This window comes from Nocardioides sp. (genome assembly GCF_036401255.1).
Lineage (GTDB): Bacteria > Actinomycetota > Actinomycetes > Propionibacteriales > Nocardioidaceae > Nocardioides.
Genome location: NZ_DASWVI010000040.1, coordinates 1 through 41,083, shown reverse-complemented (window position 1 = coordinate 41,083; position 41,083 = coordinate 1). Strand labels below are relative to the sequence as shown.

At 72.4% G+C, this 41,083-nt stretch carries 43 protein-coding genes and 2 tRNA genes; 18 read left to right on the top strand and 27 right to left on the bottom strand.

The genetic code is table 11. The features are described from left to right. Window positions 1-120: 120 nt before the first annotated feature. From VGD85_RS02025 to VGD85_RS01995, 7 genes are all read right to left on the bottom strand, one after another. Window positions 121-196 (bottom strand) — tRNA-Glu (locus VGD85_RS02025). Between the two features lie 107 nt (window positions 197-303). Beyond that, window positions 304-375, bottom strand: a tRNA-Gln gene (locus tag VGD85_RS02020). A 55-nt stretch (window positions 376-430) separates the two neighbouring features. Further along, the gene (locus VGD85_RS02015; protein ID WP_331061782.1) at window positions 431-1,369 is read right to left on the bottom strand and encodes a type II CAAX endopeptidase family protein; all 939 of its coding nucleotides are present in this window, start codon (window positions 1,367-1,369) and stop codon (window positions 431-433) included. A gap of 10 nt (window positions 1,370-1,379) precedes the next feature. After that, window positions 1,380-2,846: a glutamate--tRNA ligase gene (gltX, locus tag VGD85_RS02010; RefSeq protein ID WP_331061781.1), complete on the bottom strand. Its 1,467-nt coding sequence runs from the start codon at window positions 2,844-2,846 to the stop codon at window positions 1,380-1,382. A 7-nt stretch (window positions 2,847-2,853) separates the two neighbouring features. Further along, window positions 2,854-3,663, bottom strand: coding sequence for a fumarylacetoacetate hydrolase family protein (locus VGD85_RS02005; protein ID WP_331061780.1), 810 nt, complete (start codon window positions 3,661-3,663; stop codon window positions 2,854-2,856). Between the two features lie 30 nt (window positions 3,664-3,693). Next, window positions 3,694-6,033 (bottom strand): penicillin acylase family protein, encoded by a 2,340-nt coding sequence (locus tag VGD85_RS02000; protein WP_331061779.1) that lies wholly within the window; start codon window positions 6,031-6,033, stop codon window positions 3,694-3,696. A 45-nt stretch (window positions 6,034-6,078) separates the two neighbouring features. Further along, window positions 6,079-6,840, bottom strand: a complete 762-nt coding sequence (locus VGD85_RS01995; RefSeq protein ID WP_331061778.1) for a M15 family metallopeptidase — start codon at window positions 6,838-6,840, stop codon at window positions 6,079-6,081. An 87-nt stretch (window positions 6,841-6,927) separates the two neighbouring features. On the opposite strand from VGD85_RS01995, the gene VGD85_RS01990 reads away from it, so the two are divergent. Together VGD85_RS01990 and VGD85_RS01985 are read left to right on the top strand one after the other, a co-directional pair. Then, complete coding sequence (locus VGD85_RS01990; protein WP_331061777.1) at window positions 6,928-7,488, top strand: SigE family RNA polymerase sigma factor; 561 nt, start codon at window positions 6,928-6,930, stop codon at window positions 7,486-7,488. Then, window positions 7,485-8,123, top strand: a complete 639-nt coding sequence (locus tag VGD85_RS01985; protein WP_331061776.1) for a hypothetical protein — start codon at window positions 7,485-7,487, stop codon at window positions 8,121-8,123. Before VGD85_RS01990 ends, VGD85_RS01985 begins: the two co-directional genes overlap by 4 nt. A 32-nt stretch (window positions 8,124-8,155) precedes the next feature. Here VGD85_RS01985 and soxR read toward each other — a convergent pair whose 3' ends face one another. After that, window positions 8,156-8,596, bottom strand: coding sequence for a redox-sensitive transcriptional activator SoxR (soxR, locus tag VGD85_RS01980; protein WP_331061775.1), 441 nt, complete (start codon window positions 8,594-8,596; stop codon window positions 8,156-8,158). A gap of 47 nt (window positions 8,597-8,643) precedes the next feature. On the opposite strand from soxR, the gene VGD85_RS01975 reads away from it, so the two are divergent. After that, a complete protein-coding gene (locus VGD85_RS01975) occupies window positions 8,644-10,080 on the top strand; it encodes an MFS transporter (RefSeq protein ID WP_331061774.1) in 1,437 nt (478 codons plus the stop codon). A gap of 29 nt (window positions 10,081-10,109) precedes the next feature. After that, a complete protein-coding gene (locus VGD85_RS01970) occupies window positions 10,110-10,964 on the top strand; it encodes a 3-methyladenine DNA glycosylase (RefSeq protein WP_331061773.1) in 855 nt (284 codons plus the stop codon). Window position 10,965: 1 nt separating this feature from the next. Here the strand turns inward: VGD85_RS01970 and VGD85_RS01965 are convergent, their stop codons facing one another. Then, a complete protein-coding gene (locus VGD85_RS01965) occupies window positions 10,966-11,520 on the bottom strand; it encodes a TetR/AcrR family transcriptional regulator (RefSeq protein WP_331061772.1) in 555 nt (184 codons plus the stop codon). Between the two features lie 161 nt (window positions 11,521-11,681). After that, complete coding sequence (locus tag VGD85_RS01960; protein WP_331061771.1) at window positions 11,682-12,161, bottom strand: CoA-binding protein; 480 nt, start codon at window positions 12,159-12,161, stop codon at window positions 11,682-11,684. 167 nt (window positions 12,162-12,328) lie between these two features. On the opposite strand from VGD85_RS01960, the gene VGD85_RS01955 reads away from it, so the two are divergent. Beyond that, window positions 12,329-12,499 carry a DUF6767 domain-containing protein gene (locus VGD85_RS01955; protein WP_331061770.1) on the top strand — a complete coding sequence of 57 codons (171 nt, stop codon included), beginning with the start codon at window positions 12,329-12,331 and terminating at the stop codon, window positions 12,497-12,499. Between the two features lie 109 nt (window positions 12,500-12,608). Here the strand turns inward: VGD85_RS01955 and VGD85_RS01950 are convergent, their stop codons facing one another. Then, window positions 12,609-13,802, bottom strand: coding sequence for an HNH endonuclease signature motif containing protein (locus VGD85_RS01950; protein ID WP_331061769.1), 1,194 nt, complete (start codon window positions 13,800-13,802; stop codon window positions 12,609-12,611). 203 nt (window positions 13,803-14,005) lie between these two features. Here VGD85_RS01950 and VGD85_RS01945 point away from each other — a divergent pair, with 203 nt between their 5' ends. From VGD85_RS01945 to VGD85_RS01925, 5 genes are all read left to right on the top strand, one after another. Further along, entirely contained in the window at window positions 14,006-14,695 is a 690-nt protein-coding gene (locus VGD85_RS01945) for a DUF6518 family protein (protein ID WP_331061768.1), read from the top strand. An 87-nt stretch (window positions 14,696-14,782) separates the two neighbouring features. After that, the gene (locus VGD85_RS01940) at window positions 14,783-15,823 is read left to right on the top strand and encodes an SLAC1 anion channel family protein (protein ID WP_331061767.1); all 1,041 of its coding nucleotides are present in this window, start codon (window positions 14,783-14,785) and stop codon (window positions 15,821-15,823) included. A 37-nt stretch (window positions 15,824-15,860) separates the two neighbouring features. After that, window positions 15,861-16,382 (top strand): 2'-5' RNA ligase family protein, encoded by a 522-nt coding sequence (locus VGD85_RS01935; RefSeq protein WP_331061766.1) that lies wholly within the window; start codon window positions 15,861-15,863, stop codon window positions 16,380-16,382. Window positions 16,383-16,386: 4 nt separating this feature from the next. Further along, window positions 16,387-16,965 (top strand): M23 family metallopeptidase, encoded by a 579-nt coding sequence (locus VGD85_RS01930; RefSeq protein WP_331061765.1) that lies wholly within the window; start codon window positions 16,387-16,389, stop codon window positions 16,963-16,965. Continuing rightward, window positions 16,962-17,543, top strand: coding sequence for a pentapeptide repeat-containing protein (locus tag VGD85_RS01925; RefSeq protein WP_331061764.1), 582 nt, complete (start codon window positions 16,962-16,964; stop codon window positions 17,541-17,543). The genes VGD85_RS01930 and VGD85_RS01925 overlap by 4 nt, the downstream gene beginning before the upstream one ends. Window positions 17,544-17,556: 13 nt before the next feature. On the opposite strand, the gene VGD85_RS01920 is transcribed toward VGD85_RS01925, so the two are convergent. Beyond that, the gene (locus tag VGD85_RS01920) at window positions 17,557-18,114 is read right to left on the bottom strand and encodes a TetR/AcrR family transcriptional regulator C-terminal domain-containing protein (RefSeq protein ID WP_331061763.1); all 558 of its coding nucleotides are present in this window, start codon (window positions 18,112-18,114) and stop codon (window positions 17,557-17,559) included. 120 nt (window positions 18,115-18,234) lie between these two features. On the opposite strand from VGD85_RS01920, the gene VGD85_RS01915 reads away from it, so the two are divergent. Genes VGD85_RS01915 through VGD85_RS01905 form a run of 3 tightly spaced genes read left to right on the top strand, consistent with a single transcriptional unit; the run spans window position 18,235 to window position 20,160 of the window. After that, window positions 18,235-18,849: a biotin transporter BioY gene (locus VGD85_RS01915; protein WP_331061762.1), complete on the top strand. Its 615-nt coding sequence runs from the start codon at window positions 18,235-18,237 to the stop codon at window positions 18,847-18,849. Between the two features lie 7 nt (window positions 18,850-18,856). Beyond that, window positions 18,857-19,549, top strand: a complete 693-nt coding sequence (locus tag VGD85_RS01910; RefSeq protein ID WP_331061761.1) for an ABC transporter ATP-binding protein — start codon at window positions 18,857-18,859, stop codon at window positions 19,547-19,549. Then, the gene (locus tag VGD85_RS01905; RefSeq protein WP_331061760.1) at window positions 19,546-20,160 is read left to right on the top strand and encodes an energy-coupling factor transporter transmembrane protein EcfT; all 615 of its coding nucleotides are present in this window, start codon (window positions 19,546-19,548) and stop codon (window positions 20,158-20,160) included. The genes VGD85_RS01910 and VGD85_RS01905 overlap by 4 nt, the downstream gene beginning before the upstream one ends. A gap of 3 nt (window positions 20,161-20,163) precedes the next feature. Here VGD85_RS01905 and VGD85_RS01900 read toward each other — a convergent pair whose 3' ends face one another. Then, window positions 20,164-20,844, bottom strand: a complete 681-nt coding sequence (locus tag VGD85_RS01900; RefSeq protein ID WP_331061759.1) for a helix-turn-helix transcriptional regulator — start codon at window positions 20,842-20,844, stop codon at window positions 20,164-20,166. Between the two features lie 82 nt (window positions 20,845-20,926). On the opposite strand from VGD85_RS01900, the gene VGD85_RS01895 reads away from it, so the two are divergent. Genes VGD85_RS01895 through VGD85_RS01885 form a run of 3 tightly spaced genes read left to right on the top strand, consistent with a single transcriptional unit; the run spans window position 20,927 to window position 23,177 of the window. Further along, the gene (locus tag VGD85_RS01895; RefSeq protein WP_331061758.1) at window positions 20,927-21,373 is read left to right on the top strand and encodes a hypothetical protein; all 447 of its coding nucleotides are present in this window, start codon (window positions 20,927-20,929) and stop codon (window positions 21,371-21,373) included. Then, window positions 21,370-22,005: a GTP cyclohydrolase I FolE gene (gene folE, locus VGD85_RS01890; protein ID WP_331061757.1), complete on the top strand. Its 636-nt coding sequence runs from the start codon at window positions 21,370-21,372 to the stop codon at window positions 22,003-22,005. Before VGD85_RS01895 ends, folE begins: the two co-directional genes overlap by 4 nt. Beyond that, complete coding sequence (locus VGD85_RS01885) at window positions 22,002-23,177, top strand: NAD(P)/FAD-dependent oxidoreductase (protein ID WP_331061756.1); 1,176 nt, start codon at window positions 22,002-22,004, stop codon at window positions 23,175-23,177. Before folE ends, VGD85_RS01885 begins: the two co-directional genes overlap by 4 nt. Window positions 23,178-23,226: 49 nt before the next feature. Here VGD85_RS01885 and VGD85_RS01880 read toward each other — a convergent pair whose 3' ends face one another. From VGD85_RS01880 to VGD85_RS01855, 6 genes are all read right to left on the bottom strand, one after another. Continuing rightward, window positions 23,227-24,069, bottom strand: coding sequence for a Cof-type HAD-IIB family hydrolase (locus VGD85_RS01880; RefSeq protein ID WP_331061755.1), 843 nt, complete (start codon window positions 24,067-24,069; stop codon window positions 23,227-23,229). A 112-nt stretch (window positions 24,070-24,181) separates the two neighbouring features. Continuing rightward, on the bottom strand, window positions 24,182-25,129 hold the full coding sequence (locus VGD85_RS01875) for a carbohydrate kinase family protein (protein WP_331061754.1): 948 nt from the start codon (window positions 25,127-25,129) through the stop codon (window positions 24,182-24,184). Continuing rightward, window positions 25,126-26,115, bottom strand: coding sequence for an SIS domain-containing protein (locus VGD85_RS01870; RefSeq protein ID WP_331061753.1), 990 nt, complete (start codon window positions 26,113-26,115; stop codon window positions 25,126-25,128). Before VGD85_RS01870 ends, VGD85_RS01875 begins: the two co-directional genes overlap by 4 nt. A 5-nt stretch (window positions 26,116-26,120) precedes the next feature. Then, entirely contained in the window at window positions 26,121-26,975 is an 855-nt protein-coding gene (locus VGD85_RS01865) for a carbohydrate ABC transporter permease (protein WP_331061752.1), read from the bottom strand. After that, the gene (locus VGD85_RS01860; RefSeq protein WP_331061751.1) at window positions 26,972-27,910 is read right to left on the bottom strand and encodes a sugar ABC transporter permease; all 939 of its coding nucleotides are present in this window, start codon (window positions 27,908-27,910) and stop codon (window positions 26,972-26,974) included. Before VGD85_RS01860 ends, VGD85_RS01865 begins: the two co-directional genes overlap by 4 nt. Window positions 27,911-27,912: 2 nt before the next feature. Continuing rightward, window positions 27,913-29,247, bottom strand: coding sequence for an extracellular solute-binding protein (locus tag VGD85_RS01855; RefSeq protein WP_331061750.1), 1,335 nt, complete (start codon window positions 29,245-29,247; stop codon window positions 27,913-27,915). Between the two features lie 85 nt (window positions 29,248-29,332). Between VGD85_RS01855 and VGD85_RS01850 the strand changes: the two genes are divergently transcribed. Beyond that, window positions 29,333-30,484: an ROK family transcriptional regulator gene (locus VGD85_RS01850; protein WP_331061749.1), complete on the top strand. Its 1,152-nt coding sequence runs from the start codon at window positions 29,333-29,335 to the stop codon at window positions 30,482-30,484. 21 nt (window positions 30,485-30,505) lie between these two features. Here the strand turns inward: VGD85_RS01850 and VGD85_RS01845 are convergent, their stop codons facing one another. From VGD85_RS01845 to VGD85_RS01830, 4 genes are read right to left on the bottom strand one after another with little or no spacing between them, the layout of a single operon-like run. Beyond that, window positions 30,506-31,162: an SDR family oxidoreductase gene (locus tag VGD85_RS01845; RefSeq protein ID WP_331061748.1), complete on the bottom strand. Its 657-nt coding sequence runs from the start codon at window positions 31,160-31,162 to the stop codon at window positions 30,506-30,508. Between the two features lie 15 nt (window positions 31,163-31,177). Then, window positions 31,178-31,699, bottom strand: coding sequence for a GNAT family N-acetyltransferase (locus VGD85_RS01840; RefSeq protein WP_331061747.1), 522 nt, complete (start codon window positions 31,697-31,699; stop codon window positions 31,178-31,180). A 6-nt stretch (window positions 31,700-31,705) separates the two neighbouring features. Further along, a complete protein-coding gene (locus tag VGD85_RS01835; RefSeq protein ID WP_331061746.1) occupies window positions 31,706-33,109 on the bottom strand; it encodes an amidase in 1,404 nt (467 codons plus the stop codon). A 29-nt stretch (window positions 33,110-33,138) separates the two neighbouring features. Continuing rightward, window positions 33,139-33,687 carry an NAD(P)H-dependent oxidoreductase gene (locus VGD85_RS01830; RefSeq protein ID WP_331061745.1) on the bottom strand — a complete coding sequence of 183 codons (549 nt, stop codon included), beginning with the start codon at window positions 33,685-33,687 and terminating at the stop codon, window positions 33,139-33,141. Between the two features lie 76 nt (window positions 33,688-33,763). Between VGD85_RS01830 and VGD85_RS01825 the strand changes: the two genes are divergently transcribed. Further along, on the top strand, window positions 33,764-34,369 hold the full coding sequence (locus tag VGD85_RS01825; protein ID WP_331061744.1) for a helix-turn-helix domain-containing protein: 606 nt from the start codon (window positions 33,764-33,766) through the stop codon (window positions 34,367-34,369). 12 nt (window positions 34,370-34,381) lie between these two features. On the opposite strand, the gene uvrA is transcribed toward VGD85_RS01825, so the two are convergent. From uvrA to VGD85_RS01805, 4 genes are all read right to left on the bottom strand, one after another. Beyond that, window positions 34,382-36,745: an excinuclease ABC subunit UvrA gene (gene uvrA / locus VGD85_RS01820; protein ID WP_331061743.1), complete on the bottom strand. Its 2,364-nt coding sequence runs from the start codon at window positions 36,743-36,745 to the stop codon at window positions 34,382-34,384. Between the two features lie 37 nt (window positions 36,746-36,782). Then, on the bottom strand, window positions 36,783-37,595 hold the full coding sequence (locus VGD85_RS01815; RefSeq protein ID WP_331061742.1) for a phosphatase PAP2 family protein: 813 nt from the start codon (window positions 37,593-37,595) through the stop codon (window positions 36,783-36,785). 99 nt (window positions 37,596-37,694) lie between these two features. Then, the gene (gene cimA, locus VGD85_RS01810) at window positions 37,695-39,287 is read right to left on the bottom strand and encodes a citramalate synthase (protein WP_331061741.1); all 1,593 of its coding nucleotides are present in this window, start codon (window positions 39,285-39,287) and stop codon (window positions 37,695-37,697) included. Between the two features lie 134 nt (window positions 39,288-39,421). After that, window positions 39,422-41,002, bottom strand: coding sequence for a serine/threonine-protein kinase (locus tag VGD85_RS01805; protein WP_331061740.1), 1,581 nt, complete (start codon window positions 41,000-41,002; stop codon window positions 39,422-39,424). Window positions 41,003-41,083 lie beyond the last annotated feature (81 nt).

Sequence of the window (41,083 nt, the reverse complement as noted above, 5' to 3'; positions counted from 1 at the left end):
TCTACCAAGGCGGATCGTTCGCCTGCCATTCTAGATTGATTGACCGCCCGGTCAACAGGCTGGGCGAACGGTCCCGGAACGCGCAGGAGCCCCAGTCCGTGAGGACTGGGGCTCCTGGGGTGGTACCCCGTACGGGATTCGAACCCGTGCTTCCGGCGTGAGAGGCCAGCGTCCTTGGCCGCTAGACGAACGGGGCATGTTCAGTTGCTCATCCTGCTCTGCGAGCAACCCGGGAAACCTTATCGGACCTGGGTCTTCGCACAAAATCGCGGGCCGGGGGCGAACCATCGGACCGCGATCTCGCTGGGATACTAGGACTCGAACCTAGACTAACTGAACCAGAATCAGTCGTGCTGCCAATTACACCATATCCCACTGACTTACCAGTGTTCGGCCCCTCCGCCGGAGCGGCCGGGCACGGTGGAGAACATTACACGCGGCCATTCGGCGCCACCAATTCGGGCGGCCCCGACCGGGTGGCCAGGCCCGTCGAGCGCGCGACCACCACGGTGAGGACCAGGAACGACAGCGACTGGGTCAGCGTCACCGGGATGCTCCACCAGGACCCGCCGGTGGGGTCGAGCGCCGAGGTCATGTCGCCGAACGCCAGCGCCATGCCGAAGGCGAGGAAGTTGTTGAGCACGTGCATCGCGATGCCGGCCTCCAGGCCGCCGGTGAGCACCACCAGCGCCCCGGCGACCAGGCCGAACGCGAACCGGTCGAAGAAGACCGGCACGTCCTGGCCGAGCCCGTGCGCGAGGGCGAACAGGAACGCCGGCACCACGACCGCGGCGACCCGCGCCACCGCCTCCCACGGCAGCATGCTGCCGACCGCCTGCGTCAGGTAGCCGCGGAACGCGTACTCCTCCCCCGCCGCCTGCAACGGGGTCAGCAGCACCACCACGAGCAGGAAGTCGCGGGTGGTGGAGGTGAAGTCGTTCAGGCCGCCGCTGAGCTCCACCCCCTCCCCCTGGGTCGGCAGCAGTGCGCTGACCACCATCGTGAGGAACAGCGCCGCGAACGCCAGCCCCAGGCAGGCGGCGAACCACCGCCAGCGGAACCTGCCCACCACCGAGGCGAGCCAGCCCGGCCGGCGCCGGTGCACGACGTAGAGCACCAGCCAGGCCGCGGGGATGGCGATCGCCCAGCTGAGGTTGACCAGCGCGAGGTACGACGGGAACACCGTCCCGTCACCGTCGAGCCGGTCGAAGGCAGCGTCGGTGCTCAGGCCGCCGGCCACCAGCACGAGCACGAGCGCGACCGCGGCCACCTGCACGCCGACGAAGTACACCGCGACCAGGACCGCGAAGCCCAGGAGCGGCCAGGCCCAGCCGGGCCGGCCCGCGCGCAGCAACCGGTGGTACTCCACGAGCGGTCCGTCAGCCGAGCGCGGACATGAGGCGACGCAGCGAGCGGTCGCGGCCGAGCAGCTCCATCGACTCGAACAGCGGCGGCGACACCCGCCGGCCGGTCACGGCGACGCGCACCGGGCCGAACGCGTTGCGCGGCTTGAGGCCCATGCCCTCGACGAGCTCGGCCTGCAGCGCGTCCTGGATCGCGCCGGCCGACCACTCGCCGAGACCCTCGAGGGCGTCGAGCGAGCGGCGTACGACGGCGCGCCCGTCGTCGTTGAGCAGCTTCTCGGCGTCGGCCTCGTCGCGGGTGAACGACTCCTCGTCGACGAACAGGAACCCGAGCATGTCCACGGACTCGGTGAGCTTGTTGATCCGCTCGGCGACCAGGGGCATCGCCAGCTCGAGCAGCTGGGTGTCGGCGGGGTTGACCGGGTCGGAGAGCACGCCGGCGTCCTTGAGGAACGGCAGCACCCGCTCGGTCATGTCGTCGAGCGAGAGCAGCCGCATGTGCGCGGCGTTGATCGCCTCGGCCTTCTTGAGGTCGAAGCGGGCCGGGTTGGGGTTGACGTCCTTGATGTCGAACGCCTCGACCATCTCCGCCATCGAGAAGACGTCGCGGTCGGCGGCGATCGCCCAGCCCAGCAGCGCCAGGTAGTTGAGCAGGCCCTCGGGCAGGAAGCCCTGCTCCCGGTAGGCCAGCGCGTGCGCCTCGGGGTCGCGCTTGGAGAGCTTCTTGTTGCCCTCGCCCATGACGTACGGGAGGTGTCCGAACTCCGGCGTCACCTTTGCGATGCCGAGCTCCTTGAGCGCGTCGTAGAGCGCGATCTGGCGCGGCGTGCTGGAGAGCAGGTCCTCGCCGCGCAGCACGTGGGTGATCTCCATGTAGGCGTCGTCGACCGGGTTGACCAGCGTGTAGAGCGGGTCGCCGTTGGCGCGGCAGAGCGCGTAGTCGGGCACGAACCGGCTCTCGAACGTGACGTCGCCGCGCACCAGGTCGTGCCAGGTGATCTCCCCGTCGGGCATCCGGAACCGGACGACCGGGCGCCGTCCCTCGGCCTCGAACGCCGCTCGCTGCTCGGCGGACAGGTCACGGCAGAACCCGTCGTACCCCATCACCTTGGAGCCGGACGCCTTGCGTCGCGCCTCGACCTCCTCGTTGGTGCAGAAGCAGTCGTAGGTGTACGACGACTCCGCGAGCCGGGCGAGCGCGTCGCGGTAGAGGTCGCCGCGCTCGCTCTGGAAGTACGGCGCGTGCGGTCCGCCCACCTCGGGGCCCTCGTCCCAGTCCAGGCCGAGCCACCGCATCAGGTCGATGATCGAGTCGTAGGACTCCTGGGTGCTGCGCTCGCGGTCGGTGTCCTCGATGCGGAACACGAACGTGCCGTGGTGATGCCGCGCGAACGCCCAGTTGAACAGCGCCGTGCGGACCAGGCCCACGTGCGGGCTCCCGGTCGGGCTGGGGGCCATGCGGACGCGGACGGGGGTGCTCATCGCGGTGTCACCTTGCCTTGACGGGGTTCGTGAGGGTGCCGAGTCCGGCGATCGAGACCTCGACCTCGTCGCCGACGTTCATGGGGCCGACACCCTCGGGGGTGCCGGTGAGGATGACGTCGCCGGGCAGCAGCGTCATCACGCTGGACACGTGCGCGACGAGCGTCGGGATGTCGAAGATCAGGTCCTTCGTGGACCCGTCCTGCACGAGGTCGCCGTTGAGGTGCGTCTGGACGCTGCGGCCCTCGCTGAAGTCGTGCGGGTCGAGATCGGTCTCGATCCACGGGCCCAGCGGGCAGAAGGAGTCGAAGCCCTTGGCGCGCGTGAACTGCCCGTCCTTCTTCTGCAGGTCGCGCGCCGTCACGTCGTTGCCGATCGTGTAGCCGTGGATCACATCGGTGGCCTGCTCGGGAGGGACGTCACGGCAGATCCGGCCGATCACGACCGCGAGCTCGCCCTCGTAGTGGAGGTTCTGCGTCTGCGGCGGGTAGAAGATCGGGTCGCCGGGGCCGATCACGCTCGTGTTGGGCTTGAGGAACATCAGCGGCTCGTCCGGGACGTCGTTGCCCATCTCGGCCGCGTGGGCGGCGTAGTTGCGTCCGATCCCGACGACCTTGCTGCGCGGCAGCACCGGCGCGAGCAGCCGCACGTCCTCGAGCTTGTACTCCTGGTCGAGCAGCTTGACGCCGACGTACAGCGGGTCGCCGGCCAGCGCCACGACGACGCTGTCGGGGTCCGGCTGCCCGAACTCGTCGAGCTCGCCGGTGACGACGCCGTACAGCGGGTCCTCGCCCGTGGTGAACCTTGCGATGCGCACCCGGCGAGCCTACCGAGCGCGCAGGTGGGCTCAGGGCCCCAGGTGCACGACCTCGATGAGCTGGTCGCGGATCTGCGCGGCCGTCCACGGGAACCGCACCCACCGCTCCTTCGAGAACATCTCGGTCTGGTCGTCCGACCAGGGGGACGCGGGGTCCTCGTACTGGCTGTAGGTGAGGATCGTGCGCGCCTGGACGCGGGCGCGGCCGCGGAACGCGATCGCCTGGATGTACGACGAGCCGCGGGTGACCGGGTCGAGCACCGGGTCGCCCAGCGTGCTGCTGACGGCGTTGGCGTCGCCGGAGAGGTCGCCGAGCCCGCCGCCGAGCGGCCAGCCCGCGGAGCCGCGGTCGCCCGAGCGGTGCAGCTCGCCGTAGGTCGAGGCCAGGTCCGGGTCGCGCGCGGTCACGAGCTCGATCGCGGCCGTCATCGCGTCCACGACCGGCTGCGCGGTCGACAGCGTGCGCGGCGTCGTCAGCGGCCGCTCCGGCGAGAACGGCACCTCCCACAGGGTGAGGTCGCGCTGGTCGGCGACACGGACGAACTCCTGGAAGATCGCCGCCCCGGCGTTGGAGGTCGCGTCCGAGTGGCCGTCCCAGTCGTGCAGCACCTGGCAGGCGTCGGTCAGACCGGTGGCGGCGCAGACCTGGTCGAGCCGGCCACCGGCCCGGGCCACCTCGGCGGCGTACACGCGGTTGGCGTGCTCGTGCCCGGCCAGGGTGCGCGGCGTCTCCCTGCCCCGCGCGAGCTGGTCGCGGACATAGGCCATCACGACCTTGGTGCGCATGGTGCGCTCGCAGCTCTCGCACCCGATGATCCGCGGGTAGCCGGTGAGCCGGACCTCGTCGTTGGGCATCCAGTAGGAGTCGTTGGCGTTCATCACCCAGTCGCGGCGCACCACCTCGGGCAGGTGCGAGGGGCCGAGGATGCCCGGGCGCTGGGCGTCCTTGTCGGTGCCCCAGGCGCAGTCGGTGCTGGCGCGGGTGCCGTCGAGGCCCGGGAGCCCGGCGACGCCGAAGATCAGCCGGCCCGCGCCCGTCATGCAACGCTGCGCGAGGTCGTCGGTGACGTGCGGGGTGACCGCGTGGTCGGCGTACAGGACGTCGCCGCTGCGATCGGCCGCGATCGTGTTGACCCACGGCATGCCGCCGCCCCGGTCCTGACGGCGCAGCAGGTTCCGCACGTCCTTGGCCATGCCCATCGACAAGAACGTGTCGAACGTGCGCAGATGCTCGGCGTTGGCGTCGCGGAACGCCCAGAAGCTGTCCTTGGTCCAGCCCATGAACAGGCTCGGGGCGGAGAGGACGTACCCCTGCGGGGTGCGCCAGAGCGTGCGGGTGCGGGTCTCGGTGCCGGCGTCGGTCCTGACCTGCACCTCGACGTCGCGCCGCTCGAGCTCCGCCGTGCCGCCGTCGGCGGTGCGATAGCTGGTGGGTGTGCCCGCGGTCGTGTACTGGTACGGCGTGAAGCGGTAGCCGGTCGAGACCGTGTGGCTCCACGCGACGTCCTTGTTGAACCCGATGTTGATCGCGGGGAAGCCGGTCAGCGCTCCCCCGGCGACGTTCATCTTGCCCGGAACCGTCAGGTGCATCTGGGTGAAGCGGTAGCGGCCCAGCCACGGGAAGTGCGGGTTGCCGAGGATCATGCCCCGGCGGGTGGAGGTCGCCTCGCCGCCGACCGCGGTCGCGTTCGAGCCGAACGCGTCGTCGGGCTCGAGCGCGTCGCGCAGCTCGGCGCGGGTCGGCCGTGGCGCCGGCTTCGCCCCAGCCGGCGGCGGGGTCGCGCTCGTGATCTGCGGGAGCAGTCGGGTCGTCGAGGAGATCAGCTGGGCGAGGTAGAAGGCGTACCAGACGTCGGTGGTGGTGACGTCGGGCTTGATCCACGCCGCGTCCGCGCACGCGGGATCGGTGATCTCGTGGTCGCGCAGCCAGTCGTTGATGCCGGCGGTCTCGGCCGCGACCATCGCCTTGGCCCGTGCGGTCGGGCCGGCGACCGGGTCGGCGAGGAGCTTCTCGACGACCCCGCGGTCGTGCAGGTCGGTGACCAGCGTGTCCCACTCGAGGTTGGTGGCGGAGCCGCCGACGTTGTCCTTGTACGTCGCATCCGGACCCTCGTACAGCGAGCGCTGGCCGCGCGCGGTGAGCAGCGTGTCCATCAGGTTGCAGGTCGCCTCGGCGGTGGTGATCCACCCGGCGCCGTACGCCACCCCAGCGAAGGTGTCCGCCTTGATGTGCGGGATGCCGTGCTCGGTGATCTTGATCGTCACGTCGTACGCCGGCGCCCGCTCCTGCGGGGGTGCGACGGCGTCGGCGGTGGTGACGACGGTCGTCGCCGGGGTCAGCAGGAGCAGGGACGCGAAGGCGAGACCCACCCAGCGGGTGTGACGTCGGACATACGGAGGATGCACGCCCGCAACCTAGTCGTCACCGGCCTCCGCCGCGGGGTAATCGCCACCGGACACGTCGAAGAACTCCTCCAGGGTCGGGTCGCCGCTGCGGTGCAGCTCGGCGGCGAGCTCGCGTCCGACGAACCGCAGGTGCCACGGCTCGGGTGAGTAGCCGGTGACCGCGGTGGTCCCGGCCCGGTAGCGCACGACGAAGCCGAACCGCCACGACTCGCGGGCCAGCCACCGGCCGGCCGGGGTGTCGGCGAAGCACGCGTCGAAGTCACACCCCGGGTCGGCGGGCGTGACCAGGTCGACGGCCAGGCCGGTCTGGTGCTCGCTGTGGCCGGCGCGAGCCGACACCTGGTCGGCCGCGACGTGCCCGCGCTCGGCGACGTGGGCGGCGTGCACGGAGAGCTGGTAGTCGTAGGACCGGAACGCGCTGGCGATCTTGAGGCCCAGTCCCTCGGCGTCGGCTGCGGCGAGCAGGTCCTCCAGCGGGCCGGCGGCCGGGACGGCGACCTGGTAGCCGCGCACCAGCGCGATCGCCGGGCGGAAGTCCGACGGCTCGATCGGGTGGGACTTGTTGACGATCACCCAGATGCTGCTGGGGTCCGTGGTCGAGTGGGCCGCACGGTCGAACCCCTGTCCCGGCACCGGGTGCGCACGGGGCTCGGAGGCACGCGTCGCGACGGGCGGCAGCGCGGCGGACCCGTCCGAGGACGGCGGGGCGGCGTACCAGGCGACGGCTCCGGCGGCCACCAGGGCCAGGGCGGCGAGCAGCTTGGTTCCCACGCACCGTTGACCGGCGCCGGGCCGACGCAGGTTGCATGCAACCGTTGTGGCGGCGGCGCCCGTCAACCAGGTGAAGGGAGGGTGCCCGTGCCCCGCACCGACCGCAGTGACCACATCGGCCGCACCGGCCGCGACGGCGAGTTCGTCGAGTTCACCCGGACCCACCGCCGCGACCTGCTGCGGACGGCGACGCTGCTGTGCGCCGGGGACGAGGCGTTCGCCGAGGACGTGGTGCAGACGACGCTGACGCGGCTGTACCTCTCCTGGGGTCGGGTACGCCGGGCCGACAGCGCGCTGGCCTATGCCCGCCGGAGCCTGACCCACGTGTTCATCGACGAGACGCGCCGGGCGCACCGGCGGCGCGAGACGGCCACGGCCGACCCGGCCGACGCGCTGACCACGCACCCCGTCGTACCAGGCGCCGACCCGGACGTCCGCGCGGTCGTGCTCGCCGCGTTGACGTCGCTGGGGCCGCGGCAGCGCGCCGTGGTGGTGCTGCGGCACTGGCACGACCTCGACGTGGCCGAGACCGCCCGCGTCCTCGGCTGCTCCCCCGGCACCGTGAAGTCGCAGAACGCCCGGGCCCTGGCCCACCTGCGCGCCGTGCTCGGCGCCGCGGACCACCTGTTGCTGGAGGTATCCCCATGAGCCCCACCCACGACATCGTGCAGGCGCTCGGCACGGTCGCCCGGGCCGACGCCCCGATCCCGGCGCCGGAGGAGGACCTCGCACGCGCCCGGCGCGCGGCCCGCGTCCGTCGCCGGCGGCGGTTCCGCGCCGGGCTCGCCGGCCTCGCGGTCGCGAGCGTCCTCGGCGTCGGCATCGCCAACGTGGTCGGCGACGCCGGCGGATCGGACGAACCGACGACCCGGGTCGCGCCCGGGACGGTGCAGCTCGTCGCGAAGCGGTTCGACGCGACGCCGTACACCTTCGACCTGACGCCGCGCGGCTGGTCGGTGCAGGGCCAGCGTCCGCAGGCGGTCACGATCGCGCCCGACGACGGATCCGCCTCGGACGATCCCGACGACTTCATCGGCAAGCTCGTGATCATGTTCGACGCCAACCCGCCCTCCGGTGACGCGGTCGAGCGCGACGGCCGGACGTTCTGGGTCCACGACTCCGGCTCCGGCTACACGACGATGGCGACCCGCACCCGCGGGGACGAGCCGGCGGGCGTGGTGCGGATCCAGTACCCCCGCGACGCCGGCTGGGACGAGGACTCGATGCTGGCGTTCCTGGCCAGCGTCCACGTGGGCGACACCGCACGGCTCGGCCTGGGCTGACGCCACCGTCCGCAGGTCAGGGCGGGCTCAGCTCAGAGCCGTTGCGGGCCGGGACCACGGTCGGCCAGCGCATCCTCGGGGTTCAACAGTCGACAGGCCTTCATCGACAGACAGCCGCACCCGATGCACCCGTTGAGCTCCTTCTCGAGCCGTTCGATCTGGGATCGGCGCTCCTCGAGGGTGCGTTTCCACCGGGTCGATACGCGCCGCCAGTCGTGCGCCGTCGGTCGCCGGTCGTGCGGCAGCGGCTCGAACGCGTCGCGGACGTCGGCGAGCGGGATGCCCAGCCGCTTGGCGACCAGGATCAGCGAGATCCGTCGCACCATGTGCCGGGCATATCTCCGCTGGTTCCCCGGAGATCGGTGCGAGGAGATCAGGCCCAGCGACTCGTAGTAGTGCAGCGCCGACGCCGCGACGCCCGTGCGCCGCGACACCTCGCCGACGGAGAGGGCGTCGTCCGGATGCGCCACCACGATTCCTCCTTGACCTCAAGTCGACTTGAGATTTTAGCGTCGCGACCATGACGACGAACACCGACACCGACCTCTCCGCCGTGCCACCCGCGCCGCCCTCCGGCTGGGCCGAGCTGCGTCCGTACGCCGGCTCGGTCACCGTGCTGGCCGGCGGCATCCTGACCCAGGCGCTGACCATCTACCTGACGGCGAGCCTGCTGCCCTCGACCGTGTCCGACATCGGCGGGCAGGACGTCTACGCCTGGGTGACGACGGCGTACCTGCTGTGCAGCGTGGTGTCCGCCACGCTCGTGAGCCGCGTGCTCGCATGGTTAGGGGGCGTGCTGGCCTACCTGGTCGGGTTGGGCGTCTTCGCGGCGGGCTCACTGATCTGCGCGCTCGCGCCGGACATCGCCACGATGCTCGTTGGGCGGGCCCTCCAGGGCCTCGGCGGCGGCCTGCTCGCCGGCCTCGCCTTCGCACTCGTGCGCAGTGCGTTGCCGGAGCGCCTGTGGGGTCGGGGCTCCGCGGTCATCTCCGCCATGTTCGGCATCGGAACCCTCGCCGGTCCCGCCGTCGGCGGGCTGTTCGCCGAGTGGGGCGCATGGCGCGGCGCGTTCGCGACCATGGCCGTCGTGACGTTCGCGCTGGCGACGTGGGTGCCCCGGGTCCTGCCCCGCACCGCCGGCTCGGCACTCCGGGTCGAGCCGTTTCCGGTGGGCTCGCTGCTGCTCCTGCTGGCGGCCACGGCCGGACTCAGCCTCGCCGGCATCGTCGACGGCAGGGGCTTGGTGGCGACCCTCCTCGCCCTCTCGGGACTGCTGCTGATCACGTTCCTCTGGTGGGACCGCGGCACCGAGGCCAGGATCCTTCCGGCGGCGACGTACCTCGCATCGTCGAGCCTGCGGTGGGTCTTCCTCGCCAACGCGCTCACGACCGTGGCTGTGGTGACCGAGGCGTTCACCCCCATGTTCGGCCAACGCATCGCCGGCCTCCCCCCGCTCGCCGCCGGCTTCCTCGGCGCGACGATCTCCGCGGGCTGGTCGTTCACCGGCCTGTTCAGCGCTCACACCGACTCCCTGAGGGCGCGGCGCTCGATGATCAGCGGCGGCGCCGCTCTCGTCGCTGCCGGGCTGCTGGCCGCCTACGTCGTTCAGGTCACGGGCGGCGGGTCCTCGACCACCGTGGCGGGCTGGGGCATCGCCCTGGTCGTCGCGGGCGTCGGGATCGGCCTGGCGTTCCCGCACCTGACCGTCGCCGCGATGAGCAGCAGCCGGGACGAGACCGAGGCCGGCAAGGCGGCCGCGGCGATCCCCACCGTCGGCCTCATCGCTCAGACGGTGGGGGCCGCGTTCGGCGGCCTCCTCGTCAACGCGGGCCTGCCCTCGACCACCGACGCCGCCCGCAACCTCTTCCTCGGGCTCGGGATCGTCGCCGTCCTCGGGACCATCACGGCGCGCGCGTCGCTGCGCGCCCTCGACGCGGGGGGGCGTGCGGCCGGTTGAGCCGTGTCGCCTACGCCTAGTCTCGACCCGTGGAGTGGTTGAGTCGTGAGGAGTGGGCGCAGCGGGCGGCGGCCCACCGCGATCGCCTGCTCCCCTATGTCGAGCCGCACCTGGAGCGACGACGCAGGGGCGCACAGCACCCGGTCCACGACTTCCTGTTCACCTACTACTCCCACCGGCCCGCCCAGCTGCGGCGCTGGCATCCGGGATACGGCGTCGCGCTGGCCGATGCGCCGGAGTACGACGGTCTGAAGGGGTACGCCGACGGCACGGTCACCGCCGACCACGTGGCTGCCCAGCGGCCGCTGCTCGAGGCGCTTCTCCGGCTGCTGCGAGCGACCGCGGACCGGCCGGCGAGCTTCGGCTGCTTCGGCCTGCACGAGTGGGCGATGGTCTACCGGCTCTCCGAGGGCGAGACCCGGCACTCCGCCTGGCCGCTGCGCCTCGGCGCTGCGGGCACCGACGCGGTCGTCGAGTCCCACCGGATCGCCTGCTCGCACTTCGACGCCTACCGGTTCTTCACCCCGGCGGCCGCGCCGCTGAACACGCTGCGCCCGACCGCGGCCGACCGGCTGGCGTACGAGCAGCCCGGTTGTCTGCACGCGGGCCTGGACCTCTACAAGCACGCGTTCCGGCTGACCCCGATGATCAGCTCCGACCTGGTCGCGGACTGCTTCGAGCTGGCCTGGGACATCCGGGTGCTGGACATGCGCGCGGCGCCGTACGACCTCAGCGGCCTCGACGACGGCGCGTTCGAGCCGGTGCGGGTCGAGACGCCCGAGGGCAAGGCGGAGTACGTCGAGGCGCAGCGTGGCTTCGCGGAGCGCGGTGCGCCGCTGCGGGCCCGGCTGGTCGCCGAGTGCGAGCGCCTGCTGGCCGGGTGACTCAGTCCGGCCGAGACCCGGGACCGGGGGCGAGCTGCGCCACGGCGTACCTCAGCACCAGGCGCCGGGCCGCCGGCTCGAGCCCGCGCGCGAAGACGCCGTCGACGGTGGCGCGGAAGACCGCGACGGTCGCCGCCAGCTGGCGGGGCGCGACGAGGTCGCGGAAGGTCTCGGTGAGCATCGCGCTCACGGCCTCGTCGACCCGGGTGAGGAACGCCGCCACCGCCTCCGAGCGACTCTCGTTCTCGTACAGGGCGCGGAACATCGGCCAGAGCGGCGCGAGGTGGTCGGTGAACCAGAGGACCCGCCTCGTCGGCTGCCACGAGGCCGGGGGCTTGTCGGCGAGGGCGTCGCCCAGCAGGCGCTCGAGGGCCGCGACGAACAGGTGGTCCTTGGACGGGAAGTACCAGTAGATCGTGTTCTGTGCGACGCCGAGCTCGCGCGCGATCGCGGCGACCGAGAGCGCCGGGTAGCCACCCGCGCGGAGCCGCTCCTCCGCCGCGCCCAGGATCTCGGCCTGCTTCTCCGCCCGGTCGGTCACGCGCGTTCGCGGCATTTCTTGATCCCCTCTCAAGAGGTGGTCGGCGAACCGTTGAGAGCATCTCAAGAATGGACGTGGAGCGCCAGTGGCCCGGGCCGCGAACGTCTGTCCGCACCAGGCGTGCGCCGGACGGGACCAGATGGGACCCTCTCAAGAGCCCCAGCCATCACGCGCTGCTAGACCTGCTTCGGCACGTGCCCGGTGAGCCCGAACATCCAGCGCATCGCCTTGTGCCCGCCGTCGGCGGTGGGGTCGAACATGCACGGGCAGCCGCCGGGGATCACGGTGAGGCCGTGCTCGCGTCCGTACGCCGCCGCCTCCTCGGACACGCTTCCCGCGCCGGGGCCGCGGTGCATCCAGACGTCCTTGATGCCCAGCTCGACGCACTCGTGCATGGTGGCCTGCGCTCGCGACGGGCGCGTCGCGATCACGACCGCCTCGACGCCGCCCGGCACCGACTTGAGGTCCGGGTAGCAGGTGTCGCCCTCGACCTGGTCGGCGTTCGGGTTGATCGCGACCACGTCGTAGCCGCGCGAGCGCAGCCGCAGGTAGACGGCGTTGGCGCCATGTCCCTTCGGGGCGTGGGAGACGCCGGTGACGGCGATCCGTTTGTGCGACAGGAACTCCGCCGCCGCATTCTTCATCGTCGTGACCACGAGAGACACCTCCACCCGGGCGGGAGTCACGTCGACTCGGGCCGGGCCGACTCGCCCGCCACGGTCCCGATGCTCGTCGCCACCGCCCGTGCCGCACAGAGGCGAAGGGCCTACCAGGTGACCTTCGGCCCTGGAAAGGCGAAAGTGCCCCGACCTACCGTCGAGGCATGGGAAAGCCCGACCCGAAGTGCCCGATCCGTCCCGGCGAGGCCTGCCTGCTGTGCCACCCCGGCGCGCACGGCCCCGAGGACTGCGGCCTGGTCTGGCTGGTCATGAACGACCCCGAGCTGAGCGAGCAGCTCGCCGAGCTCCGTCGCGAGATGGCGGCCGCCGGCTGAGCCCTGGCCTTGCCGCTCGCGGACGCGGCGGCGGCGTACGACCTGAACCGGTCGGAGTTCCAGCACAGCTGCCTCAACCGGCTGCAGCTGCGCAACACCATCGCTGGCCTTACGTCCTCCGGGTGAAGGCGACCTTGCCGCCCGGGAGCTTGGTCATCGCGTAGGTCGGGTCGTGGGCGCGAGCATGGTGTCGGGGACACAGCAGCCGGCCGTGCTCGACGTCCGTAGGTCCTCCTGATGCCCAGGCGGGGTCGTGGTGGATGTGACACATCCCGGGCGGCCAGTCACAGCCCTCGGCGGTGCAGTGCTTGTCGCGCTGGGCGATCGCGATGCGCTGGGTCTTGGAGTGGAAGCGTCGGGTGCGGCCGGCGTCGAGGATCTCGGACTTCCCGCCGAGGACAAGGGGCAGGATCCCGGCCTCGCACGCCATCCTGCGGGCCTGTCCCGGTGAGATGACGGCGCCGGTGTCGAGCACTCCTGGCTTCGGGCCGCCCTGCAGGGTCTCTACGGGGATGGTGACGACCACGGTGGCTGACACTCCGCCGCTGTCGGGGAGGCGGTCGGCGGGGTAGCGCTCGATCCACTCCGCCAGCGCCAGGCCCATTCGCTGGGGGCCGGGCTTGCGTTCGCCGAGGTGTCCCTCCACGGCCGCGCGGTGCTTGGGGGCGGCGATGGCGAGGAGCTGCTTCTTCCACATCTGCCACTGCGCCCCAGGCAGGGCGAACGTGCCGCGGACGATCCCGTCGGGGTCTTCGCGGGCGGTCAACCGCGTCTTCGCGGCGGCCGCTTGCTCTTCCCGCTCGAGGAGCTTGGCCTCATGGGCGTCGGCTGCTTCGGGGTCGATGACGTGGAGGAGGCCTCTGCCGAGGTTGGCGAGTGCTCGGGCGTCGTAGTGGGCTGCTTCGCCGACGAGGTGGGCCTCGGCGCGCTCGCGAAGGGCGGCGTCGACGTGATCGGGGAGCTCGTCGACGGCGTGGATGATCACGGCTGCCTGGTCGGGCATGAGGTCGCCACTCTTCATGGCCGTGTGGACCAGGGGGTGCTCGTCCAGTCCGGCGCCGAGCTTGGCGATGCGGTGGGCGGCAGCGTTGGCCATGCGGGTCTGGTGGGCCCACCAGTTCGGCACCGAGGTCGCGCCGACCTGCTCGGCCACGCCGACGGACCGAGCGTGGGTGGCCAGGCGGGCCTGCAGTTCGGTGACCCTCGCGGCGACGCGGGTGAGCTCGACGATCGTGGCTGCGGTCTCGTGGACGTCCATGGACCACAGCGACGCGTCGGAGACCGCGTCGAGGCTCTGGGACATCTCGGCGACGGCGCGCGTGACCCGATGCGAAGGGTGAGTTTGTGCGGTCATCGCCACTCCCGAGATGAAGTCGTGGCGTCAGTTTATCAAACACCAGTTCGGAAAGTCAACACGCGCTTGGGCGGAGGTCGACGGCACCTGCGGCCGGCACATCGGCACCTGAGGCCGATGGCCGCGGGCCTGGTCCCGACCAGGCTCGACGCATGACCACGATGCCCGCGCCCGCCGTACTCCCCGCCGCCCCGTCCAGCCCCTCCACCGGACTCTCACCATGGTCGCGCGCGGCGACAACGCTCCCGATCGCCGCCGGCGCCGGCGTGCTGCTCGGCGTCGGAGACCTGTGGTGGAACCTCCATTCCCCCGGGCCGGGGGCCACGGTCGCGAACTCCTGCGCGGCCTGGGCGATCGCGCCCTTCGTGCTCGGCGCGTTCCTCACCCTCGTGCTGCGCACCGGAGCGGCCGTGGCGGCCGTCGCGGGCGTGCTGATGCTCGGGGTCGCCGTCGAGGCGTACTACGTCGCGGGCGTGGTCTGGCTCGGCGACGACCCGAGCATCGTCACCTCCCCGGTCGCCCACTACTGGCTGGTGCTCGCGGTCGTCGTCGGGTCGGCGCTCGGCGCGGCCGGCTCGTGGGCGGCGGGTGGGTCAGCCGGGCCGGCGATCATCGGCACCGCCACGGGGGCGTCCCTCCTGCTCGGCGACGCCCTGCAGCTGTGGCAGACGTCGTACGCCGGCGCGGACCTGGGCGAGGCCCGGATCCTCGCGATCCTCGGGGCGCTCGTGCTGGCCGCGTCGTTGCGGCGTCCGCTGGTCACCCTCGCGGCCGCCGTGCTCTGCGTGCCGGCGAGCGTCCTGGTCGCCGCGATCTTCGTCGCCACCGGCGTCTGGATGTGACGAGCGGGGCGCGGGGCGACGCCGATCACGCGACTCCCGGGCAGTTCGGCCCTTCCGCGCCCCGGCCGGCCGCGGCACGGTCGTTCCATGAGGACCCCGAGCACACCGGAGGACCGCCCCGCGGACAGGGGCGGCGCCCCGACGGCCTACGTCGAGCCCGACCCGGCCGTCGGCCCGCGCCTCGCCCACTTCCCGGTGACGTTCTTCGCCACCGTGATGGGTCTCGCCGGGCTGTCGTTGGCCTGGGCCCGGGCCGCCGACATCCTGGACGCCCCGGCACCGGTCGCCGAGGCGCTGTTCTGGCTCTCGCTCGCGGTCTACGCGGCCGTGCTGGCCGCCTACCTCGCCAAGCTCGCCCGCCACCCGCAGGCGGTCCGCGAGGAGCTCGCGCACCCGGTGCGGCTCTCGTTCGTGCCGACCGCCACCATCGGGATGCTGCTGGTCGCCTCGGCCGGTCAGGACATCGTGCCGACTCTCGCCGAGGGGCTGTGGTGGGTGGGCGCGACCGGCCAGCTGGCACTGACCCTCTACGTGCTCTCCGCGTGGATCAACCGTCCGACCTTCACGACCGACCACGTCACCCCGGCCTGGTTCATCCCCGTCGTCGGGATGATCGTCGTCCCCCTGGCCGGCACCTCCTACGCCGACACGGACGTGTCCTGGTTCTTCTTCGCCGTCGGGGTCATGTTCTGGCTCCCTCTCCTCGCCGTGGTGCTCTCGCGGCTGTTCCTGCACGAACGCCCGGTGCCACCGAGGCTGCTGCCGACCCTCGCCGTGCTCATCGCACCGCCCGCGGTCGCCGCGATGGCCTACCAACGCCTCGACCCGGCGAGTGCCGACGGACCGGTGCCGCGGGTCCTGTACTACTCCGCGCTGTTCTTCGCCCTGCTCTTCGCCGCCCAGGCGAACCGGCTCCGCAAGCTGCCGTTCTTCTTGTCCTGGTGGGCGTACGCGTTCCCGCTCGCGGCCCTGAGCACCGCGACGACCGTCATGAGCGACGTGGTCGGCGGCTGGTTCCTCACCATCGCCGCCTGGACCTTCCTCGTGGCCGTCAGCGCCCTGGTCGTCCTCCTGCTGGCGCGCACGGTGACCGGCATGGTCCGCGGCGAGATCTGCGTGCCGGAGTAGGCGCCGGCCTCAGGGCCGGTTGTCCTACGGTGTGCGGGTGTATCCCGGCCACTCCGTGCTCCAGGTGCCGGTGCCCGAGCTGGAGGAGTTCGTGCGCGGCCGGACGATCCACTACGACGCGTCCTACCTCTCCGCCGACCCCGACCACGTGCACGCGCACGTGACGGCGTTGGGGCCCTTCGCCGACGAGCCCACCCCCGACATCGAGCGGCGGATCGCGGCGATCGCGGCCGAGACGCCGGCGTTCGACTTCGTGCTCGAGCGCGTGGACACGTTCGCGGACGGGATCATCCACCTGCTGCCCGAGCCGGACGAGCCGTTCCGCAAGCTGACGGCCCGGCTCGCGGCGGAGTTCCCCGAGCACCCGCCGTACGAGGGCAGGTACGGCGACGTCGCGCCACACCTCACGCTCGACCTGCTCTCGCCCGACGTCACCGAGGCCTCGACCCGCGCGCTGCTCGAGGGCGTGCTGCCCGCGCGCTGCCGCGCCGCCCGGCTCGACCTGGCGTGGTACGAGCCGCACGCGAGCGGCACGCGTCGGTCCTGGCCGCTAGCGTGAGGCCATGCGCCCCGGACGCCTCGCCGCCCTCGCTCTCGCCCTCGCCCTGATGGCGACCCTGGCCCCGACTCTGGCCGGGAGCGCGAGCGCCCGCGACCCGCGGTGGGTGTTCTACACCAAGGACAAGACCCACTACACGTCCCCGTGGTTCAAGGGCGCCCACCGGATCATGATCCCCTTCGGCTGCACCCGCGCCCCCTACTACTCCCCCGACCCGCGCTGCCGTCACAACCGCGGCTTCCACCACGGCCTCGACATCGCGATGCCGTGCGGGACCCCGCTCTACGCCGCGGTCCGGATGCGGTCCATCCGCACCGACACCCTCGGCCCGGCGTACGGCGACAACCCGGTGCTGCTGCGCAGCCGCAAGCTCGGCTTCGACCTCGTCATCGGCCACACCCGCAAGGTCTACGTGCGCCCCGGCGACACCGTGAAGAAGGGCACGATGTTCGCCCGGGCCAACGACCGCGGCGCGCCCGACGGCTGCCACCTGCACTTCGAGAAGCGCGCGGTGGAGGGTGGGCTCTCGACGGCGGTCAAGCCACGCAAGCTGCTGGCGCTGACGCCGCGGGAGTCGCGATGAGCGATCGGCTGCACCACCTCGACTGGTACGGCCAGGACCTGGGCGCGGCGTCGTACGTCGGCGTCACGTTCGACGACGTCGACCTCACCGAGACCAGCACCAACGGCGCTACGTTCGAGAACTGCACGTTCCGCAACTGCCGGTTCAACGCCTCGGTCCACGTGGCGACCGCGTTCGTGGGCTGTGACTTCCAGCGCTCGAGCTTCTTCGACGCGATGCTCGACGGCTGCAAGCTGACCGGGTCGACGTTCGCGCAGTGCACGATGCGGCCGCTGGCGGTGCGCGGCGGTCAGTGGCTGGGGGTCTCGCTGCGGGGCACGGTCCTCGCGCGCCTCGACCTGGCCGACCTGGACCTGCGCGAGGCGGACCTGTCGATGTGCGACCTGACCGGCACCTCGCTGCGCGGCGCCCGGCTGGGTGGGGCGACGCTGCGCGAGGCGATCCTGTCGGAGGCGGACCTGCGTGGCGCCGACCTGAGCGGCGTCGACCTCACCACCGCCCGGCTGAGCAAGACACTGCTCGACCTGACCGGCGCGGTGCTGCTGGCCGAGCAGCACGGCGCCGTCGTCGAGCCGTAGCCGCGGTCGACGCCTACGACACCCGCTGGCGCAGCCGGATCCCGTCGAGCACGATCCCGAGCCCGACCGCGAAGTCGGAGCCCTCCCGCGGCTGGTCGTCGATCGCGCCGGCCGACCCGGCCTGCAGATGGGTCTGCTCGTCGGTCACGTGGCCGAACACAAAATGCAACAGGGTGCGCGCCGCGGTCGGCACCAGCACCGGGTCGAGCCCGCCGTCCGCGAGCGCGGTCACCAGCTCGTCGTACGGCCCGCTCGCGCCCAGCCCGAAGGAGTACGCCGTCGCCACGAGCTCGGCGCCGTCGCGGTAGGCGAGCATCGCGTCGCGCAGCTCGCCACAGACCGCGGCGACCCGGTCGTCCCACGGGCCGGGGCGAGGTGCGCGGGCGCCCCGTGCGAGGACCTCGTCGGCCACCGCGGCCAGCAGCGTCTGCTTGTTGGCGAAGTGGTGGTAGAGCGCGCTCGGCTGGACCCCGAGCTCGGCGCCGAGCCGCCGCATCGTCAGGTCGGCGAGCCCGTAGGCGTCCAACACCCCGACCGCCCGGTCGACGACATCGGCCCGGTGGTAGCGCATGTCACACCTCTCCTGGTCTCCTGGAGGCCGAACGCCCGTTGACCGCCCCTGTCACGAACCTTAACCTGAACACCGTTCACCTGACCACCGTTCAGGTACGTGACCGAAGGATCAAGAGCAATGACCATGGCCGAGACCGCCGACACCCCGACCACCGCCGACGCTCCCGCAGCGGGCCGCCGCTCCAGCACGACCGACATCGCCCTGATCGCCGCCTTCGCGGCGTTGATCGCGGCGTGCGCCTACATCGGCGGCATCCCGGTCGGCGGCGGCCAGGTGGCGATCACCCTCCAGACCTTCGGCGTGATGCTGGCCGGCGCCCTGCTCGGCCCGTGGCGCGGCTTCCTCGCCGTGAGCCTCTACCTCGGCCTCGGCGCCGCCGGGCTGCCGGTCTTCTCCGAGCACAGCTCCGGCCTGGGGACGTTCACCAGCATCAGCGCCGGCTACCTGTGGTCCTTCCCGGTCGCCGCCCTGCTCACCGGGCTCCTGGTGCAGTACGTCGCGCGCGGCCACCGGACGGCGGCCCTCTGGGTCTTCCTCTGCGCGGTCCCCGGCATGGTCGTCAACCACATCGCCGGCGCCTTCGGCATGAAGGTGTTCGCGGACATCTCCTGGCAGACGGCCTTCACGTGGGACGCGCCGTACTGGCTGGGCGACATCGTGAAGATCCTCGTCGTCGCGCTCGTGGCCGCCGAGGTCCACAAGGCGTTCCCCCACCTCCTGCGCCGCGGCTGACCGCGCCGTGCCGATCGTCTTCGACGCCGCCGGCCTCACCGTCGAGGCCCCGGACGGGCCCCGGGTCGTCCTCGAGCCGACGACGCTGGAGCTGGTCGAGCGGCGCATCGGCATCATCGGCGCGAACGGATCGGGCAAGTCGACGCTGGCGCGGATGGTCAACGGCCTGGTCCTCCCCTCGACCGGCCGGGTGCTGGTCGACGGCCACGACGTCGCCCGGAACGGCCGCGAGGTCCGGCGCCGGGTCGGCTTCTGCTTCACCGACCCGGCCGCCCAGCTGGTGATGCCGACCTGCGTCGAGGACGTCGAGCTGTCGCTGCGACGCACGGTCAAGGACGCCCGGACCCGGCACCAGCGAGCGCTCGACGTGCTCGCCCGCCACGGCCTGGCCGAGCACGCGGACGTCAGCGTGCACGCCCTCTCGGGCGGCCAGAAGCAGCTGCTGGCACTCGCCGGGGTGCTCGCGGTCGAGCCCGCCGTGCTGGTCGCCGACGAACCCACGACGCTGCTCGACCTCGCCAACACCCGCCGGGTGGCGGACCTGCTCTTCGGCCTGGACCAGCAGCTGGTGCTGGTCACCCACGACCTCGAGCTGGCCAGCCGGTGCGACCGCGTGCTGGTCGTCGACGACGCCGCGGTCAGGTACGACGGGCCCGCCGAGGCCGCGGTCGACCACTACGTGGCGAGCGTGATGGCGTGAGCAACCCGCTGCTGGTCGGCGTCTACCAGCCCGGCACCAGCGTGCTGCACCGGCTCCCGGTCGGGGCGAAGCTCGGCGGCCTCGCCCTGCTGTCGCTGACGATCGTGCTGGTGCGCGATGCCCGCGCGGCGGTCGTGTTCCTCGTTATCGCCGTGGCCCTGGCGCTCCTGGGCCGGGTCGCGCTGCGGACGCTGGCTCGCACCACGCGGGCGGTGCTGCTCGTCGCGGTGATCGCGGCCGCGCTCCAGTGGTGGATCAGCGGGCCGGCGAAGGCCGTCGAGACGCTGCTCGACCTGATCGCCCTGGCGCTGGCGGCCATCGCGGTCTCGGCGACGACGCCCGTCAACGCGATCCTCGACGCGATGGTGCGCTGGATCGCGCCTCTGCGCCGGGTGGGCGTCGACCCCGACCGGGTCGCATTGACGATCGGCCTGGCGATCCAGGCCCTGCCCGGCACCATCGCGCTCGCGCTCGAGACCCGCGACGCCGCCCGCGCCAGGGGCCTGGGCCGGCACCCGCGGGCCTACCTGACACCGTTCGTGATCCGGGTCGTCGCCCGCGCCCACGAGACCGGCGACGCCCTGCACGCTCGCGGCGTCGGCGACGACTGACCCTCAGCGGCTGCGGACCTTCACGCAGCACAACCCCGGCTCGGGCTCCAGGACGGCGTCGACGGAGTCGCACCCCAGGCCGTCGACGACGCCGCCGACCAGGCCGAGGTTCATCCCGCACACCAGCGCGACGTGGTCGCGGGCGAGCCGGTCGAAGGGGCAGTTGGAGAGGCAGACGGTGTCGCCGTCCCGGTGCGGCTCGTAGCCCTGCTCGGCCAGCACCGCCGCGGTCCGCTCGAGATCGCTGCCCGGCACCGGGGCGCTCGCCGCGGCGAGCTCGCGGCCGCGGTCCTGGGCGACGGCCAGGACCGCGTCCTGGACCGGGGCCCCGGTGCGGACGGACTCGTCGATCGCACTGGCGAGCACGTCGCCGACCAGGTCGTAGTGCCGCTCCGGCAACGACACCGACACCTCGCGCGCCGAGCGCCGGTAGAGCTTCGACGGGCGGCCGGCGCCCGGCCCGGACCGGCCCGAGAGCCTGCGGTACTCCACCTCCAGCAGCCCCTCCTCGACCAGCCGGTCGAGGTGGAACTTCGCCGAGTGCAGCGGCAGCTCGCACGCGGCCGCGGCCTGCTCGCGGCTGACCGGCTCGGGCTGCCCGGCGGCGTACAGGTAGAGCGCGCGTCGTGCCGGCTCGGCCAGTGCGCCGACCCCGCTGACCGCGGCTTCGAAGTCCTGACTCACGACCCGACCCTATCTCTAAGAGAGTGATCCGTTGACAAAAGAAGGATCGCATCTCTAACGTCTAAAACACAATCCTTTAGAGATGGAGATCGCGATGACCGACACCCACGCTCCGACCACGACACCCCGCCCGACCGGCTCCGACGCCGGTGCCCAGCGCGCCTACCTGCTGCTGCGCACGGTGTTCACGGTCGCGCCGATCGCGTTCGGCCTCGACAAGTTCGCGGGCCTGCTGACCGACTGGGAGGACTACCTCGCCCCCTGGATCAACGACATCGTCCCGGGCTCGGCCCACGACGCGATGCTGCTCGTCGGCGTCATCGAGGTCGTCGCCGGCGTGCTGGTCGCGCTCGCGCCGCGCCTGGGCGGGTACGTCGTGGCGCTCTGGCTGGCCGGCATCATCGTCGACCTGGTCTCGATGGGCGACTACTACGACATCGCGCTGCGCGACTTCGGCCTGCTCGTCGGCGCGCTCGCCCTCGCCCAGCTCGCCACCGGCCGCGCCGGCCGCGGCTGGAGCATCCGATGAGCCTCCCGATCGGTCACGCCGTGACCGAGGCTCGCGCCCGCTGGCGCCCCCGGGTCTCTCCGCCGCGGGCCGAGGTCGACCTCGAGGCCGCCGAGGAGGCCGCCGCGACGCTGCTGCGCTCCCTCGGCCTCGACCTCGGCACCGACGAGATGGTCGAGACGCCGCGGCGGCTGGTCGCGGCGTACCACGAGCTGCTGACCGGACCCGACGTCGACCTCACGACGTTCCCCAACACCGAGGACTACGACGAGCTCGTGCTGGTCGCGAACATCCCGGTCCGCTCGGTCTGCGAGCACCACATGCTGCCGTTCGTCGGGGTCGCTCACGTCGGCTACCTGCCCGACGAACGGATCCTGGGACTCTCGAAGTTCGCGCGGCTGGTCGACCTGGTCGCCCGGCGCCCGCAGACCCAGGAGCGGCTCACCACGGAGGTGGCCGACCACCTCACCACACACCTGCAGCCCCGCGGCGTCGGCGTCGTCGTCGAGGCCGAGCACACGTGCATGAGCCTGCGCGGCGCCCGCGCCCAGGGCACCCGCACCGTGACGTCCGCGCTGCGCGGCACGCTGCGCGACCCCGCGGCCCGGGCGGAGTTCCTGTCCCTGGCACGCGAGCAGGGCGGGCGGCCGTGAGCACACCGATCGTGATCGTCGGCGGCGGCCTGGCCGCCGCCACCGCCGCGGCGACGTTGCGCGAGTCGGCGTACGACGGCGAGCTCGTGCTCTACGCCGCCGAGCCACACCTGCCCTACGAGCGACCCGGCCTCTCCAAGGGCTACCTGACCGGCGAGAAGGACGCCGACAGCCTGCTGGTGCACCCGCCCGCCTGGTACGCCGAGCACGACGTCGAGGTCCGCACCGGGACCCGCGTCGAGGCGATCGACCCCGGCGCGCGCACGGTCACCGCCGGCGCCGAGCGCCAGGCCTACTCGAGGCTGCTGCTCGCGACCGGCGCCACCCCCCGGCACCTGCCGGCGGCCGACGAGAGCGGCGCCCCGGTGGCCTACCTGCGCACCCGCGAGGACAGCGAGCGGCTGCGTTCGGCCCTGGCGCCCGGGCGCCGCATCGCGATCCTCGGCGGCGGCTTCCTCGGCCTCGAGGTCGCGGCGGCGGCCCGCACGGCCGGCGCGGACGTCACCGTGCTCGAGGCGCTCGACCAGCCGCTGCTGCGGGCCCTCGGGCCCGAGATCGGGGCGGTGTTCGCCGACCTGCACCGCGAGCACGGCGTGGACCTGCGTCTCGGCGCGCGGGTCACCGGCTTCGACGGCGACGGTCGCTGGGCCCGGCTCACGCTGGACGGCTCCCCCGACGTCGACGCCGACCTGCTGGTGGTCGGCATCGGCGCGAGCCCGGACGTCGCACTCGCGGAGGCCGCCGGCCTCGCCGTCGACGACGGGATCGTGGTCGACGAGCGGATGCGGACCGCGCACCCCGACGTCCTCGCGGCCGGCGACGTCGCCCGCGCGTACCACCCCGCGCTCGGCCGCTCGGTGCGCGTCGAGCACTGGGACAACGCGATCCGCCAGGGCCGGGTCGCCGGGCACACGATGGCGGACGTCGAGGACGCGGCGAGCGACCTGCCGTACTTCTTCACCGACCAGTACGACCTCGGCATGGAGTACGTCGGCAGCATCGGCCCGGACGGCTACGACGACGTCGTGCTCCACGGTGACGTGCCGGGGCGGGTGTTCCGCGCGTTCTGGGTCGCCGGCGGCACCGTCGTCGCCGCGATGCACGTCAACGACTGGGACGCGAGCGACTCCCTGCGATCGGCGGTCGGGAGGAGCCCGGCGGAGCTGTCCTGACCGAGCGCGTCCAGTGCCGCCGCCTCCGCCCGGTTCAGCGCGAACGGCGTCACGGAACCAAGGTGAGCAACGCGAGGGCGACGCCGTGGTCGTCGTTGCTCCGCGTCAGCAGGGTCGCCGCACGCAGGACCTCGGGGCGGGCGTTCGCCGGCGCGATGCTGGTGCCCACGCGTGCGAACATGTCGAGGTCGTTGGGCCCGTCACCGATGGCGACGACATCACGAAGTGGGAGGCCACGGCGGGTGCAGTACCGCGCCAGGCCGGTTGCCTTGTCCACGCCGGAGCGGGTGATCTCAAGGGTGTTCGGGTTCGAGACCTGGACCGTCAATCCGGACGGGAGGTGCTCCGCGAGATTGCGAAGGACCTCGAGGCGGTCCGGCTCACCGATCACCATCAGCTTGTCCGGCCCTCGCTCTTCCGCCAGGAGCGGCCTCACCTCGGGCACCACGCCGATCTCACGGATCTCCTCCTCGATGGTGGCGTCGAGATGGCTCACGTACCAGTGCTCGCCGGCGAACCAGCTGACGCTGAACCCTGCAGTGACCGCGGCCTCGACCACGGCACGCGCTCGGGTGACCGGACAGGGCTGCTGGTCCTGGACGAGGAGCCGAGAGCCCTGGGCCCAGCTGCCCGTGAGGGCGCCCTGGGCGGAGATGAACACATCCGCTGCGCCCATGCCGAGCCGCGTCGCCACAGGTCTCACGGCCGCCGCCCCCCGCGACGTCACGAGCACGACCTCGACGCCCCGCGAGCGCACGTGCTGGATCGCGGTCAGCGTCTCGTCGGCCACGGACCCGTCGCTCCTGAGCAAGGTTCCATCCACGTCGAGCGCGAACAGCCGGGGCTCGGCGTTCCACCCCTCCCGCGGTCCGTGGCTCAGGTCGCGCTGCACGCGCCCCCCTCACAGCGACTGCTCCCAGCCGGGCCGGGCATCTCGCGGGGACCGCGACGTCGCCCCGCCCCACGGCCCGCGCCGCCTGCGGTCGTCCAGGTCGAGGTGGAGATCAAGAGGGGGCGGTGACCTGATCGGCGCCGCGCAGGAGCTCGTCGCGAGCGGGGTAGCGCGCCAGCGAGTCTCGTCCGATCACCGTCGACGCCACACGTACACCGGTCCGCAGCGCTCGCGCCATGTCGTCATGCTCGACGAGCTCGGCCAGCATCCCGGCGGCCAGGCTGTCCCCGGCCCCGGTGGTGTCCTTCGCCACGACCGGCGGAGCGTCGAGCCGGAGCCGCTCCCCCTGCGGCCCGCGGGCGATCAGCCCGCGCTCGGCGAGCTTGACGACGACCCAACCGCCGGAGAGTCGCTGCAGCGTCTCCGCAGCCGTCTCCGGATCCGGCTCGCCGGTCAGAGCCTGGGCCTCGGGCTCGTTCGGCAGGAAGATGTCCACCGACGGCAGGATGGCGAGAACCTCCTGCACGGCGCCTCCCCCCCAGTTGTCGGGATCCCAGCCGGTGTCGAAGACCGTGAGCGCGCCGTCCGTGCGGGCGCGTTCGAGGAGATCGATGGCGCCCGGTCCCCGGAGCCCAGGCAGCGAGAAGTAGCCGGTCAACAGCAGGATGTCCGCCGCGGTCGCGTCGGCTGGGACGTCGTCTTGGGTGTAGCTCGCCAGGACCCCGTGGGCAGTGAGGAAGGCCCGCTCGCGACCGGGCGCCTCGAGCGCGATCGAGATGCCGGTCTCCTGGCCAGCGACCACCTGCAGGTCGTCCCCGAGCCCCGCCCGATGCAGCTCCGCGGCGACCCAACGCCCGGCTTGGTCGTCCCCGACCGCCCCGAAGAGGCGGTGCGGCACCTGAAGCGCCGCCAGGGCGAGCGACACGTTGCCGGCGGCTCCGGCCGGCCGGACCGCGATGTGGTCGATGACGTCGTCGCCCCCCGGGACCGGCAGCCGTGTGACCGGACTGGCGATCACGTCGAGCTGGACGTTGCCCAGGACATGGACCGACCGGGTCATCGGTTGCCCAGCTTGATGTCGTCCTGCTCGTAGCGGAAGCCGTCCGCATGCAACCCTCGCCGACTCGCCAGGCTCCAGCCGAGCAGCTGTAGCGGAACGATCTCCAAGACGCTGCGCGCCAGGGGCGACGGCGGCTCAGGGAGCCGGATCAGGGCGAGCCGGTCGTCGGCATCGACGCCGGTCTCGGTCGTGACCAAGAGGGTGCAGCAGCCGAGGTCGCTCACCTCCCGGGCAAGGCGGAGCTCGCGCCCTGCACCGACGACGACGCACGCGACGCTCGGGTCGAGGGGCTCCATCGGCCCATGCAGGTAGTTGTGGGTCTCGTGGGCCGCGGTGAGGGCACGGGCGGCCTCGCGCAGGAGCAGCGCTCCCTCGCCCGCAGTGGTGAGCGATGCGCCGGAACCGACGACGTCGATGATCCTGGCCTCGTCGAACCGTTCCACGACCGAATCGATGACCGGCTTCGCCTCGGCGACCGCTCGCGCTGCTTGATCCGGCAACGCGGACCAGTCGGTCCCCGATCCTGCCCAGTGCTCGCCGAGCAGCCCGACGGCCTGGAGGGTCGCGGTGTACCCGGTCGTGTACACCGGGCTGTCCGGTCCACTTCCGAGCGCGACGACCTCGTCGACGAGCGCGGCCAGCGGGGAGTCCGTGAAGTTCGTGATCGCGATCCGACGTCCCGTCGTGGCCTCCAGCGCCGCCACCGTCTCCGAGCTGCGCCCGGACTCGCTCATCGCCACCACGACGTCGGCGACCGGACCCGACGCGCCCGCCAGTTCGGTGGCGGAGAGCGCGAACGCCCTGAGGCCGAGACTGCGCCACACCGGCGCCGCGCTCCGCGCCACGTGCTCGCTGGCACCGATGCCGACGAGCGCCACTACCGCACCCTCGGCGAGCGGCGCGATGTGGTCGAGGGTGCCGCGCACCACCGCCGCGCTCGTCCGCAGCACCTCCGGCTGCGCCTCGATGCCGTCGGGGAATCGCATGTCGATCAACCTTTCACTGCTCCGGAGGTCAGGCCTCCCACGATGTAGCGCTGGAAGGCCAACGCGAGGAGGACGGGCGGGATGGTGGCCAGCACCCCACCGGCGGCGATCAGTCCGAAGTCCGAGGAGTGCTTGCCGGTGAACTCGGCGATCGCGACCGGGATGGTCTTGGCCTGCGTGGTCGACGTGAAGATGAGCGCGTAGAGGAACTCGTCCCAGGCCAGCAGGAACCCGAACATCCCGGTGGTCAGGATGCCCGGCCTGGCGAGCGGCAGGATCACCCAGACGAGCGCACCCATCCGGCTGCAACCGTCGACCCGGGCCGCGTCCTCGAGGTCTCGAGGCAGGCTGAGGAAGTAGTTGCTCATCGTCCAGAGACAGAACGGCGTGACGATCGAGCTGTAGGTGATGACGAGGCCGACCTTGGTGTCGAGCAACCCGAGGTTGGCCAGTGCCAGGTACAGCGGGATCACGAGTGCGATCGGCGGCAGCATGTAGATCGCGAGGAAGGCAAACAGCGAGGTGCGCCGGAACCGGAACGTCAACCGTGCGAACGCATATCCGCCGAGCACTCCGACGACCAGTGACACGGCGGTCGTCACCGACGCCACCACGAAGCTGTTGATCATGGCACTGCGGAAGTTGGCGGCGACGTCGCCTCCCCCGCCTTCGGAGCCGAAGATCGCCCGGTATCTCTCGAAGGTCAGATGGTCCGGCCACCAGTGCGGGTGGGGTGACAGCAGCTCCGCGGACGGCGAGATGCTGGAGATCACCAACCAGGCGAACGGCGCCAGCACCACCAGCGCCATGACGACCGCCGCCACGTGGATCCAGATCAGGTAGGCCCGGCTCGGTCTCATTCGACACCCGCCAACTGGTTCTGCCTGAGGATCCGGAGATAGGCCATCGCGAGGGCGAACACGGCCAGCACGATCAAGTACGCCAGTGCGGCGCCGTACCCGAAGAGCTGGTTGGAGAACGCCTGGAGGTAGGTGTAGAAGGCGATCGTCTGCGTCCCGCTCGCCGGCCCACCGCCGGTCATCACGTAGATGATGTCGAAGACCTTGAACGCCTCGATCGTGCGCAGGATCAGGACGACCGCGATCGAGGGCGCCAACATCGGGATCGTGAGTCGCCAGAACGCCCGCCAGGGACCCGCGCCGTCGACGCGGGCCGCCTCGTAGAGGTCGCTGGGGATGGTCTGCAGGCCGGCGAGGATGAAGAACACGACGATCGAGGTGTTCTTCCAGACGTCGGCGATGATCACCATGTTGAGCGCCAGGAAGGGCTCGCCGAGCCACTGTGTCGGCGTATCCGAGATGCCCAGCGTGTCCAGGAGTCCGTTGAGCGCGCCGTACTGGCCGTTGTAGATCCATCGCCACAGGGCGCCGTTGACGATCGTCGGCAGCGCCCACGGCAGGACCACGATGCTGCGCCACAGCCACCGGGCCCGCAACGGCGAGTTGAGCAGTAGCGCCACGGCGATCCCCAGGGCGAGCTCGAGGAACGTCGACACCAGGGTGAAGTACATCGTGTGCCCGAGGACGGTGTAGAACCGGTCGTCCTGGAACACTCGGATGTAGTTGTCGAGACCGACGAACGGGTAGGAGCCCGGCATCGCGCTGTCGACGTCGTACAGCGAGACCACCAGGGTCCGGACGACCGGCCAGATCACGACCCCGAACACGACGACGGCCGCGGGCAGCAGCAGGAGGAGCGCGAAGCGCCCCTCGTGCTGCTGTCCCGTGCCCTGGCGTGCCCGGGGCCGGTCGGCCTCCCGGACGGTCGACCTCACCGTCAGGACTCCAGCAGCTTGGCGGCCTCGGAGGCTGCGTCGTCGAGGGCCTGCTGAGGCTCCTTGTCACCCAGCAGCGCCTTCTGGATCTCGGCCTGGAGGACCTGCGAGATCGCGTTGTAGCTGGCGACCTGGGGCCTCAGGATCATGTCGCCGAGCTGCTTCTTCGCCTGCGGCACGACGGCGGGGTTCGTCTCGACGACCTTGGGGTCGTCGTACGAGCTCTCCCAGACGGGAAGGGAGCTCAGTGCGTACTTGTTCTGCACGGGCTGGCTGGTGAGGTACTCGATGTACTTCCAGCCGGCGTCCTGGTTCTCGCTGGTCGCGGTGAGCGCGAGCGCCATGCTCCCGTTGACGCCTGGACGGCCGACCGGGCCGCTCGGCGTCTGCAGGACGGCGACGTCGCCCGGGATCTGGCTCTCCTTCGGGTCGTTCGCCAGCCCGTACATGTAGGTCCAGTTCAGGGCGATGCTGGCCTGACCCGAGGAGAACACGCGCCGCACGTCCTCCTCGAGCGACTGCGTCGACGCCGGGTTCGTGAGGCCGTCGACGATGGTCTGCCTCATGAACTCCAGGGCTGCGACGCCGCCGCCCTGGTTGAACGCCGGCTGTCCGGCGTCGTCGAGGAAGCTGCCACCGAACGCGCCGAGGAGCTGGGTGTAGTCGCAGATCAGCGCTTCTGCCTGCTGCCAGGACCAGATCAGCGGGTACTTCACTCCGCTCTGCTTGAGCGCACGAGCGGCCGTGAGCACGCCGTCCCACGTGTCGAGCTGCGCGGGGTCCACCTTGGCCTTCTCGAGCTGGGCGGTGTTGTAGAAGAGGTACTTGGTGTCGAGGATCCAGGGGACCCCGTAGAACTTGTCGTCGTACTGCGGCGTCGTGACGGCGCCGCCGAGCATCTGTTGCTTCCATTCGTCGGGCCAGCGGTCCGTGACGTCGGCGACGATGTTCTTGGTGCCGAACTCGGCCGGCCAGATCACGTCGATCAGCACCACGTCGTAGGTCCCGGCCGGGGCCGCCGCCACCGTCTTGTCGTGCAGCGCCTCGTACGAGACGAAGTCGGCCGTGACCTTGATGCCCGAGTTGGCCTTCATGAAGGCAGCCGTCATCTCCTGAATGTTCTCCTCGGAGTAGCCGGCCTGCTGCATGAACAGGGCGCGGATGCTGCCGCTGCCGCTGCCACCGCCGCCCTTCTTCGCACCCCCGCCGCCGACCCCGCAGGCGACGAGCATGCCGGAGAGCCCGAGAGCACTGCCGCCGACGAGCAGTCCGCGTCGCGTGGGCCGGGGCGCGATGTTGCCGGCGAGCGAGCCCGAGGAGGGTGATGTGGGCTTCATGACGTCTCCATTTGTTAGGCAACTTGCTTATTGAATGGATATTCTCAGCGTGCCGACAGGGCGTCAAGGGCGACAGGGGAGATTTGTGACCGCTGCAGCACACGGATCGAGCACCGACCAGGTGCTCGGGCTCCTTCTCGAGCACGAGAAGCCGGTGACGCGTCCGTTCCTCGCCGCGGCGAGCGGCCTGTCCCGGCCGACGGTCTTCGCCGCGATCCAGCAGCTCGAGAAGCGCGGGCTAGTGCGTGCGGTGGGTCAGCAGAGCGGCGCGCCGGGGCGGTCGGCCACGTTGTACGAGGTCCCCGAGGAGGCCGGGTCGCTGGCGGCCGTCGACATCGGCGGCAGCAACCTCCGGGTGGTCCTCACCGACCTGCGCGGGACGCTGGTGGCCGAGCAGCACCAGCCGACCGCCCGCCCCGGCGGGCCCGCCATCGTCGCCCAGGCGACCGAGCTGCTCCGGTCAACGCTCCTCTCCTCGCGGCTGGCCGCCATCCCCCTCCACACGATCGCCGTCTCCGTGCCGGGCGTCCTGTCCCACGACGGACGCACCGTCAGCTATGCCTCGAACATCGACCAGTTCGAGCCGTTCGACTTCCACACGCCGTTCGCGGACGCCTTCCACGTCCCCGTGGTCCTGGACAACAACGTCAACCTGGCCGCGATGGGCGAGCGGTGGCGAGGGGTCGCCCGCGAGCTCAGCACCTTCGCCGTGGTGGCTGTCGGCGCCGGCATCGGCGCCGGCATCGTGCACGAGGGCCGGGTCATGCGCGGGGCGCACGGCGCGGCGGGCGAGGTTGCGTTCCTCCCTCCGTTCGGGAAGCGCCGCAAGGTGGACGCGCGCGCCCATGACGAGGCTGGTGGCCTGAGCCTGCTGCACGATGCCAGGTCGCGCCCGGGCTGGGCCGGGGAGCCGCCGACGACGGTCGAGGACCTGTTCCGTCGAGCTGCGGCCGGCGAGAAGCCGGCCGTGGCACTCGTCGAGGAGGAGTGCGCGCGGATCGCGTCGGTGGTGGCCTCGATCGGCGCGATCATCGACCCCGAGGCGGTCGTCCTCACCGGCGGAGTGGGCGACAACGACCAGCTGATCGCGCGGGCCGCCCACCTGACGGAGGCGATGATCCCGTTCCCGCCCTCGGTGATCCGGTCCGGTCTCGGCGACCGGGCCAGTGTCATCGGCGCGGTCTACCTGGCAGCACAGTCCGCGCGACTCGAGCTGATGGAGGGGCCCGCGGGCTGACCGACCGCCCCCGGGAGCCGGTCAGCCGGAGTAGGCCACCTCGGAGCGCCACTCGGCCTCGTCCTGGCGGGCGGCGGCGAGGATGGCCTCGGCGACCCGGTCGGGGGCGAAGGGTCCCTCCTGCGCCAGGGTGCCGCGCACGGTGACCGACACGGCGCGGATGCCGTCGGGGGCCAAGGTGGCGTCGAGGCTGTGCACGAGGTTGCGCAGGCCGGCCTTCTGCACGCCGAGCGAGGCGGCCCGGTGCCAGGGCTGGTCGGCGGCCATGCTGCCGGTGGCGGTCACCCGGGCGCCGGCCGTCAGGAACGGCCGGGCCGCCTGGACGGCGACCAGCAGCGCGCCGACGCCGAGCGTCACGTCCTCGAGCAGCTCGGGCACGGTCAGCTCGAGCGGGTCCATCTCGCGGAACGCGCTGGGGTTGAAGTGCAGCACGTCGATGCGACCGGTGTGCTCGCCGAAGCGGCGGACCGCCGCGCCGGCGGCCTCGGCGTCGGTGAGGTCGGCGACGGCGTGGCCGACCGTCGCCCCCAGGGCCTCCAGCTCGCCGGCCAGCCGCAGCAGCTGCTCCTCGTCGAGGCCGAGCAGCGCGACGTCGTACCCCTCCTGGGCGAACGCCCGCGCCACCGAGCCGCTCACACCCGGACCCGCCCCCACGACCACGATCACCGGTCTGCTCATGGAGTCACCCTAGGGTCACCACACGTCACCGGGGCGCCAGTCGCAGGTGATCGGGCCGTCCAGGTCGACCCCGCTGGCGCCGGCCAGCACGTAGATCGACCCGTCGTCCTCGGGGGTCGCCACCGGACCGTCCGACGTCAGCACCGACGACGGTCCGCGCCACAGCGACCACCCGCGGGAGACGTAGAGCGGCACTCCGCGCTCGGAGGCGCTGAGCGCGAGCAGGTCGTACGCCGGCGCGAGGTCCTCGAGCGCGGCCATCACGGCCGACCCCAGACCCCGGCGCTGGGTGTCGGGGTGCACCGCCACGGCCTCGACGTAGCCGCAGCTCAGCGGCCGCTCGCCCTGGAACAGCCGCCGCGACACGACGGACCCGTGTGCGAGCACCGGGCCCTCCTCGAGGACCAGGGCATGCACGCCGCCGAGCGCGTGGGCCCAGTCGTGGTCGCTGAAGTCGGTGAACGCCACGTCCACCAGCGCCCGGATCCCGGCGAGCTCCGCGGCGGTGAGCTCCGCGGTGCGAGAGCGTCTGATCACCGGTCCTCACCAGCCCGGCGGCGTGCGCCCGGCCCACGGCGCGGCCGCCTCCACCTGCGCGGCCAGCGAGAGCAGCAGCTCGTCCTCGGCCGGCCGGGCCGCGAGCATCACGCCGACCGGCAGACCGTCCCCGGTCCAGTGCAGGGGCAGCGAGATCGCGGGCATTCCGGTGACGTTCCACGCCGAGGTCCACGGCGTGAACTCCTTCTGGGCGCGGAAGTCCGCGGCCGGGTCGTCGTCGTCGCGCATCGCACCGACCAGCACCGGCGGGGTGGCGAGGGTCGGGGTGAGCACGGCGTCGTACGCCGCCAGCGCGGTCAGCGCGTCGGCGGCATGCCTGCGCATCGCGCCGATCGCCAGGCCGAACTCCGGCCCGTTGACCTCGCGCCCGGCGGCCGAGAGCCACCGGGTCAGCGGCCGCAGCTGGTGCTGGCGCTCCGGCGGGACCACCGAGAGCGCCGTGAGCACCGCCCAGCAGATCTCGAAGACCGGCACCGCCTCGCGCGGCAGCGGCACGGGCACGTCGACGACCTCGTGTCCGAGCGACTCCAACAGCCGCGAGGCGTCCTCCCAGGCCCGCACGCAGTCCGGGTCCACCTCGACGTCGGCGATGACGGGCTCGATGAATCGCGCGATCCGCAGCGGGCCGGGCTCACGGTCGCACGCGGAGAGGAAGGTGCCGGAGGGAGGGGGCGCCCAGGACGGGTCACCCACCCGCCGCCCGGCGAGCACGTCGAGCAGCGCGGCCGCGTCGCGCACCGTGCGGGAGATCGGCCCGGCCGTCGCGAGGCCCACCGCGTCGCCGTACATCGGAGATCCGCTGATCCTGCCCCGGCTGGGCTTGAGCCCGACCAGTCCGCAGCACGAGGCGGGGATCCGGATCGACCCGCCGCCGTCGGAGCCCTGCGCGACCGGCACCAGGCCGGCCGCCACCGCGGCCGCGGCGCCACCCGAGGATCCGCCGGCGGTGCGGGTCGGGTCCCAGGGCGTCACCGCGGGCGGAGCGACGTCGGGCTCGGTGTAGCAAGGCGAGCCGAACTCCGGGGTGTTGGTCTTGCCGAGGCTCACCATCCCGGCCGCCTCGATCGACAGCGTGACGTTGTCGGACACCTCGGGCACGAAGTCGGAGAACGCCGCGGAGCCGAACGTCGTGCGCACCCCCGCGGTCAGGTTCAGGTCCTTGATCGCCGTCGGCACGCCGAACAGCGGCGAGTCGTGCTGCTCGGCCTCGTCGGCGAGCGAGGTGGCCCGGTCGCGGGCGCGTTCGGGGGTGAGCGTGACGAACGCACCGACCGTGTCGAGACGGTCGGCGCGTTCGAGGTAGTGGTCGGCGAGCTCGCGCGGGGAGACCTCGCGCCGGCGGACCAGCTCGCCCTGCTCGAGTGCGGTCAGGTCATGGAGTTCGGCCACGACCCGACGTTAGCCGCTGGAGGGCGGGCTCAGGCAGCGGTGCCGGCGGCGTCGTACTCCGCGAGGGCACGGACCGCGCCGTGCAGGCGGTCGAGCACCTCGGCGTCGTGCAGGACGTCGACGTCCACGGTCGGCTGGGACACCGTGATGTCCTCGACGACGACCGCGCCCGCGACCCGAGCGGAGCGCACGGCGTCGGCGTGCGCCCACTTGCCGCCGTACGGCGTGGGGGTCGCGCCGACCACGCCGAAAGGCTTGCCGACCATCGCGCCGGCGCCGTAGGGCCGCGAGAGCCAGTCGATCGCGTTGTTGAGCACGGCGGGCATCGTGCCGTTGTACTCGGGCGTCACGGCGAGGACGCGGTCGGCGGCGGCGACCCGCTCACGCAGGCGGACGGCGGACGCGGGGATGTCGGAGGGGTTGTCGAGGTCCTCGTTGTAGAACGGCACGTCCGCGAGGCCGTCGACGATGTCCACGGTCACACCCTCGGGGGCCTGGTCGCGGAGGATCTCGGCGATCTTGCGGTTGACGGAGTCGGTGCGGAGGCTGCCGACGAGGACAGCGATGGTGTTGGTCATGCGAGTCGAAACGGACCGTGGTCCGCTTTGTATTCCCGGGCGTCCCGATCGGCTTCTCCCTAGGCTGTGCGACGTCATGTCCGAGCCCCGCGTCCTCCCCCTGCTCACCGGCCCGCCGCCCGAGCGCCGCGACGCCGCGCGCAACCGCGAGGCGCTGCTGGCGGCGGCCCGAGAGCTCGTCGAGCGCGACGGCGTCCACGCGGTGACGATGGACGCGGTGGCCGCGGCCGCCGGCGTCGGCAAGGGCACGGTCTTCCGGCGGTTCGGCTCCAAGGAGGGCCTGATGGCGGCGGTCCTCGACCACTCCGAGACGGAGTGGCAGCGGCAGCTCATGTTCGGGCCGCCGCCGCTGGGGCCCGGTGCGCCGCCGTGGGACCGGCTGGTCGCCTTCGGGTGGTCGCGCCTGGAGACCACGCTGCTGCACGCGGACCTGATCCGGGCCGCCGGGGCGGAGGGCAGCCGGTCGTCCGCGGCGTACTCCCTGGTCGCCATGCACGTGCGCTACCTGCTCTCCGAGCTCGAAGTCACCGGCGACCTGCCGATCCTCGCGACCGCGCTCCTGGCGCCGATGGAGATCCCGATCCTCGACCAGCAGATCGAGCTCGACGGGTTCCCGCTGGACCGGGTCTACGCCGGCTGGGTCGACCTGGCCCGACGGATCGTGGGCCCGAACGCCGGCTAGGGCGCGGCTGGATCACCGGGCGAGGCGCCGGGCGAGGTACGGCGCGGTCGCGCTGCCCTCGGTCCGCGCGACCTCGGCCGGCGTCCCGGTGGCCACGACCCGGCCGCCCGCGTCTCCCCCACCGGGCCCGAGGTCGATGACCCAGTCGGCGGTGGCGATCGCATCGAGGTCGTGCTCGACCAGCACCACGGTGTTGCCGGCGTCGACGAGCCGGTGCAGCTGGCGCAGCAGCAGGGCGGTGTCCGCGGGATGCAGACCCGAGGTCGGCTCGTCGAGCAGGTACAGCGCGTGGCCGCGCCGCGCGCGCTGGAGCTCGGTGGCCAGCTTGATGCGCTGCGCCTCACCTCCGCTGAGCTCGGTCGCGGGCTGGCCGAGGCGCAGATAGCCCAGCCCCACGTCGCGCAGCGTCGCGAGGCTCCGGGCGGCCACGGGCACGTCGGCCAGGAACCCGGCGGCCTCGTCCACCGAGAGCGCCAGCACCTCCGCGACGTTCTTGCCGCGGTAGGTCACCTCGAGGGTCTCGTCGTCGTAGCGGGCGCCGTGGCACGCCGGGCAGGGTGCGTAGGTCCCGGGCAGGAACATCAGCTCGACGGCGACGAACCCCTCCCCCTGGCAGGTCTCGCAGCGACCCTCGGGGACGTTGAACGAGAACCGGCCGGCGCCGTACCCGCGCTCCTGCGCCTCGTCGGTCGCGGCGAACACCCTGCGCACGGCGTCGAACAGCCCGGTGTACGTCGCCAGGTTGGAGCGCGGGGTGCGCCCGATCGGCCGCTGGTCGACGACGACCAACCGGTCGAACGACTCGGCGGCCTCGGGGTCCTCGGCGAGGACCTGGCTGACCAGCGTCGACTTCCCCGAGCCCGAGACGCCGGTCACCGCGGTCAGCACGCACAGCGGGATGTCGGCCGAGACGTCACGCAGGTTGTGCCGGGTCACGCCGGTGAGCCGCAGCCATCCCTGGGGCTCACGCACCTCGTGCTCGAGCCGCTGCGCGCGGCCGAACAGATAGGCGCCGGTCGCCGAGTCCTCGACGGTCTCGAGCCCCGCAACGGGCCCGCTGTAGAGCACCCGGCCGCCGCGCTCGCCGGCGCCGGGGCCGATGTCGACGACCCAGTCGGCACGGCGCACCACGTCGAGGTCGTGCTCGACCACGAACAGCGAGTTGCCCGAGGCCAACAGTCGGTCGAGCACCTCGAGCAGCGGCTCGGCGTCCGCCGGGTGCAGGCCCGCGGACGGCTCGTCGAGCACGTAGACGACACCGAACAGGCCCGAGCGCAGCTGGGTGGCGATCCGCAGCCGCTGCGCCTCGCCGGGCGAGAGCGTCGTGGAGCTGCGGCCCAGGCTCAGGTAGCCGAGCCCGAGGTCGAGCAGCACCTCGAGGCGCGCGACCAGGTCGGCGCAGATCCGGACCGCGACCTCGTGGGCCTCCTCGGGCAGCTCGGCGGTGGGCCGGAGCAGCGCCGCGAGGTCCGCGAGCGAGAGGGCGTTGACCTCCGCGATCGAGCGGCCGGCGTACGTCACCGCCAGCGCCTCCGGGCGCAGTCCGCTGCCGCGGCAGTCGGGGCAGGGCGCATCCACCACGAACCGCAGCGCCCGCTCGCGCATCCGCTCGCTCTTGGAGTCGGCGAGCACGTGCATGACGTGCTTGCGCGCGCTCCAGAACGTCCCGTAGTAGCCGTAGTCGATGCGGTCGCGCTCCGGCTTGATCAGCACCGCGGGCTGTTCGTCGGTGAACAGCAGCCAGTCGCGATCCCTCTTGCGCAGCCTGCGCCACGGCCGGTCGATGTCGATGCCGAGCCCGCTCACGATGCTGCGCAGGTTGGCCCCCTGCCAGGCGCCCGGCCACGCCGCGATCGCGCCCTCGCGGATGCTCAACGAGGGGTCGGGCACGAGCAGCTCCTCCGTGACGTCGTGGACGACGCCGAGGCCGTGGCAGCGCGGGCAGGCACCGGCCACGGTGTTGGGCGAGAAGGCCTCGGCCGCGAGGTGGTCGGCCCCGGGCGGGTGGTCGCCGGCCCGGGAGTAGAGCATCCGCAGCAGGTTGGACAGCGTGGTGATCGTCCCGACGGTCGAGCGCGATGTCGCCGCGGCCCGGCGCTGCTGCAGCGCGACGGCCGGCGGCAGGCCGGTGATCTCCTGGACGTGCGGCGCGCCGACCTGCTGCAGCAGCCGCCGGGCGTACGGCGCCACCGACTCGAAGTAGCGGCGTTGCGCCTCGGCGTACAACGTGCCGAACGCGAGCGACGACTTCCCCGACCCCGAGACCCCGGTGAACACGACGAGCGCGTCGCGGGGCAGGTCGACGTCGACGTGGCGCAGGTTGTGCTCGCTGGCACCGCGCACGCGCACCAGGTGGTCGGGGGCATCGGAGGTCACCGACGCGACGTACCCACCGGAGGCGGTGCGCAGCGGGCTAGGGCTCGACCGCCACCTGCACCGGCGCCGCCGCCGGTCCCCGACCCGCCCACCGCAGCACGAGGTCGGCGAACACCAGCAGGACCACGCCGACGAACGCGTCGAGCCACCAGTGGTTGGCGGTGACGACCACGACGAGGGTCGTCACGACGGCGTGCGCCGACGCGACGACACCCAGCCACCGCGGGCCGGTGCGGACGACGACGTACGCGATCAGCACCGCCCAGCCCACGTGGAGGCTGGGCATCGCGGCGAACTGGTTGGCCATCGCCCCGCTGGCGCCGTCGTAGGGCGACGGGCCGTAGATCGTCATGGTGTCGACGAAGCCCCAGGTGGGGAACATCCGCGGCGGCGCCAGCGGGAACACCAGGTGGATCACCAGCGCGGCGCCGGTCTGGAGGATCAGCAGGTTGCGCGCCCAGGCGTACTCGCGCTCCGAGCGTCGCAGGTAGCCCCAGAGCAGGAACGCGATCATCAGCGGGAAGTGGACACCGGTGTAGTAGACGTTCGCGACGCGCAGCAGCAGCTCGGAGTGCACCGCGGCCTGCAACGCGGCCTCCGACGGCAGCCCGATCGCGGCCTCGGCGCGATGCACGAGGTCGGCGTGGTCCACCGCCGCGGCGACCTCGTCGGCCACGACCGCGCGGCCGAGCTTGTAGACCCCGAACAGCGCGCCGACGAGCGCGAGCTCCGTCACCGCCCGGCGCACCCCGGCCGGGACCCGGGGCCGGCCGCGCTCGACCGGGGCGGGCGCGGGCGCAGGGGCGGCCCGGACCGGCCGGATCTGGTCGGAGTCGTCGAGTGTGCTCATCGGTGCAGTCGTTGGTGACGCCGCACGGCGCCACCGGTCCTACCCACCGACCCTACCCACGACACGGTCGTGGGCACGAAAGGATTTGGGCCCGGGCCCTTATGCCTCGTGCTTGCGCAGGCCGAACGTGAGCCCGTCGACGAGTGCGCCCCACGACGCCTCGATGACGTTGGCGCCGACCCCGACGGTGACCCAGGAGCTCTCGCCGTCGCTGGTCTCGATCAGCACGCGGGTGATCGCGTCGGTGCCGTGACCCTGGTCGAGGATGCGCACCTTGTAGTCGATCAGCTCGAACTTCGCGACCTGCGGGTAGGCCTGCACGATCGCCTCGCGCAGCGCGTGGTCGAGCGCGTTGACCGGGCCGTTGCCCTCGCCGGTGACCACGTAGCGGACCCCGCCGGCCTTCAGCTTCACCGTCGCCTCCGAGACCGCCTCGTCGTCGTCACTGCGCCGGGCGAGGGTCTCGGTGATGACCCGCCACGACTCGACGTCGAAGTACGACGGACGCACGCCCTCGACCTCCTCGGCGAGCAGCAGCTCGAAGGAGGCGTCGGCGGCCTCGAACGTGTAGCCGCGGTTCTCCAGGCGCTTGACCCGATCGGTGATCCGGGTGACCAGCTCGCGATCGCCCGAGAGGTCGAAGCCCAGCTCGCGGCCCTTCAGCTCGATCGAGGCCCGCCCGGCCATGTCCGAGACCAGCAGCCGCATGTCGTTGCCGACGCCGGCGGGGTCCATGTGCTGGTAGAGGTCCGGGTCGACCTTGATCGCGCTGGCGTGCAGGCCGGCCTTGTGCGTGAACGCCGAGCTGCCGACGTACGGCTGCCGCGATGCGGGCGGGAAGTTCGTGACCTCGGCGACCGCGTGCGCGATCCGGGTGGCCTCGGTGAGCAGCCCGGGCGGCAGGACCCGCCGGTCGAGCTTGAGCTCGAGGTTGGCGACCACCGAGACGAGATCGGCGTTGCCGGTGCGCTCGCCGTAGCCGTTGATCGTCCCCTGCACGTGGGTCGCGCCCGCGTCGACGGCCGCGAGCGTGTTGGCGACCGCACAGCCGGTGTCGTTGTGGCAGTGGATGCCCACCCGGACCTGGGCGTTCTCGCGCACGTCGTGGACCACGTCGCCGACCCAGGCCGGCAGCATCCCGCCGTTGGTGTCGCACAGCGCGATCACCTCGGCGCCCGCGTCGTACGCCGTGCGCAGCACCTCGAGCGCGTAGTCGCGGTTGGCCCGGTAGCCGTCGAAGAAGTGCTCGGCGTCGAGGAACACCGTCTGTCCCTCCTCGCGCAGGTGCGTCACGGTGTCGCGGATCATCGCGAGGTTCTCCTCGAGCGTGGTGCGCAGCGCGAGCTCGACGTGACGGTCGTGGGACTTGGCGACCAGCGTCACCACGCTGGCGCCGCTGTCGCGCAGCGCTGCGACCAGCGGGTCGTCGGCGGCCTTCACGCCCGCGCGCCGCGTCGCGCCGAACGCCGCGAGCCGCGCGTGCTGGAGGTCCAGCTCGGCCACCGCCCGGCGGAAGAACTCGGTGTCCTTGGGGTTGGCGCCCGGCCAGCCGCCTTCGATGTAGCCGACCCCGAGCCCGTCGAGCTGCCGCGCGATCGAGAGCTTGTCGGCGACGGAGAGGTTGAGTCCCTCCTGCTGGGCGCCGTCGCGCAGGGTGGTGTCGTAGACGTGGAAGGCGCCGTGCAGGTCCATCGGTTCTCTCTCGGGTTCGGACAACAAAAAAACCTCTCGGGGACGAGAGGTCGGCGCGTCGGGCAGGAGCTCGACGCGCTAGCAAATGATGATCTGCTGGTGGTGCACGGACTCATCGTGCCACGGGGACCTCGTCACGGGCGAGGGATCTCGGCATTCGGCCGGCCGTCGGCGGGCGTCCAGGTGGTGCCGGCGAGGTCGGCGCGGAAGCCCAGTCCCGCGGCCGCGGCCAGCACGAGCAGCACGGCGACCACCCAGCGACGGGGGTCCGCGGCGAGCGGGTTGACCACGCGGGAGACCGGACGGCGCACCCGGGAGCCGCCGGGCCCCAGCCACAAGGACACGGTCAGCGCGGTGCCGCACACGAACAGCGCCAGCGCCATCCCGGTGGCGATCGCGTAGCAGACCAGGGCGGCCGCGACGGCCAGGCCGATGCTCCACAGCGCGAGCAGCAGCGTGCCGGGCACCGACTGCACGAGGTGCCAGGGCGCCGCGAACAGCAGCTGCACGCCGTCGTACCACTTGCGGCCGCGGGCCTCGCGGCGCAGGTCACGCGCGGAGCCGGCCAGCGATCCGCTGCGCAGCAGCCAGACCAGGACCAGCAGGAGCGTGAGCGTGACCCACGGGAACGCCGCGCACCCGGCGCCGGCGGCGAGCGCCACGGCGCCGAGCAGCACGGCGCGGCGGACCCGCTCACCGAACGGCACCGGGGCCGGTGCGGCGGGGTGGTCAGCGGACTCGTACGACGTCAGCGCGAGCGTGTGCGGCTCGGCGGCGTTGTGCCCCGGCCACACGTCGGTCGCGTCGTCGGCGGCCGCCTGCGCGGCCAGAGCGAGCGGCACCGTGTACGGGTCGTGCGGCGCGGCGGTCGGGGGCGGCGTACGCCGCTCGCCCGGTCTCGTGGTCAGCGGACGCAGCCAGGCGAGGATCTGCTCCAGCGTCGGCCGCTCGTGCGGGTCGGGCGCCAGGGCCGCGGCGACCACCTGACGCAGGTCGTGCGGCAGCCCGTCGAGGTCGAACTGGCCGCGCCGGACCCGGTCCATGATCGCCATCGAGGGCCCGCGGCCGAACGGCGGGTGACCCGTGCCGGCGTACGCCACGGTCGCCGCCCAGGAGTGCACGTCGGAGGCCGTGGTCGCGTCGTCGCCGTAGAGGATCTCGGGCGCCAGGTAGCCCGGTGTGCCCAGCAGCCAGCCGGTGTGGGTGAGCTTGGGGTCATCGGCGACGCGGGCCAGACCGAAGTCGATGAGGATCGGCGTACGCCCCTCCATCAGCACGTTCGAGGGCTTCACGTCGCGGTGCAGCACGCCGGCCTCGTGCACCGCGGCGAGCCCCTCGGCGAGGCAGCCGGCGAACCACAGCAGGTCGGCGCCGTCGATCGGCCCCTCCTCGCGCACGTGGTCGTGCAGCGAGAGGCCGGGCACGTAGCGGGTGGCGACGTAGGGCACCGGCGCCCACGGGTCGGCGTCGACGATCTCGGCGACCCACCTGCTGCGCACCAGCGACAGCGAGTGGACCTCGCGGTCGAGCCGTTGCCGGGCCTCCTCGTCGCCCACGATGTGGGGACGCAGCACTTTCAGCGCGACGCGGTGGCCGTCGGGTCGGCGGGCCAGGTGGACCACACCCATCCCGCCCTCACCGAGGCGGGCCAGCAGCGTGTAGTCGCCGACGCGCAGGCCGGGCGGTGCCTGCTCGGGCCGGGGTGCGGTGCTCACGGCCAGAGCCTACGGCGCCACGGCCGTCCCACGCCTGCGACGCGGCGTGTGCCTGGCAGTGCGCCAGGGCGCACTCTCAGG

Coding starts and splice junctions, on each gene's coding strand:
- VGD85_RS01940 (WP_331061767.1), top strand. CDS start 14,783: ATGAGGACCCCGAGCACACCGGAGGACCGCCCCGCGGACAGGGGCGGC.
- VGD85_RS01815 (WP_331061742.1), bottom strand. CDS start 37,595: ATGAGCACACTCGACGACTCCGACCAGATCCGGCCGGTCCGGGCCGCC.
- VGD85_RS01915 (WP_331061762.1), top strand. CDS start 18,235: ATGACCATGGCCGAGACCGCCGACACCCCGACCACCGCCGACGCTCCC.
- VGD85_RS01830 (WP_331061745.1), bottom strand. CDS start 33,687: ATGACCAACACCATCGCTGTCCTCGTCGGCAGCCTCCGCACCGACTCC.
- VGD85_RS01925 (WP_331061764.1), top strand. CDS start 16,962: ATGAGCGATCGGCTGCACCACCTCGACTGGTACGGCCAGGACCTGGGC.
- VGD85_RS01955 (WP_331061770.1), top strand. CDS start 12,329: ATGGGAAAGCCCGACCCGAAGTGCCCGATCCGTCCCGGCGAGGCCTGC.
- VGD85_RS01825 (WP_331061744.1), top strand. CDS start 33,764: ATGTCCGAGCCCCGCGTCCTCCCCCTGCTCACCGGCCCGCCGCCCGAG.
- VGD85_RS01895 (WP_331061758.1), top strand. CDS start 20,927: ATGGAGATCGCGATGACCGACACCCACGCTCCGACCACGACACCCCGC.
- VGD85_RS01965 (WP_331061772.1), bottom strand. CDS start 11,520: ATGCCGCGAACGCGCGTGACCGACCGGGCGGAGAAGCAGGCCGAGATC.
- gltX (WP_331061781.1), bottom strand. CDS start 2,846: ATGAGCACCCCCGTCCGCGTCCGCATGGCCCCCAGCCCGACCGGGAGC.
- VGD85_RS01875 (WP_331061754.1), bottom strand. CDS start 25,129: ATGACCCGGTCGGTCCATGTCCTGGGCAACGTCCAGCTCGACGTGATC.
- VGD85_RS01865 (WP_331061752.1), bottom strand. CDS start 26,975: ATGAGACCGAGCCGGGCCTACCTGATCTGGATCCACGTGGCGGCGGTC.
- VGD85_RS01930 (WP_331061765.1), top strand. CDS start 16,387: ATGCGCCCCGGACGCCTCGCCGCCCTCGCTCTCGCCCTCGCCCTGATG.
- VGD85_RS01920 (WP_331061763.1), bottom strand. CDS start 18,114: ATGCGCTACCACCGGGCCGATGTCGTCGACCGGGCGGTCGGGGTGTTG.
- VGD85_RS01985 (WP_331061776.1), top strand. CDS start 7,485: ATGAGCCCCACCCACGACATCGTGCAGGCGCTCGGCACGGTCGCCCGG.
- folE (WP_331061757.1), top strand. CDS start 21,370: ATGAGCCTCCCGATCGGTCACGCCGTGACCGAGGCTCGCGCCCGCTGG.
- VGD85_RS01870 (WP_331061753.1), bottom strand. CDS start 26,115: ATGCGATTCCCCGACGGCATCGAGGCGCAGCCGGAGGTGCTGCGGACG.
- VGD85_RS01950 (WP_331061769.1), bottom strand. CDS start 13,802: ATGTCCCAGAGCCTCGACGCGGTCTCCGACGCGTCGCTGTGGTCCATG.
- VGD85_RS01945 (WP_331061768.1), top strand. CDS start 14,006: ATGACCACGATGCCCGCGCCCGCCGTACTCCCCGCCGCCCCGTCCAGC.
- VGD85_RS01855 (WP_331061750.1), bottom strand. CDS start 29,247: ATGAAGCCCACATCACCCTCCTCGGGCTCGCTCGCCGGCAACATCGCG.
- VGD85_RS01845 (WP_331061748.1), bottom strand. CDS start 31,162: ATGAGCAGACCGGTGATCGTGGTCGTGGGGGCGGGTCCGGGTGTGAGC.
- VGD85_RS01975 (WP_331061774.1), top strand. CDS start 8,644: ATGACGACGAACACCGACACCGACCTCTCCGCCGTGCCACCCGCGCCG.
- cimA (WP_331061741.1), bottom strand. CDS start 39,287: ATGGACCTGCACGGCGCCTTCCACGTCTACGACACCACCCTGCGCGAC.